A 56,161-nucleotide genomic window follows, 5' to 3' on the forward strand; every position below is an offset into this window, starting at 1 on the left:
CTGGCCGCGCGACGGGCCCCCGGCCCGGCGGCTCGACAGGCCCTCCGCCCGACGCGGCTCGACAGGCCCTCGCCCGGCGGCTCGCTCCGGGCCCATGATCGACTCGGGTTTCGTGATGTCGGGGTGTCCGGCCGGCCGAGACACCCCGGCTTTCAGGAAGTCGAGTGGATCATGGGCCCGGACACGCGACACCGCCCGCCGGGAACTCCCGGCGGGCGGTGTCGATGATGCGGTGGGGGAGGGGCTCAGCCCTCGAAGACGCCGGCCGCGACCAGGCGCTTCTCGGTGGCCTCCCAGCCGTCGTTCGGGTGAACGGCAGCCAGGTTGTTGATCTCCGCCCGGATCTTGGCGGCGTGGCCGGCGGCGGCCAGCACGCGGATCTCCTCGACGAAGGCGTCGGAGTCCGTGCGCAGGTGCGCGGTCTTGCCGTTGGTCAGGTTCCGCACGTAGGCGTGCTTGCCGCCGTTGAGCGGGATGAGGTACTTGAATTCGCCCAGCACGCTGAGGGCGCCACCCTGGCCAGCCTGGCCGGCCCGGACGGACGCGCGCGCGGTCTTAGAGGTGTTGCTCGCCACGGAGGTACTCCTTGCAAGACGTACGGGAGGACTGGACGTCCGGGGGCTGTGTGCGGGCCACACTGCGCTCGACCCGCGAAGATGTAACGCGGCATAAGCCGCCGATGGAACTGTACAGGACCACGACATCATGCTGGTCGTCGCGGTGTCCTGAGAGGCAACGGCGGCCACCCGTCCGGCTATTCCACCCGGCGTTTTTTCCGATTCCCTGGCGCACCACGCGTCACAGGAGTCATCATGTGTTGCAGCAACCACCTGGGTGGACGAGGTCGTAGGGGAAGACGCACCTCGCTCTCCGGGAGGTCACCGTGCCAACGCGTGGCGTCGTATACGTCCACTCGACCCCACTCGCCGTGTGCTCGCACGTCGAGTGGGCGATCGCGCGCGTCCTAGCCGCGCCGGTCAACCTGCAGTGGACGGCTCAGCCCGTCGATCCCGGCGCACGCCGGGCCGAGTGCGGGTGGACCGGTCGTCCGGGGACGGGCGCCGAGCTGGCTGCTGCCCTACGGCAGTGGCCCATGATCCGTTTCGAGGTCACCGAGGAGCCGAGTCCCGGTGCCGACGGCGAGCGGTTCATGTATGTGCCGGCCCGTGGCCTGTTCCGGGCCACCGTCGGCGTGGCCGGCGACATCCAGCTCGGCGAGGACCGGCTCCGCGCCCTGATGGTCGCCTCCCGGGCGCCGGAGGCGCTGGCGCACGCCCTGGACAAGGCGCTCGGCACGGCGTGGGACGCGGACCTGGAGCCGTACCGGTACGCCGGCGACGGCGCCCCGGTGACCTTGCTCACCCGGGTCGGCTGACCCGGTCGCCGGTCCGCTGGCCATACGCCGTCGGGCCGCCGCGACCGGTAAGGTCAAGTTGCCCCGATAAGGGGGAAGCTGGTGGGATGGGCGGCGTGTCGAATCGCCCGTGGCGCGCCACTGTCGCAGTCGCTGCCCTGACCGCCCTGCTCGTCTCCGGCTGCTCCGGCGACCCCGAGCGCCCCGCGCCGTCGCCCAGCCCGGCCGGCGCGACCGCCGCCCCGAGTGTCCCCGCCGCGACACCGGCCGGCGACCCCGCCGCCCGTGCTGCGGCCCTGGTCGCCACGCTGTCCGACGAAGACCTTGTCGGTCAGGTGCTGATGCCGTACGCCTACGGCGACTCGGCGACGAAGGTCTCCGCCGGCTCGGCTGCCGGCAACCAGGCCCTCGCCGGGGTCGACACCCCCGCCGACATGATCACCAAGTACCGGCTGGGTGGCCTGATCCTGGTCGGGTTCAGCGCCGACGACCCGACCAAGGGCAATCAGGAGACCACGAACGTCGACAACCCGAAGCAGGTGCACGAGCTCACCACCGGGCTGCGTACCGCCGCCGGTCGGCTCGCCGCCGGGCCCGCGCCGCTCCTGGTCGGCACCGACCAGGAGTACGGCGTCGTCACCCGGGTCACCGACGGGGTCACCGTGCTGCCCAGTGCCCTCGCGGCGGGCGCGGCCGGCGACCCGAAGCTGACCGAGGCCGCCTGGCGGGCTGCCGGCGCCGAGTTGGCGGCGATGGGGATCAACGTCGACTTCGCCCCGGTGGCCGACGTGCTGGCCACCCGCAGCACCGTGATCGGCTCCCGGTCGTACGGCTCCGACCCGAAGCAGGCCGCGGCGCAGGTGGGCGGCGCCGTCCGTGGCCTCCAGTCGGCCGGGGTCGCGGCCACCCTGAAGCACTTCCCCGGGCACGGCCACAGCGCCGACGACTCGCACCAGGACCTGCCGGTGCTCACCCAGTCGGCCGCCGAATTGCAGAGCGGCGCGTGGCCGCCGTTCACCGCCGGGATGGACGCGGGCGCGATGGCGGTGATGTCCGGTCACCTGGACGCCCGCGCGATCGACCCGGGGACCCCGGCGACCTTCTCGCACAAGCTGCTCACCGACGTGCTGCGCGGCCAGCTCGGCTTCCAGGGCGTGGTGATCACCGACGGGATGAACATGCCGCCCGCGAAGCGCTGGGCCCCCGGCGAGGCGGCCGTCCGGGCGCTCAACGCCGGCAACGACCTCATCCTGATGACCCCGAACGTCGGTCAGGCGTACGACGGGCTGCTCGCCGCGCTGCGTGGCGGAACACTGCCCCGGACCCGGCTGGTCGAGGCGGTCACCCGGGTGCTGACCATGAAGTTCCGGCTCGCGGAGACCCCGGCGGCGCAGATGTCCACGCTCAACGCCCCGGCGCACCGGGCCGCGGCCGACGCGCTGGCCGCCGCCGCGGTCACCGTGCTGCGCGGCACCTGCGGCGGCGCGGTCCCCGGCCCGGTGACCGTCACCTCCTCCGGCGGTCGGGACGGCACCCGGGCCGCGCTCACCGCCGCACTGACCGCCGCCGGGGTGTCGGTCAAGCCCAGCGGCGGAACGATCGTGCACCTGGTGGGCTACGGCGACGGCGTCAAGGACCTGCGCGCCGACGCGGCGGTCACGGTCGCCATGGACACCCCGTACGTGCTGGGTGAGGCGAAGTCGCCGACGTTGCTGGCCACGTACTCCTCCAGCCGGGCGTCCATGACCGCGCTGGCCGCCGTGCTGGCCGGCAAGGCCCGGCCGGGCGGCCGGTCCCCGGTGGTCGTGCCCGGCCTGCCCGCCACGACCTGTCGGACCTGACCGGCCGGCGCGGGCAGGTCGGCACCCACCTCACTCGCCCTTCGCGAGCCCCCGCACCGCGAGCCGGTACGCGGGCAGCACGTCGGTCCGTTCGGCGAGCAGCCCTTCGTTGACCGCGAAGACGAGCGTCTGCCCCGCCGACTGGACGGCCAGCGCCCAGTTCCGCGACTCCTCCTCCTCGGTCAACGGGTTGGTGGCGAGCCAGGTCATCTCGGTGGCGTCGAAGCCGCCGGCGCGCAGGTCGCGGAACTGCTGGCCGGCGACCGTCTCGCCGGCCCCGGCGGCGAAACCCTCCAGCGCGGCGCGCGGGGTGACAGTCGGCGAGTCGGCCGCCCAGATCCGCAGGAATCCACCGCCGGCCGAGCGGCCGTCCACCTCGCAGCGCACGGTGGTGCCGCCGCGCTTGGTGAGGGCCTCGCCGAGCAGCTCGGCCAGCTCACCCTTGGGCGGCTCGACGGCCTTGGCCGTCCACCCGTCCGCCAGCGGAAACGACACCGGTACCGGGCAGGGGGAACCCAGGCCGCCGGTGCTGCCGCCGGGCGACGCCGGGGTCACCTCGTCGTACCAGGGCTCGCCCGTGGCCTGCGGTGCCGGGCCGCCGGCCGCCGGCCCGGCGGGAGCGGCCGCGTCGTCGCCGCAGCCGGCCAGCAGGCCGAGGGCGAGCGCCGCCGCCGACACGGCGACAAGGGTACGAGTGTCCATGGTGGTGATCCCCGTCAGTCGATCTTCAGTCGGCCCATCTAAGCCGGGCGGTCTCTCGACGTCAATCGGTGCTCGGATGCCCGTGCGACGGAAATCGGGTCGCACCCGCCCGGGGCGGTCTGACAACCTGACCGAGGCTGAACGACGAAAGGGGCCCCTCCTCGTCGAGGAGGGGCCCCTTTCGCGGGATCTCAGGGGCGGGCGAAGACGAGAGCCACGTTGTGGCCGCCGAAGCCGAACGCGTTGTTCAACGCGGCGGGAATCTCCATGTGGCGTGCCTTGTGCGCCGCGACGTCCAGAGTGAGACCGGGCTCCGGGTCGTCGAGGTTGATCGTCGGCGGGACGACACTGTCGCGGATGGCCAGGATGGTGGCGATCGACTCCAGCGCGCCGGCCGCACCGAGCAGGTGACCGGTCATCGACTTCGTCGCGGACAACACCGGGTGGTCGCCGAGCGCCTTGTGCAGCCCGCCGATCTCCAGCATGTCGCCGACCGGCGTCGACGTGGCGTGGGCGTTGACGTGCACGATGTCCCGCTTGGCCACGTCCGCGTCCGCGATGGCCCTGGCGATGGCCCGGATCGCGCCCTCGCCCTCGGCGTGCGGCTGCACGATGTCGTACGCGTCGGACGTGATGCCGGCCCCGGCGAGGCGCGCGTAGACCCGGGCGCCCCGGGCCGCGGCGTGCTCGGCCCGTTCCAGCACCAGGATGCCGGCGCCCTCGCCGAGGACGAAGCCGTCCCGGCCCCGGTCCCACGGGCGGGAGGCGCGCTCCGGGTCGTCGTTGCGGGTGGACATGGCCCGCATCGAGCTGAAACCGGCGATCGGCAGCGGGTGGATGACCGCCTCGGTGCCACCGGCCACCACCACGTCGGCCCGGCCGGAGCGGATGATGTCCAGGCCGAGCGCGATCGCCTCGGCGCCGGTGGCGCAGGCGCTGGCCACCGCGTGCACCCCGGCCTTGGCGCCCAACTCAAGCCCGACCCAGGCGGCCGGGCCGTTCGGCATCAGCATCGGGATGGTGTGCGGGGAGACCCGCCGCGGCCCGGACGCCTCGAGGATGTCGTCCTGCGCGAGCAGGGTGGTGGCACCACCGATGCCGGAACCGACGCTGACGGCCAGCCGCTCCCCGTCGAGGTCGGACCCGGCGAGGCCGGCGTCCGCCCAAGCCTGTTGCGCCGCGATGATCGCGATCGCCTCGGAGCGGTCCAGCCGGCGCAGTCGGACCCGGTCCAGCACCTCGGACGGCTCCACCGCCAACTGGGCGGCGATGCGGACCGGCAGTTGCTCGGCCCACTCCTGGGTGAGGGCACTCACCCCGGAGCGGCCGGCGAGCATGGCGTCCCAGGTCGACGCGACGTCCCCGCCAAGCGGGGTCGTCGCGCCGAGCCCGGTGACGACGACGTCAGGACGACTCATGATCAGGACTGCGCCGCGATGTAGCTGACGGCGTCACCGACGGTCTTGAGGTTCTGTACCTCGTTGTCCGGGATCTTGACGCCGAACTTCTCCTCGGCGGCCACCACGACCTCCACCATGGAGAGCGAGTCGACGTCGAGGTCGTCGGTGAAGGACTTCCCCTCGGCCACGTCGTCCGGGTTCACTCCGGCAACCTCTTCGAGGATCTCGGCGAGGCCGGTGGTGATCTCGTCACGGGTCATTGCGGTTGGTTCCTTTCATCGGGGTTGTCCGACGGACGGCGTCGCCGACCGCCACTCCTCGACGCGTACGCGCCGGAGGGGGTCTTCAGGGGCAGCGGACGACCTGACCGGCGTAGGTCAGGCCACCGCCGAAGCCGAACAGCAGCACCGGTGCGCCCGAGGGCACCTCCCGGCGCTCGACCAGCTTGGACAGGGCCAGCGGCACACTCGCGGCAGAGGTGTTGCCGGACTCGACGATGTCCTTCGCGACGATCGCGTTGGGGATGTTGAGTCGCTTGGCGATGCCGTCGATGATCCGGCTGTTGGCCTGGTGCGGCACGAACGCGGCAAGCTCCGACGGGTCGACCCCGGCCCGCTCACAGGCCCGCAGGGCCAGCGGCGCCAGCTCGGTGGTGGCCCAGCGGAACACCGCCTGCCCCTCCTGCTGGACGTACGGGCGCCAGCCCTCGATGCGGACCGCGTCGCTCTTCTCCGGCACCGAACCCCAGACCACCGGGCCGATCCCGGCCGGCTCGTCGTCGGCGGTGGCGGTGACCACCGCGGCACCGGCACCGTCGGCGAAGATGATGCAGGTGGAGCGGTCGGTCCAGTCGGTGAAGTCGGAGAGCTTCTCCGCGCCGATGACGAGCGCGTTGCGCGACGCGCCGGCCCGGATGGCGTGGTCGACGGTGCCGAGCGCGTACGCGAAGCCCGAGCAGGCGGTGTTCACGTCGAACGCGGCGGGGGCGGTGATGCCCAGCTTGGCGGCGACCCGGCAGGCCACGTTGGGGCTGCGGTCGACCGACGTGCAGGTGGCGACCACGACCAGGTCGATGTCGGCAGCGGTCAGGCCCGAGTTGGCGAGCGCCTTGCCGGCGGCGGCGGCGGCCATGTCGGCCACCGTCTCGCTGTCGGCGATCCGCCGGCTGACGATGCCGACGCGGTCGCGGATCCACTCGTCGTTGGTGTCGACGAGTTGGGCGAGGTCGTCGTTGGTCACCACCCGCGAGGGCTGGTAGTGCCCCATCGAGACGATGCGACTGCCAGTCATGAACGACCTCCGATGCGGGCGATCAGGTCCCGTGCGGCCGGCAGGTCGTCCGGGGTGTTCAGGGTGACGATCTCCGGGGCACCCTCGCCCTTGAGGTCCCGTTTGACCAGCCCGGCGAGAGTGCCGGCCTGCGGCAGCTCGATCACGCCGGTGACACCGAGGTCGGCCAGCGTACGCATGCACAGGTCCCAGCGCACCGGCGCGGTGACCTGGCGGACGAGGCGCTGCACCAGCTCGGCGCCGTTGTCGACAGCGGTGCCGTCGAGGTTCGAGAGCAGGGTCCGGGTCGGGTCGGCGGGGCTGATGTCGGCGGCGACCGCGGCGAGCGCGGTCGCGGCCGGAGCCATGTACGGGGTGTGGAACGCGCCCGCCACCTTGAGTCGGATGATCCGGGTCCGGGCGGGCGGCTCGGCGACGAGCTTGTCGAGACCGGCCAGCGTGCCGGCGGCGACGATCTGCCCGGCGCCGTTGCGGTTGGCCGGGTACAGCCCGTGCGCCTCGATGGCGGCGAGCACCTCGTCGGGGTCGCCACCCAGCATCGCGGCCATCCCGGTCGGCTCCAGCGCGCACGCGGCGGCCATCTCCCGGCCGCGTACGCCGGCGAGGGTGATCGCGGCTTCGGCGGTCAGCACGCCGGCGAGGGTGGCGGCACTCAACTCGCCGACGCTGTGCCCGGCGGTGATGTCGACGCCCTCCAGGGGCAGGTGCTCGGCGGCGAGCAGTGCCGCGGCGACCAGCAGCGGCTGGGTGCGGGCCGTATCCATGATCTCGTCGGCATCGGCGGCGGTGCCCAGGTGCGTCAGGTCGACCCCGGCCAACGCCGACCACTCGCGCAGTCGCGCCTCGGTGCCGGTCAGGTCGAGCCAGGGGGTCAGGAAGCCGGGTTTCTGCGAACCCTGGCCGGGACTAAGTACGGCGAGCACGCCTATGACTCTCCCGGATTCGCGCGGGTAACGCTGTGCCGCCTCCGACCAAACCACACTAGAACCTTTGGAGGTTCTCTACAAAAATCGGCGGGGATCATCCTCGGTTTGGGCGGTTTTCCGGGTTGCCGGGCTCATTGTCTGAGTCGAGACAGTCGAGGTGAGCGGGACGACCGGATCCAGCCGACCCACGGTGAGCGCGACCTGGAGCGCGAACGCGTCCCGGGGAGACAGCGGCGAGAAGCCCGTCACCTCGGCGATTCGCCGAAGCCGGTAACGCACCGTGTTCGGGTGGACGAACAACGCCCGGGCGGCGCTCTCCAGCGTGCCACCGGCGGCCAGGAAGGCGTCCAGGGTCGCCAGCAACTCGCCGCCGGCGCGCACCAGCGTCGCGTACACGTCGTGCCGCAGCCGCCGACGAGCCTCCGCGTCGCCGGCCAGGGCCCGCTCCGGCAACAGATCCGCGGCCGGCACCGGACGGGGAGCACTGGGCCAGGCCGGCGCCGCCCGGAAACCGGACAGCGCCGCCCGCGCCGACTCGGTCGCCTCGTCCAGGCTCGGTACGGCCGGACCGACCACTACCGGCCCGTCACCGAACGCGCTCAGCAGCTTGGCGGTGGCGGTGAGCGGGTCCGCCGCGCCGCCCAGCACGATCACCAGTCGGTCGCCGTGCACCCCGCCGATCACCTCCACACCGATCCGGCGGGCCTGCCGGTAGACCACGTGCAGCACCGCGGAGACCTCCCCGCCCGGCGATCGGCCGACCGCCACCGCCACCGGGGGCGCATCCGCCCAGCCGAGCGCGGCGGCCCGACTGGCAAGCACGTCGGGCGAGTCACCGCGCAACAGCGCGTCGACGAGCAGGGCCTGCAACCGGGCGTCCCACGCGCCGCGTGACTCGGCCGCCCGCGCGTAGACCCGGGCGGCGGCGAACGCGATCTCCCGGGAGAAGCGCAGCACCGCCTCGCGGAGTTGCTGCTCCTCGCCCTCGGCGGCCAGGTGCGACACCTGCTCCTCGACCACGTCGATGGTCACCTTGATCAACGCGACGGTCTGCTGGAGGGTGATCGACCGGGCCAGCGCCTGCGGGGCGGCGGCGAAGACCTCGTCGGAGACCTCCTGGGTGCTGTCCGCGGTGCCGCCACCCTCGCTCAGCCACTGCACCAGCGACCGGGCGCCGGCCTGGGCCACCAGCATCACCCAGGAGCGCTGGTCGGCCGGCAGCGCCCGGAACCACGGCAGCGTCTCATCCATCCGAGCCACGCTGGAGGTGGCCAACGCCCCCGCCGAACGCTCGATCCGGCGCAGCGTGGCCGCCAGCTCTCCACCCCCCGGCGTACTCACCGCCCTAGCCTGACACGTCGTGACCAGGCCAACCACGTCGGCACCGGTCAGCGGGTCGCCGGAAGCAGGGTTCGACCGCCACCCTTCGCCGAGCTGTTGAGCACCGGACCGGGGCTGTGGAGGAAGCACAGGACGCCGAGCCTGCCCGCTAGCCACTCGGGCTCGCCCTCCGGCGTCAACCAGAACACCTGGAACCGGTATCCCACGTCACCCTCCGGCAACCCGACGTAGCGCGAGACGGTGGACAGGCAGCCCGCGTCCGTGTTGTCGTCGGTGAGCTCCTCGACCTCCGGACCCGGCCGCCAGATGCCGGCGAACTCGGTGTCGTGCGGCCCGGTGCAGGAGGCGGGCGGCAGATCGCCCGACTCGGTCGGATCGGTGAAGCACGTGTACCGGAACGGCGAATCACCGGTCAGCGCGCCGCTCAGGCTGTTCGCCCGGGGTTCGGGAAACCACCGGTCCACCGCGTGCATCTCCAGCAGGTCGCAGCGGTACCACCGCTCACCCGCGTCCCAGTGCGCCGCCGACGGGATCAGCACCCGCATCGCCAGCCGTGACTCGCGCCACTCGCCATGCAGGAAGAGGGCGGCCTCCTGGTCGCAGGATTCGTACACCCGGCGGATCCCCTCGGTGCCGGCGGCCGGCGGCGCCGACGCGTCGGCGTCCGCGCCACCGAACCGGCCGACCAGGAACGTCTCCACCTCGTGCTTCGACGAGCAGGGGATCGGCGTGTACGTCTCGGGGCTGCGCTCGTCGGAGGCCACGGCGTGACACACCCCCGCCTCGGGGGTATAGGACGGGAGCGACTCGTCGGCGAAGATGCTGTCGCAACCGCCCGCCCCCATGATCAGCACCGCCAGGACAGCCGTCCCCCACCACCGTCGCACGTTGTCTCCGTTCTGGGCCGCCGCTGTCGGCGTCGATGGCGCGCAGCGTACGGCAGAAGGGCGACAGCGCCGTCCAGGGTGGACGATCACGGTGGTGGCAGGCCCAGCTCCTGGGCCAGGATCGCGGCCTGTACCCGGCTGCGCAGGCCAAGTTTCGCCAGGATCCGGCTCACGTGCGTCTTGGTGGTGCTCTCCGCCGTCGCCAGCCGGTCGGCGATCTGTTGGTTGGACAGGCCCAGCCCGAGGCACGCCAACACGTCACGCTCACGCGGGGTGAGGGTGCCCAGTGCGGCCCGGGTGTCCGCGGACGCGCCCGGCGCGGTGGCCGCGAAGGCCGCGATCAACCGACGGGTCACCGCGGGTGCGATGAACCCGTCACCACGCGCCACCGTCCGCACCGCGGTCACCAGGCCGTCGGCGTCGGTGTCCTTGAGCAGGAACCCGGCCGCGCCGGCGCGCAGCGCGCCGAAGACGTACTCGTCGAGGTCGAAGGTGGTGAGCACCAGCACGTCGGCGAGCAGGTCGGCGACGATCGCCCGGGTCGCGGAGATGCCGTCCTGGCGGGGCATCCGCACGTCCAGCACCGCCACGTCCGGGCGTAACTCCCGGCACAGCCGGACCGCCTCGCCGCCGTCGCCCGCCTCGCCGACCACCTCGATGCCCGGCGAACCGTTCAGGATCAGCGCCAGCCCTGCGCGTACCGCCGGCTGGTCGTCCGCGAGCACCACCCGGACGACCGCGTCGTCCGGTGCGCGCGTCGGCCCGGTCACCCGCTTTGCCCGGTGGGCAGCGCGGCCCGGACCTGCCAGCGCCCGTCGCGCGGCCCGGCAGTGAACCGCCCGGCCAACAGCGTGACCCGTTCCCGCATCCCGATCAGCCCGGCCCCGGCGCCCGGCACCCCGCCCCCGGGTACGCGCACCGGATTCTCCACCGTCACCACCACCTCCGCCGGCCGGTACGCGATGGTCAGGTCCGCCTCACCCGTGCCGTGCTTGAGCGCGTTGGTCAGCGACTCCTGCACGATCCGGTACGCGGCGAGGTCCACCCCCACCGGCAGCGGCCCCGGGGTGCCAACGGTGCGTACCCGCACCGCCAGGCCGGCGGCCTGGATCCGCTCGACCAGCCCGTCCGCCTCGGCGAGCCGGGCGGTGACCACCTCCGGCCCCGCCGGGCCGTCGCCCACGGGACCCGGCCCGTCGCCGGTCGCCGGCTCCCGCAGCACCTCGATCATCTGACGCATCTCCGCCAGGCCCTGCACACTGCTCTCCCGGATCACGTGCAACGCCGAGGTGACCTGGCCGCGATCCAGGCCGGGCACGGACAGCACGGCGGTGGCGTGGATGGCGACGGCGCTGAGGTGGTTGGCGACCACGTCGTGCAGCTCGCGGGCCATCCGGGCCCGTTCGGCGCTGACCGCCTGCCGGCGGTCCAACTCGACCAGCCGGGCGGTCTGCTCGGCCCGCGCCCGCTCGGCGGCGGCCTGGTCGCGGTACTGCCGCACGCTGATGCCGGTCAGGACCGGCAGCAGCCCGGCGAGCACCACCAGCACCCCGATGGTGACCCCGCGCCAGTTGTCGAGGGCGACCACGCCGACGACGGCACCGAGCAGGCTCAGTCCGATGGTCACCCGCAGCAGCCACCGCCACAGCCGGGGCGGGCCGTACACGCAGGCGTCGTAGAGCACCTGCGTGTAGACCAGAATCGCGCCCAGCGAGTTGCCGAGCGCGGTGTCCACCACCAGCGCCCCGGTACCCACGGCCAGGCTGGCGCGTGGGGCGACCCGACGCATGCCCACGGCCGCACACATCACCAGCAGCGGCGGCAGGAACAGCGCCGACGGCACGCCCGTCTCCGGACGGACCTGCGGCTGCCAGCCCAGGGCGTAGAGGACCAGGCCGCCGGCCAGCGACGCGGCGGCGAGCGCGAGATCGCGCCCGAGGGTGCCGGAGCCGAGCCACGGTGGCGGTCCCATACCCACGATCCCACCACAGCCGCCGACCCCCGGACACCGACCGGAGGAGGAGCCCGACGGCGTCGACATGCGCCGAAAGGGGTACGCGCAGCCGGCCCCGGCCCGACGATAATGATCATCATGACTGACCCGGAAACCCTGGCCGCCCTGGCCCGCGAGATCGACGTGACCTGCCGACTGGCCGGCACGTTCGTGCTCCGCTCCGGTCGGACCGCCGACGAGTACTTCGACAAGTACCGCTTCGAGGCCGATCCCCGCCTGCTGGACCGGGTGGCCGCCCAACTCGCGCACCTGGTCCCGACCGGCACTGAGGTACTGGCCGGGCTGGAGATGGGCGGGATCCCTGTGGTGACCGCGCTCGGCCGGCACACCGGGCTGCCCTGCGCCTTTGTCCGCAAGAGCGCGAAGCCGTACGGGACGGCTCGGCTGGCCGAGGGGGCGGAGCTGGCCGGGCGGCAGGTGCTGGTGGTCGAGGACGTCGTCACCTCCGGCGGCCAGGTCGTCATCTCCACCGGCCAACTACGCGAACTGGGTGCCCGGGTGGAGCACGCCCTGTGCGTCATCGACCGCGTCGAGGGTGGGGCCGAGGCGCTCGCCGGGCACGGTGTGGCGCTGCGAGCGCTCCTGCGCCGGGCGGACCTGGAGGCGCACCGCGTCCGCTGAGCGCCGGCCGGCTCCGCCTGCGCCCTCTGTCTGCGGCCTCCGGATTAACGGCGCGAAAAGAGGCTGTGAACTGCGCGGCAGGGTTCCGCGCTCACCGTCGTCCTCGCGAGCCGGCCGGTGCCGACCCCGGGTACGCCGTGCGCGGCCCGTCGGTCCCGGCCAGTACGGTGACAGGGGCACGTCGGGGGAGCACCCGCGGGTGAGGCGAACGTGAGGAGACCGGGGATGGCGCACGGGGAGGCCGAGCACGGCTGCGCCCAGGGCGAGCCCTGCCGGCCGGGGCACCACGACCCGCAGGCGGCCGGCAAGCACCGGCGGCCGGCTGCGGGCGCGCCGGGGCACCCGGGGGAGCCGCTCACCGGCCGGGACGACGAGACCACGCTTCCGCGCCAGCGCTCCGCCGAGGCCGCCGCGCTGGTCGAGCCCGACGCAGACGTTCCTGCTGGTTGCCTCAGCGAACTTCCCGGCTGGGCCGGGGCACATCGGCACGGCCCGGTCCGGCCGCGCCCACGGGCCACCCGCCGGGAGCGCCCACCACGCCGCTGGTGCTGAGCGCCGCCGCGCGGGTCAGCGCGTGCGGCGGGTCAGCGCGTGCGGCGGCGGATCAGCAGGGCGATCCCGGCCAGGCCGACCGTGATCGTCAGCATCACCCCGACGTTGAGCAGCAGCAGGCGTTGCAGGTCGCCGAGCGCGTCGTCGAGGTCCTTCGCCGGGTCGAGCGTGTCCTCCGGGAGCACCCGTTCGCCACCGCCCGCTCCACCGCTGACCGTGTCGAACTGCCGCTCCAGCGGCACACCGGCGGTGCGCAGGGTCTCGGACATGCTGAGCCGACCCAGGAACCAGCCAGCGCTGGTCTTGCGGGCGTCCGGCTGCTTCGCCGGCCGGTAGACCCGGGGGCCGCCGACTGCCCTGGGGTAGAGGTCGTACGTCTGCTGCGGCGTCTCACCGGCGAACACCACGACTGTGTACTTCGGACCGAGGTCGGCCGGCTTCGGGCCCGTCGGCATGCCGGTGCGCCCCAGGAAGTTGACCTGGTCGATGACCGCGCCGACGTGGGCGGGTTGGGTGTCCACGCGCAACCGCAGCGGCGCGGCGAGCCCCTCGCCCGTGATGTCCACCCCGGCCGGTGCCGTGTTCGGCGCCGCCGAGACCGGACCGGCGGTGCCGAGCGACAGCAGCGCCGTCGCCAGCGCGCCCGCCAGCACGGCGGCCAACCGCCTCATGTGTCGGAGCATCCCGCCTCCTCGCCCCGTTCGATGGATGGCTTCGGTGTGACGCCTGAAGCGGTCTGCCGGTGCGGCATCGACCAGATGGCCGGGCCTACTCCTACAGACTCCGCAGAACGTCGATGAGTTGCAGCTTCTGGAACAGTAATTGGAACTATCTGCGATCTCTGCTCAACTAATGAGGAGCCGTTTGATCAGCGGGCGGATCGTACCCTTACGGAGGGGTTCATGGGGGGCAGGGTTACACGTGCGGTGCGGGTCATGCCAGTGGTGCTCGGCGTGGCGTTCGGTGTGTCGTTCCTGATGCCCACAAATCCGGCCGCCGCGCACAACTCGCTGACCGGCAGCGATCCGCGCGATGGGGCCCGAGTGGCGAAGGCGCCGGCCCGGATCGAGCTGCGGTTCCTCGCCAAGCCGGCACCGGCTACGACGAAGATCACAATAACGGGACCGGACAATGTGGTCGCTGGCGGCCCACCCGTCTTCGACGGCAGCCGCGTGCGGGTGCCGTTCACGCCGACGGCCGCGGGGCTCTACGTCGTCGGCTACCAGCTCGCGTCCAACGATGGGCACCCGGTGAAGGGCGAGGTGCGGTTCACCCTGACGACCGGGACCGCCGCCGACCCGTCCGCCTCGCCGTCGGCCGCCGCCGGCACCAGCCCGGCCGGTTCGCCATCGGCCGTCGGCACACCCTCCGCCGGGCCCGCGTCGGCGACACCCGGCGGCTCGACGGCCTCCACGGTGCCGGCGGCGTCGGAGCAGTCCGAGTCCGGCGGTCGCCCGTGGATCTGGCCGCTCGGTGGCGTGCTGCTGCTGCTCGCCGCACTCGCAACCGCCCTCATGTTCCGCCGCCGCCGACGAGCCCGGTGACTCGCTGATACTCGCCGCTCCCGGTGGGCCAGGAGTGCGGGTCGTCCTTTGCTCTGCACCCGCGGATGCGACGGCTACGGTCTGTGACCGGTGCGTATCGGGGTGCAGAGCAAAGGATGGGCGATGCGGAGTTACGCCGGCGACGCGCGAGGGCGATGAGAGGCGAGGGCGATGGGAGGGCGATGAGAGGGTGAGGGTGAGGGCGGTGACCCGGTCGCCGTTCTTGATGCTCGACGAGCGGCGGTCAGACCAGGCGGAGTCGGGCGGCGCGCATCCGGGTCAGGGTGCGCTCGCGGCCGAGCACCTCCAGCGACTCGAACAGCGGTAGCCCCACGGTGCGGCCGGTGACCGCGACCCGTACCGGTGCCTGGGTCTTGCCGAGCTTGAGGCCACGCTCGGCGCCGACCGCCTCCAGCGTCGACTTCAGCGTCTCGGCGTCCCACGGCTCCAGCGTCTCGAACGCCGCGATGGCGGCGTCCAGCAGCTCGGCCGAGCCGTCCTTCATCGTCTTGGCCCAGGCGGCCTCGTCGATCAGCGGCGAGGCGAGGAAGAGGAAGTCGACGTTCGGGACGATCTCGCTGAGCAGCGCGAGCCGGGTCTGGGCCAGCGGGGCGACCGCGGCGAACGCGTCGGCGTCGAACTCCTCCGGCTGCCAGGGCGGCGGCGCGATGGTCCCGGTGCCGGTCAGCCACGGCTGGCAGGCGTCGATGAAGTCGGGCACGGACAGCGCCCGAATGTACTCCCCGTTGAACGCGCGCAGCTTCTTCTCGTCGAAGAACGCGGGGGAGGGGTTGACCTCCTCCAACCGGAACTCGTCCTCGATGACCGACCAGGGCACGATCTCCCGGTCGCCCGACGGCGCCCAACCGAGCAACATCAGGTAGTTGCGCATCGCACCGGCGAGGTAACCCTCGTCGCGGTACGCCTCCAGGGCGACCTTGTCCCGGCGCTTGGAGAGCTTCTGCCGCTTCTCGTTGACCACCACCGGCACGTGCGCCCAGATCGGCGGCTTGACCCCGAGCGCGTCCCAGAGGAGCTGCTGCTTGGGCGTGTTGGGCAGGTGCTCCTCGGCCCGGATCACGTGGGTGATCCCCATGGTCATGTCGTCGACGACGTTGGCCAGCAGGAAGACCGGCGAGCCGTCGCCCCGGGCGATGACGAAGTCCTCGATGAGCTTGTTCTCGAAGGTGGGCTCACCACGGATCAGGTCGACCACCACTGTCGCGCCCTCGTCGGGCGTACGGAAGCGCAGCGCGTGCCCCGGGCCGGGGCCGAGGCCACGGTCGCGGTGGTAGCCGTCGTAGCCCTGGTGCTGGGAGCCGGTGCGGGCCTGCACGTCCTCGCGGGTGCAGTCGCAGTAGTAGGCGCGGCCCGAGTCGTAGAGGCGCGCGGCGGCGGCCCGGTGCTCGCCGGCGTTCTCCGACTGGAAGTACGGCCCCTCGTAGCTGCCCCGGGAGATGCCGATCCAGTCCAGCGCCGAGAGGATGCCCTCGGTCCACTCGGGCTTGTTGCGCGCCGCGTCGGTGTCCTCGACGCGCAGCACGAACACCCCGCCCTGCTGCTTGGCGTAGATCCAGTTCTGCAGTGCCGAGCGGGCACCGCCGACGTGGAACATACCGGTCGGGGAGGGGGCGAAGCGCACACGTACCGTCACGTCCCCCAGCCTACGGCGGGCGGCGACCGCTTTTGGCCACGGCCCCCTGACTCACGGGACTGAGCGGATCTTCACCACCAGGGCGCTGCCGATCAGGGTGACCACGGCGGTGACCGCGTAGAGCGTGGGGTAGCCGCCCAGGTACACCACGAGCGGGGCGGACAGGGCCGGGCCGAGCACCTGTGGCGCCGAGTTGGCGATGTTGATGACGCCCAGGTCCTTGGCCCGGTCGGTGGCCCGGGGCAGCACCTGGGTGATCAACGCGGCGTCCACCGAGAGGTAGACGCCGTAGCCGGCGCCGAGCAGCAGCGCCGCGACGATGGCCATCGGCCAGACCGGCACGACGGCGAGCAGCAGTGCCGCCACCGCCATGATCAGCCCGGAGACGATCACGTAGATCTTGCGGCGCCCGGAGCGGTCGGACAGCCGACCGGCCACCACGGCGGTCAGCATCATGCCGAGCGTGTAGAGCAGGATCAGCACGAGCAGGCCACCCTCGGGATCGGGGTGGCGCACCCCGTCGGTGAGGAAGTACAGCAGGTAGAGGGTGCCCAGGGCGTTGCCGAGCTGGACCAGGAACCGGGTGATCCAGGCCCAGGCGAAATCCGGGTGCCGGCGCGGGCTGATCCACATCGAGGCCAGCAGCGCCCGGGTGCGCACCACGGGCCGATGGGTACGCGGCAGCGGCTCGTCGGGAGTGAGCAGCGCGAACGGCAGCGACAGCAGCAGGATCGCCATCGCGACGGCCAGATAGCCGGCGGCGTTGCCGGTGACCACGGCGGTGACCAGCACCGCGCCGAGCACCAGCCCGAGCGCCTGCGGGATGCCCACCCAACCCGAGACGCCGCCGCGTTGTGTCACCGGCACCCGGTCCGGGATGGCCGCGCTGAGGCTGGCCAGCATCGCGTTGAAGCAGACCTGTGCGGCCACCCAGCCGAGGGCCACCCCGAGGATGGTCCGCTGCTGGGCCAGCAGCACCAGGGCCACCGCGCCGAGCAGGGCTCCGCCCGCCGTCCAGACGTGTCGACGACCGAACTCCCGGCCGGCGATCCGCAGGCAGGTCCGGTCGGAGAACGCGCCAGCCAGGGGGTTGGCGAGCACCGCGGCCAGCGCGCCGAGGCCGGTGACCACGGCCAGCATGTTCTCCTTGTCACCCGGTGCGATCTGCTCGATCTGCTGCGGCAGCAGCACCTGGATGGGCGTGAAGAACGCCATCCACACGCCGAGGTTGGCGGCGAAGATCAGACCGATCCAGCCGCGCCGCACCGGTATCGCCGGCTCGGCGAGCGCCGCCGGCAGCGACGCCGGCGTCGGGTCGAGGGTGGTCACCGCGCCGACCCGTCCCGGGAGGCCGCGATCACGTCCCGCAACCAGGTGTACGACGACTTCGGCGTACGCGTCTGGGTGGCGTAGTCGACGTGCACCAGACCGAAGCGCTTGGTGAACCCCTCGGCCCACTCCCAGTTGTCCAGCAGCGACCAGACGAAGTACCCGCGGACGTCCACCCCGTCGTCGATGGCGGCCCGGACCGCCCGCAGGTGCCCGTCGAGGTACGCGATCCGCTCCGGATCCGCCACCTGCCCGTGCGCGTCCAGTGTGTCGTCGTACGCGCAGCCGCCCTCGGTGATCTCGATGGGCGGCAGGGCGTCGCCGTACGTGTCGCGGAGCCAGCCGAGCAGCTCACGTAGCCCGTCGGGGGCCACCGGCCAGTCGAAGGCGGTGCGCGGGTAGCCGTCCAGGGGCACCAGGTCGAACGGCAGTGGCGAACCCGCCTCGGCGGCGCGTACACCCGTGGGGTTGTAGTAGTTGACCCCGAGCACGTCGATCGGCGCGGCGATGGTGTCCAGGTCGCCGGGGCGGACGACGCCCGGGTCGAAGCCGGGCAGTTCGGGATAGCCGCGACCGAGCAGCGGATCGGTGAAGAGCCGGTTGTGCAGCACCTCGTACGCGGCCCCGGCGGACCGGTCGGCGGCGCTGTCGCCGAGCACCCGCACCGGCGAGTAGTTGTTGGCGATCGCCACCGGGCTGGTGGTGTGCGATCGCAGCGCGGCGACCGCGAGCCCGTGCCCGAGCAGTTGGTGGTGGGCGACCGGAAACGCGTCGAAGAGCAGCGCCCGGCCGGGGGCGTGCTCGCCCACGCCGTAGCCGAGGCTCATGTGGATGAACGGCTCGTTGAGGGTGATCCAGAGCCGGACCCGGTCGCCGAGGCGGGCGGCGGTCTCCTCGGCGTACTCGGCGAAGCGGGCCGCGGTGTCGCGGTGCAGCCAGCCGCCGGCGTCTTCGAGGGGTTGCGGCAGGTCCCAGTGGTAGAGGGTGGCCACCGGGTCGACGCCGGCGGCCAGCAACTCGTCCACCAGCCGGTCGTAGAAGTCCAGGCCGGCCGGGTTGGCCGGGCCGGTGCCGGTGGGCCGCACCCGGGGCCAGGCGATGGAGAACCGGTACGCGTCGACGCCCAGGCCGGCCAGCAGCGCGACGTCCTCGCTGTGCCGGTGGTAGTGGTCGCAGGCCACCGCGCCGCTGCTGCCGTCGCTGATCCGGCCGGGGGAGTGCGCGAAGGTGTCCCAGATGGACGGACCTCGTCCGTCGGCCGTACTGGCGCCCTCGATCTGGTGGGCCGAGGTGGAGACGCCCCAGCGGAAGCCGGCGGGGAACTCGGGCATCGGTGCGGTCGACATGCGCCCTCCCGGTCAACGTGAAACGTGTTCGGGACTTTAGGGCGCTCTCGATGAATGCGCCATAGGCCGGCCTGGCGCAATCCGCAATGGTTGATCGGCGTGTCTTTTTCCGAACCCGTCCAGGTAAGTCCGATTTAGCGCATAGAGTGCCGATATCGTGGGATGTCCTCACCGGAGGAAGACGGAAAATGATCCTCGTTGAACGCAGTGCGCACGTGGCGGCGCCAATTGAAGTGGTCTGGGATGTCGTCCAGCGGGCCGAGCAGTTGCCGGCCTGGCTGGCCGGGGTTCGCGCGGCCGAAGTGCTCTCGGGAGAGGGCTTCGGCCGGCGACAACTGGTCCAGGCGGGGCGCGGCTCGGCGCACGAGGCCGAGGTGATCGCCTACCAGGAGCCGACGTTGATCGGCTGGCGGGAACGGGCCAAGGGCGCCGGCTCCCGGGCGGAGGCTCGCACCGAGATCTACGTCCAGCTCACCACCGACGAGGAGGAGGGCGGGACCATCGTGCGGCTCATCGTGGTCCGCTGGCCGGCCGGCCCGGTCAAGGCGGCCCTGCTGCGCCTCGGACTGCGTCGGGTCGGCGCCGACCTGGAGGACTCGCTGGCCCGGCTCACCGACCTGGCCGCCGTCGGCTGACGAGCGTCTCCCCTCCCGGCGTCACCCGCCCCGGCGGTGGTCCCGGGCCTCCGCCAGGGGCCCCGGAGCGCCGCCGCTCCCTTCTCACCCGCCGTCCGCCCGGTCGGTCGGGGCGGGGAGCGAGGGTGCGGGTGCACCAAGAAGGGCCCGGCGCGGGTGCGCCGGGCCCTTTCTCGATCAGGCTGGGACTAGCTGTCGCCGCCGGTCTCGCCGACCGGGGCGGCGTTGACGTCGTCGATCGCGTACTTCTTGGCGGCCTCGGCCGGGATCGTGGCCGCGACCGCGCCGTTGCGGGCGAGCTGCCGCAGCGTGGCCACCACGATCGACTCCGCGTCGACGTGGAAGTGCCGACGCAGCGCGTGCCGGGTGTCCGACATGCCGAAGCCGTCCGTGCCGAGCGACGTGTAGTCGCCGGGCACCCAGCGGGCGATCAGATCCGGTACCGCACGCATGAAGTCGCTGACCGCGACCTTCGGCCCGTCCGCGTCGGCCAGCTTCTGCTGGATGTACGGAACCTTCGCCTCCGCCCCCGGGTTGAGGAGGTTGTACTCCTCGGTCTCCACCGCGTCGCGGCGCAGCTCGGTCCAGGAGGTCACCGACCAGACCTCGGCGCCCACCCCCCAGTCCTGGGCGAGCAGCTGCTGGGCCTTGAGCGCCCACTGCATCCCGGTGCCCGAGGCCAGCAGGTTGGCCTTCGGGCCGTCGACCTGCGGCGCCGGCGCGTAGCGGTAGATGCCCTTGAGCAGGCCCTCCACGTCCACGTCGGCCGGCTCGGCCGGCTGCAGCGTCGGCTCGTTGTAGACCGTCAGGTAGTAGAAGACGTTCTCCTGCGCGTCCCCGTACATCCGGTGCAGGCCGCTCTCCAGGATGTGCGCGATCTCGTACGCGAACGCCGGGTCGTACGCGACCACCGCCGGGTTGGTGGCGGCGATCAGCAGCGAGTGCCCGTCCTCGTGCTGGAGGCCCTCACCGTTGAGCGTGGTCCGACCCGCGGTGGCGCCGAGCAGGAAGCCCCGGGCCATCTGGTCGGCCGCGGCCCACAGCCCGTCGGCGGTCCGCTGGAACCCGAACATCGAGTAGAAGATGTACATCGGGATCATCGGCTCGTCGTGCGTGGCGTACGCCGAGCCGGCCGCGGTGAACGAGGCCACCGAACCGGCCTCGTTGATCCCCTCGTGCAGGATCTGCCCGGAGGTCGACTCCTTGTACGACAGGAACAGCTCCCGGTCGACCGAGGTGTAGCGCTGGCCGTGCGGCGAGTAGATCTTCGCGGTCGGGAAGATTGAGTCGAGACCGAAGGTGCGGGCCTCGTCCGGGATGATCGGCACCCAACGCTTGCCGAACTCCTTGTCCTTCATCACGTCCTTGAGCAGACGGACGAAGGCCTGCGTGGTGGCCACCTTCTGCTTGCCCGAGCCGCGCTTGATGTCGGCGAACCGCTCCGGCCCGGGGATGGCCAGCCGCTTCGTGCTGGTCCGCCGGGACGGCAGGTAGCCGCCGAGCTGCTCGCGCCGCTCCTTCAGGTACGCCAGCTCCTCGGACTTCTCGCCCGGGTGGAAGTACGGCGGCAGGTAGGGGTTGTCCTCCAGCGCCTTGTCCGGGATGTCCAGGTAGAGCCGGTCGCGGAAGGTCTTCAGATCCTCCAGCGTCAGCTTCTTCATCTGGTGGGTCGCGTTGCGGCCCTCGAAGTGCGACCCGAGCGTCCAGCCCTTGATCGTCTTCGCCAGGATGACGGTGGGCTGACCGGTGTGCTCGGTGGCCGCCTTGTAGGCCGCGTAGAGCTTGCGGTAGTCGTGCCCACCCCGCTTGAGGTTCCAGATCTCGTCGTCGCTGAGCGGGTCGACCATCTTGCGGGTCCGCGCGTCGCGGCCGAAGAAGTGCTCCCGCACGTACGCGCCCGACTCCGCCTTGTAGGTCTGGTAGTCGCCGTCGGTCGTGGTGTTCATGAGGTTGACAAGCGCGCCGTCGGTGTCCGCGGCGAGCAGCGGGTCCCACTCGCGGCCCCAGACCACCTTGATCACGTTCCAGCCGGCACCCCGGAAGAACGCCTCCAGCTCCTGCATGACCTTGCCGTTGCCCCGGACCGGGCCGTCCAGCCGCTGGAGGTTGCAGTTGATCACGAAGGTGAGGTTGTCCAGCTCCTCGCGGGCGGCCACGCCGATGGCGCCGAGCGTCTCCGGCTCGTCCATCTCGCCGTCGCCGAGGAACGCCCACACGTGCTGCTGCGAGGTGTCCTTGATGCCGCGGTGCTGGAGGTACCTGTTGAACCGGGCCTGGTAGATCGCGTTCAGACCGCCGAGGCCCATCGAGACGGTGGGGAACTCCCAGAAGTCCGGCATCAGCCGCGGGTGCGGATACGACGGCAGCCCACCGCCGGGGTGCGACAGCTCCTGGCGGAACCCGTCGAGCTGGTGCTCGCTGAGCCGCCCCTCCAGGAACGCCCGCGCGTACATGCCGGGCGAGGCGTGGCCCTGGTAGAAGATCTGGTCGCCACCACCCGGGTGGTTCTTGCCCCGGAAGAAGTGGTTGAAGCCCACCTCGTAGAGCGACGCGGAGCTGGCGAAGGTGGAGATGTGCCCGCCGACGCCGATCTCCGGGCGCTGCGCCCGGTGCACCAGCATGGCGGCGTTCCACCGGACGTACGCCCGGATCCGCCGCTCGACGTGCTCGTCACCCGGGAACCAGGGCTCGCGCTCGGACGGGATGGTGTTGATGTAATCGGTGGTGGTCAGGGGCGGAACCCCGACCTGGCGCTCACGGGCCCGCTCCAGCAGGCGCAGCATGACGTAGCGGGCGCGCTTGGCGCCGCGTTCGTCGATGACACCGTCAAGCGACTCGACCCATTCGCTTGTCTCGTCAGGGTCGATGTCCGGAAGCTGGCTCGGTAGGCCGTCGCTGATCACCGGGCGCTTGCGTTCCGTAGCCACAGGCGTTCCCTCGGTTGTGTGTGGGATAGGTCTCTGGCGCCATCCTGCCCCCTGGTGGCACCCCTCGTCACGTCTAGGTCCCCCGGACGCGATGCTGAACACAGGTACCCGCCGGTAACTTAGCGCTGCCGCCCCTGCTTTCCGGAGCCGTTTGCCCGCCGTTCCTACCGTCAGCACATGGACAGAGAATATTTGGCGACCTGCTGGACCATGATCGCCTTTGGCGTCGTGGGGGTGGTGGCCGGAGTGTTCGGGCTCATCCTCGATGACGAGGCGGTGAAGGGCGTGGGGGCTTTCGGCGCCCTGGTCGGGGTGGGCGGCCTGGTCCAACTGCGGAAAGGGAGGCTCAACGCTCGTATGGCCGGCCAGTCCGGCCCTCGACGCCGCCCAGACTCGGTCGGCGGCGTCTACCCGGGGCCCACAGGCGACGCCGGCAGTGGTTGGCACGTCGACCGCCAGCGGGACGGCAACCACGACTCCAACGATGCAGTCGGCGGCAGCACCGGCGGCGACTCCGGTGGGCGCTGGTCCGGCGGCGACTCCGGTGGGGGCTGGTCCGGCGGCGGTGACTCCGGCGGCGGTGGCGGCGGTTCCTGACCGGCGGTGACTCGGTGGAGGCTGGCCGGGTGGCGGCGACTCCTGCTCGGGCTGCGGCAGAATGCGACGTATGCGCAGCGACGTGATCACCGTCCAGACCGGGAGCCGGCCGACAGTCCGGGACATCACCGCCGAAGCCCAACAGTTCGTCTCCGGGGAGGGCGACGGCCTGCTGCACGTCTTCGTGCCGCACGCCACCGCCGGCCTGGCGATCATCGAGACCGGGTCGGGCTCCGACGACGACCTGCTCAGCGCGCTGAACGACCTGCTGCCCACGACGGACCGCTGGCGACACCGGCACGGCTCGCCCGGCCACGGTCGAGATCACGTGCTGCCGGCGTTCGTCCCGCCGTACGCCACGCTGCCGGTGCTCGGCGGGCGTCTGGCGCTGGGCACGTGGCAGTCGATCTGTCTCGTCGACACCAACGGCGACAACCCCACCCGCCAGGTCCGCTTCTCCTTCCTCCCCGGCTGACCGCCACCGCACACCCGCAAGATCCGCGCAACTTCCCCGAAAGTGCTGCCTCGACGCTCGCCGAAGCAGCACTTTCCCTGAAGTTGCTCGGATCTTGCCTCCTGGTCGCTGAGCTTCGCGGAGGGGCGCCGCGCGTACGATGTGGACGTGACGCAGGAGGCGGGTCCCGCAGCCGGTGAGTCGGCGGATCGGGCTGGTCTCGCCGACGATGTGGTGCGCCGGATGGCGCAGGTGATCACCGCGCTACGACACCGGCAGGGCGTCGCGTTCGCAGAGTTGGGGCTCACCCCGGCGGCGGCCCGGGCGTTGCGCGAACTGGACCCGGACCACCCGCTGCCCGCCCGTGACCTCGCCGGCCGACTGGGCTGCGACCGGTCGAACGTGACGGTGCTTGTCGACAAGCTGGAGCAGGCCGGGTTGGTCGAGCGCCGTACCGACCCGGCGGACCGCAGGCAGAAGACGTTGGTGGTGACCGAACGCGGACGCGTCGAACGGGACCGGGTGGCCGACGTGATGTCCGACTCCCGACTCCTGTCCGGGCTGACCGACCGGGAGCTGAGCACCCTTCGCGACCTGGTCCGGAAGATGTCCGACGGCGACTGTTCGGAGCCCTGCGGGCCGGAGTGAGCCGACACGCGCCAACCGTGTCCCACTGGGCGACAAAGGCTCTCGTCGGTAATGCTGTCCCACGTGACGACCCCGCAAGATCTCGACGACCGGTTCCGGGAGACGCTGGCGGCTCTGCCCGCCGCGGTGCGGCGGCGTGACCCCGCCGACCCGGTCAGCGACGATGCCCCACTGACCGGGGCGCAGGTGCTGGACCTGTTCGACGCACAGGTGACCAGCCGGCAGCTCGACCTGGCCGGCCGTTGGCTGCGCAGCTTCGGGGAGGGTTTCTACACCATCGGCTCGGCCGGGCACGAGGGCAACGCCGCGGTCGCCGCGGTGCTGCGCCCCACCGATCCGGCGCTGCTGCACTACCGCTCCGGCGCCTTCTACTGCGTCCGCGCCGCCCAGGCCGCCGCCGAGTCGGCAGCGGGCACGGGTTCGGCAGCGGGCACGGGTTCGGCAGCGACCGCCGACCCGAAGCCGTCTCGTTCCGTGCCGTCTGGTTCCGTGCCCTCTGGTTCCGTGCTGACCGGGTCGGTGTCGGCCGACTTCGAGCGCTCTGAGTCTCGGCCCACCGACCGCGAGCCGCGCGACCGCGCGTCGACCGGCCCTGGGTCGACAGGCGCCGAGTGGCCCGGTGGCGAGTCGGCCGGCGGCGGGTCGATCGGCCCCGGGTCGATCGGCCCCGGATCGACAAGCGCCGAGTGGCCCGGCCGCGAGTCGGCCGGCGGCGGGTCGACAAGCGCCGAGCGGCCCGACCGTGAGTCGACAGGCGCCGAGTGGCCCGACCGCGAGAGGCCCGACCGCGAGTCGACCGGCCCCCAACCCACCGACGCCCAGCCCACCGGGTCCGAGCAGCCCACCGGGTTCGAGCCGCCCGTCGGTGGGTTCACGGCGTACGCGGACGCGGCCCGGGACGTGCTGCGCGGGATGGTCGCCTCCAGTCAGGAGCCGCTCGCCGGTGGCCGGCACAAGGTGTTCGGCCGGGCCGACCTGGCCATCGTGCCGACCACCTCCACGATCGCGTCGCACCTGCCCCGCGCAGTGGGGATGGGACTGGCCGTGGAGCGGTTGCGTCGTCTGGACAGCGTCGGGCGGCGTACCGCGGCCGGGGTGCGGGTCGACGGCGGGGCGAGCCCCGCGTCCGCCCCGTGGCCCCCGGACGCGGTAGTGGTGTGCTCCTTCGGCGACGCCTCGGTCAACCACGCCACCGCCACCGCCGCGTTCAACACCGCCGGCTGGTACGACCACGCCGGTCTGCGCATCCCGGTGCTCTTCGTCTGCGAGGACAACGGGCTGGGCATCAGCGTCCGTTCACCGGAGGGCTGGGTCGAGGCGACCCTGCGGGCGAAGCCGGGCATCCGCTACTTCGGCGTGGACGGAGCCGACCCGGTGCGGACGTACGCGGTGGCGGCCGAGGCCGCGGCCTGGGTGCGTCGTACCCGCCGGCCGGCTGTGCTGCACCTGCGCACGGTACGGCTGATGGGACACGCCGGTGCCGACGTGGAGTCGGCGTACCGGAGCACGGCCGAGTTGGCCGAGGACCTGGACCGGGACCCGGTGGTCGCCACCGCGCGGCTGCTCGTCGACGCCGGCGTGGCCACCGGCGAGGAGCTGCTGGCCCGGTACGACGAGACCGGCTGGCAGGTACGCCGGCTGGCCGAGGAGGTGCTTGGCGAACCGAAACTGGCCTCCGCGGCCGACGTGGTGTCGGCGCTGGCCCCACGCCGTCCGGTGCGGGTGGCGCGGGCGGTGGCCGACGCCGCGGCCCGGGCCAGCGGGCCGGGTGCCGGCGCCCGGGTCGACGCGTTCGGCGGTAAGCCGCCGGAACTGGCCGGCCCGATGAGCCTGGCGCAGAGCATCAACGCGGCGCTCGCCGACGGGATGCTCGACCACCCGCAGATGGCGATCTTCGGTGCGGACGTGGCCGCCAAGGGCGGCGTGTACGGGGTGACGAAGGGGCTGCGCGACCGGTTCGGGGCGGCCCGGGTCTTCGACACGTTGCTCGACGAGACGTCGGTGCTCGGGTTGGGCCTCGGCGCCGGGTTGGCCGGGATGCTGCCGGTGCCGGAGATCCAGTACCTGGCGTACCTGCACAACGCCGAGGACCAGCTCCGTGGCGAGGCGGCGACGATGCGGTTCTTCTCGCGGGGGGCGTTCCGCAACCCGATGGTCGTGCGGGTGGCCGGGCTGGCGTACCAGGAGGGTTTCGGCGGGCACTTCCACAACGACAACTCGGTGGCCGTACTCCGGGATGTGCCGGGTCTGGTGGTCGCGGTGCCGGCGCGGCCGGACGACGCGGCGCCCATGCTGCGGACCTGCCTGGCCAGCGCGGCGGTGGACGGCAGCGTCTGCGTGTTCGTGGAGCCGATCGCGCTCTACCACACCCGTGATCTGTACGCCGAGGGCGACGGGGAGTGGCTGGCCGCCTACCCGGAGCCGGGCGCGTGGGTTTCCGGGCACGTGCCGATCGGCCGGGCCCGCGTCTACCGGGTCGGCTCGGCCGACGACCTGACCATCATCACCTTCGGTAACGGGGTGCGGATGTCGCTGCGGGCCGCGGCGGTCCTCGCCGAGGAGGGGGTGGGCACCCGCGTGGTGGATCTGCGCTGGCTGGCCCCGCTGCCGGTGGCCGACATCATCCGGGAATCCTCGGCGACGGGCCGGGTGCTGGTGGTGGACGAGACGCGACGCTCCGGTGGGGTCGGCGAGGGGGTGATCGCCGCGCTCGTCGACGCCGGATATGTCGGCGCCGCGCGCCGGGTGGCCGGAGTTGACTCTTTTGTACCATTAGGTCCGGCAGCGCGTCATGTTCTGGTCTCGGCGGAGGCCATTACCGACGGTGCCCGTACGCTGCTGGCACGGTAAATTCCGTTGCACCCGGTGCGCCACTTGCGCGCGGACGCACAAGTGTGTGGACTTTGCCTGACGGCGTCGCACCGACGCCGCGAGCAGGGACGAGTTGAGGAGGCACGCGACAGTGAGCGCGACCGCTGGTCAGGCCGCCGACGGGGTACGCAGCCTGGCGGACCGGTTCGGAATCGAACCGGGGATGGTCGTCATGGAGATGGGGTACGACGACGACGTCGACCAGGATCTCCGGGACGCCCTGACCGACCGCTGTGGAGAGCTGGTCGACGAGGACACCGACGAGGTGGTCGACGCGGTGCTGGTTTGGTATCGCGACGGCGACGGTGACCTTTTCGAACTTCTCGTCGATGCCCTCGGCCCGCTGGCCGACAACGGGGTCGTGTGGCTCCTCACCCCGAAGGCGGGGCGTGACGGGCACGTCGAGCCGAGCGAGGTCGCGGAGTCCGCGCCCACCGCCGGCCTTCAGCAGACCTCGACCGTCAACGCCGGCCGGGACTGGAGCGGCGCACGTCTGGTGCTGCGCCGAGGGGCCAAGGCCAAGAAGTAGCCCGCGCCGCTTCGCCGGCCCGGCGGTTCACACCGTCGGATGGCAGGCTGGTGCCGTTCCCCCGACTCGACCCCCGAGGAGATCACGCATGCCCATCGAGGTTGGTGCCGAGGCACCGGACTTCGTGCTGAAGGACCAGAACAACCAGGAGGTCCGGCTCTCGGACTTTCGGGGCAGGCGCGTCGTGCTGCTGGTCTTCTACCCGTTCGCCTTCACCGGCACCTGCCAGGGTGAGCTGAGCGAGGTGCGGGACAACCTCGACGCGTACGTGAACGACGACGTCCAGGTGCTGACGGTCAGTGTCGACTCGGTCTTCAGCCACAAGGTCTGGGCCGACCGCGAGGGCTACCAGTTCCCTCTGCTTGCCGACTTCTGGCCGCACGGCGGCGTCGCCCAGGCGTACGGGGTCTTCAACGACAACGCCGGCTTCGCCAACCGGGGCACCTTCGTCATCGACAAGGCCGGCGTGGTCCGCTACGCCGAGATGAACGGCCCGGGCGAGGCCCGCGACCAGCAGGGCTGGCGCAAGGCCATCGCCGAAGCGACCATCTGACCGGGGTACGCCGTGCGCCGGGGTCGGCGGCGAGCAGGGTAAGCTTGCCAGCCACCGGCCCGCCGCACGGGCGATCCGGGCGCGTAGCTCAGTGGGAGAGCACTCGCCTTACAAGCGAGGGGTCGCAGGTTCGAAACCTGCCGCGCCCACACTCCAACCAGTAAGCGAAAAAGGGCTGCCGGCGCTCCGGCGGCCCTTTTCCGTGGTCCCGGTCGGCCACCGCCAGCGGGTGTCTGTCAGCGGCCCGCGCTCTGCGCGAGCCCTCAGACGTGCGCGCCCCAGGGGCCGAACCCGGTGGCGTGCCCGGTGCGGATCTGCTGCACTCTTCACCGGCGACGACAGTGGGGAGGATTCGGTGGAGTTGACGTTGACACCGATGACGGAACAGGACCTGGCCCGGTTGCTCGGGGAGTTGGAGCAGGGGTACGCGGAGGACCTGGTCGTAAACCGGGGGTTGACCCCGGAGGCGGCCCTCGAACGGTCGGCCAGCCAGATCCGGGAGTCGTTGCCGGCGGGCGCGGCGACCGAGGGGGCGCTGCTGCGGCTGGGCCGGGTCGACGACACCGAGATCGGCTGGATCTGGGTGACCCTGCCGGCGGCGACCGCCCCGCGCCAGGCCTGGATTCACAACATCGAGGTGCACCCGGCGCACCGGGGGCGCGGCTACGCACGCCGGATGATCCAGCTCATCGAGGCCGAACTCACCAAGCTCGACGTGCCCGAGTTGGGTCTGAACGTCTTCGGTTCGAACGCCGTGGCGATCGGGCTCTACCGCAGTCTCGGCTTCGAGGTCACCTCGCAGCAGATGGCGAAGCGCATCACCGCGGCGAGCTGAGTCGGGAGCCACCCAGGACGGTCCCGGCGGCAGGACTGTTCACCTGCCCAGCGGGAAACCGGCGCGGACCGCACCTGGGGAGGAGCGACGGATGACGCATGGCGCCGGACTGACCATCGGTGTGCTCGGCTCGTACGGTGGGCGAAATCTCGGCGACGAGGCGATCCTCACCGGCCTGCTCACCGATCTGCGCACGCAGGAACCAAACGCCCGGATCATCGTCTTCTCCCGTAACCCGGAGCACACCCGGGCCGCCCACCCGGACGTCGAGGCGGTGCCCTGGGAGGGCGTCAGCCGCACCGACTCCGCCCTGGTGCTGGCTCAGCTCGACCTGCTCATCCTGGGCGGCGGCGGCATCCTCTACGACCGGGAGGCCCGCCGCTACCTGCGGGTGGTCCGGGTCGCCCAGGAGCGTGGCCTGCCCCTGATCACGTACGCGGTGGGGGTCGGACCGCTCAGCGACGCGGTGGACACCGGCATGGTCCGGGAGACGCTCTCCAGCGCAACCCAGGTGACGGTCCGTGACCAGGAGTCCCGGATGGTGCTGGAGGAGGCGGGTCTGCTCAACCCGATCACGGTCACCGCCGACCCGGCCTTTCTCCTCCAACCCGAGGAGTTCCCGGCGCACCTGCTCGCCGAGGAGGGCGTGCCGGTCGGAAAGCGGCTGGTTGGCATCAGCGTGCGGGAGCCGGGGCGGGCCGCCGAGCGGCTGGACGTGGACGGCTACCACCGGCTGCTGGCCCAGATCGGTGACTTCCTGGTGCACCGGATCGACGCGTACGTGCTGTTCGTGCCGATGGAACGCGACGACATCCGGCACGCCCACGGGGTGCTCTCCCACATGGTCGCCGCCGATCGGGGGCGAATCCTGCACGGCACCTACTCTCCACAACAGGTGCTCGGGCTGATGCGGCACTTCGACCTGGCCGTCGGCATGCGCCTGCACTTCCTGATCTTCGCGGCGATGGTCGGCACACCGTTCCTGCCCCTGCCGTACGCCGGCAAGGTCTTCGACCTGGCCCAGCGGCTCGGCGTGCCGGCCCTGCGCGGCGTGGAGCGGGAGGTCGAGGGGCCGCTGTTGGCCGAGGTCGACCGGCTGTGGGACGAGCGGGAGCAACGCGCCGAGGCCACCGCCCGCCGGGTGGCGGAGGTGTGCGAGCAGGCGCGGGGCACCTCCGAGGTCACCCGCGGCGTGTTGGAGGGCCTGCGCAGCCAGGCCCTGACCCGGGTCTGAGTGGGCGCTCAGACCGCGGGGCCGGTCCACCGGTAGCGCCACTCGCGGGCCTCTTCGTGGGCGGTCTCCAGCTCGTAGATCTGTGCCCCCGCCAGCCCACCCGAGCCGAGGTGGTGGTGGGTCAGCGGTGGACGGCCGTTGCTGTCCAGTTCGACGGTGATGGTCTGCCCGTCCGCCGAGCCGCCGACGAGAAGGATCCGCACGGATGAAGCCATGCGCCCATCCTGCCCGTCGTGTCGCCCGCCCGCAGCGATAGCGGGGCAGCGGGGCGACCCGGCTCGTGGCTAGGGTCGGCGGATGGAGCAGACGATCGATCCGACGCTCGGTCCGGTGCTCGCCCGCACCGGCGACGAGCGTGCCGTACTGGACTCGTTTCTCGACTTCCACCGCGCCGTGCTGTTGCGCAAGCTGCGCGGTCTCTCCGACGCCGACGCCGGTCGACGGCTGGTGCCCTCGGCGACCACGCTCGCCGGGCTGGTCAAGCACCTGACCCTGGTCGAGCGGAACTGGTTTCCGACCCTGCTGGCCCCCGAGCCCGGCGACGTCTACCTGACCTCGGAGGAGGACGCGGTGGCGAGCTTCACCCTCGGCGACCAGGACACCGTCGCCGGGCTCACCGAGGCGTACGAGCGGGCCTGCGCACGGTCCCGGTCGATCGCCGCGCGTTTCGACCTCGACCACGTGGTGCCGCACCCACAGCTCGGCGAGGTGTCGCTGCGCTGGATCCTGGTGCACCTGATCGAGGAGACGGCCCGGCACGCCGGCCACGCCGACATCCTCCGCGAGTTGACGGACGGCGAGTCCGGCGCGATCTGACCCCTCACCCCCACGCGATCTTGCACTTTCTGCCCGGGCATAAAGGGGCATAAGACCCATATCACCGACAGAAACTGCAAGATCGCGCGAGGGGTGCGCCGGGGTGCGCCGGGGTCCCGCCAGGGCCGCATATCCTGGGCGGCGGGCGGCGACGAGGGGGAGCAGGTGCTGGTCATCCACGGGCTGTGGCAGCCCGGCGACGGCTCGACCGGCGGCCTCGCCGTCTGGGCCGAGGACAGCGCCGCGCCACAGGCGCCGGCCCGTCCCGGCCGGCCTCCCCGGGAGCGCCCGCATCCCTTCGCCGCCGGGCACGCCGACCTGGCCGCCGTCCTCGGCGACGTCGCCGAGCCGACCCGCCCGGACACCGCGCTGCTGACCCTGCCCACCCGGGCCGGCACGCCCACCGACTCACCCGAGCTGATCCGGGCCACCGTCGCACCCCCGGTCCGCGGCCGGCTCACCCTGGCCGGGTGGCGGGTCCCCGTGCTGGTGTACGCCCCAGACGACGCGCTGCCGCTGCTGCGCTCCCTGGACGACCTCCCGGCGGTGCCCGGAGCCACCCTGCGTCACCTCGCCGAGTTGGCCGACTTCGCCGCCGACCTGGTGTCCCGGGGCCGGGTGCTCCCCGGCGTCGCCGCGCCAGGCATGGCCGCAGGGGCCTCGTCGGGCGGTTCCGCGCGGGTGTCGGCGTGTGCGGTGTGGCGGCCGCTGTTGACCGGCACCGACGCCGGCTGGGCCCGATCGCTGGCCCTGGCCCTGCCGCCGGCCGCCCGAGCCGCCGCCGTGCGGCAGCCCACCCCGACCTCGGCCCTCTCGACCTCGGCCGACCAGGGTGGGGTTGAGCTGCCGGCTGCCGTGCTGGTCGCGGACGCGCTCGACGCGTTGACCGACGCCGCCGCGCGGGCTGCCCTGGCGACCACCACGCTGGCCCGGGGACTGCGGCCGGGTGGCCCGGCACCGGCCTGGTTGGCCGCGCTCGCCGGCCCGCAGCGGGACTTCACCACCGACCCGGCCAAGTTGGCCACCCTGCGCGAGGAGCTGGACGCCTGGCAGCGGGACGCCGCCGGCGGCCCGGTGCGGGCCAGTTTCCGGCTGGTGGAACCAGCCCCCGACGAGATCACCGAACCCATCCTGGCCACTCGCCCGGCACCGCCGGGGAGCACGCCGGGGCCGGCCGAGAGCACGTCAGCGCCGGCGCAGAGCACGTCGGCGCCGGCCGAGAGCACGCCACTGCCGACCGACATCGTGCCGGTGGCGATGGAGCCCGTCGGTGGCGCACGGTGGCGGCTGGAGTTCGGGTTGCAGGCGGCGGACGAGCCCGGCCTGCACGTCGACGCCGGGCAGGTCTGGCGGGCACCGCAGACGCTCGGCGGGCTGGCCGGTCGCACGAGCAGCCCGCAGGAGACGTTGCTGGCCGAGCTGGGTCGGGCCAGTCGGCTCTGGCCGGACCTGGACGCCGCGCTACGCACCGCCGCTCCCGAGGCGATGGACCTGGATGTCGAGGGAGCGCACCGGTTCCTCAGCGAGGGTGCCCCGGTGCTGCACGCGGCCGGCTTCGGGGTGCTGCTGCCCTCGTGGTGGCAGCGTAGGTCCGCGCGGCTCGGCGCTCGGCTGCGGGCCCGCAGCCGCACCGCGCCGGGCACTGTCGGTGGCACCGAGGCAGGTGTCGGTCTGGACGCCCTCGTCGACTACCGCTGGGAGATCGCCCTCGGTGACCAGCCGTTGTCCGCCGAGGAGTTGGCGGCGTTGGCCGAGATGAAGACCCCGCTGGTGCGGCTGCGCGGCCGGTGGGTCGAACTGGACCCGGGGCGGCTGGCCGCCGGTCTGCGTCTGCTCCGCTCGGCGGGTGAGCTGAGCGTCGCCGACCTGCTCCGCCTCGGCCTGGCCGACGGCGAGGCCACCGGAGCGCTGCCGGTGCTGGAGGTGACCGCCGACGGGGCGCTGGGCGACCTGCTCGCCGGGGCGGTCGAACGCCGGCTCACCCCGCTGGACCCGCCGCCGGGCTTCCAGGGGACGCTGCGCCCGTACCAGCAGCGCGGACTGGCCTGGCTTGCCTTCCTGCGCTCGCTCGGTCTGGGGGGCGTGCTCGCCGACGACATGGGGCTGGGCAAGACCGTGCAGATGCTCGCGCTGCTCGCCGGGGATCCACCGGACGCCGGGCCGACGCTGCTGGTCTGTCCGATGTCGCTGGTCGGCAACTGGCAACGGGAGGCGGCACGGTTCACGCCGACGCTGCGGGTACACGTACACCATGGCGCGGAGCGCGCGCGGGGGGCGGAGTTCACCGCGGCCGCGCACGGCGCGGACCTGGTCCTCACCACCTACTCGGTGGCCGCCCGCGATGCCGTCGACCTGGCTGGCATCGACTGGCACCGGGTGGTGGTGGACGAGGCGCAGGCGATCAAGAACGCGTCGACCCGGCAGGCCGAGGCGGTCCGCGCGCTGCCCGCCCGGCAGCGGGTGGCGGTGACCGGTACGCCTGTGGAGAACCGGCTCGCCGACCTGTGGTCGATCATGCAGTTCGCCAACCCGGGCCTGCTCGGGCCGGCGGCGACGTTCCGCAAGCGGTTCGCCGAGCCGATCGAGCGGCACGGTGACGCCGAGGCCGCCGAGCGGCTGCGCCGCATCACCGGCCCATTTGTGTTGCGCCGACTCAAGACCGACTCGTCGATCATCTCGGATCTGCCGGAGAAGTTGGAGATGGAGGTGGTCTGCAACCTCACCGCGGAGCAGGCTGCGCTGTACCGGGTGGTGGTCGACGACATGCTGGCCCGGATCGAGACCAGCGACGGCATCGAGCGACGCGGCCTGGTGCTGGCCACCATGACCCGCCTCAAGCAGGTCTGCAACCACCCGGCCCAACTGCTGCGCGACGGCTCGGCGTTGGAGGGCCGCTCCGGCAAGCTGGCCCGACTGACCGAGATCCTGGAGGAGGTGCTGGCGGCGGGCGAGCGGGCGCTGCTGTTCACCCAGTACGCCGAGTTCGGTGCGATGCTGCGGGGTCACCTGTCGGCGCGGTTCGGTCGGGAGGTGTTGTTCCTGCACGGCGGTCTCGGCAAGGCCGAACGGGACGCCCTGGTGCAGCGCTTCCAGTCGGCGGACGGGCCGCCGCTGTTCGTCCTCTCCCTCAAGGCCGGTGGCACCGGGCTCACCCTGACCGCCGCCAACCACGTGGTGCACGTGGACCGGTGGTGGAACCCGGCGGTGGAGGACCAGGCCACCGATCGGGCGTTCCGCATCGGTCAGCGTCGGCGGGTGCAGGTCCGCAAGTTCGTCTGCGCGGGGACGGTGGAGGAGAAGGTGGCCGCGCTGATCGCGGACAAGCGCAACCTCGCCGAGCGGGTGGTCGGCACCGGCGAGCAGTGGATCACCGAGTTGTCCACCGGCCAGTTGCGCGACCTGTTCGCCCTGGAGGCCGGGGCGGTGGTGGAGTGAGCGAGCGGAGCGCTGGAGTGAGCCAGCCGAGTACCGACCGGTTCGCCGACTACGGGCGGCCCCGCCGGGTCGACGGGGGCCTGCGGGCGCGCAGCGCCCGGGGCGCGATCGGCCGTTCCTGGTGGTCGCGGCGTTTCCTGGAGGTGCTGGAGTCGTTCGCGCTCGGCACCCGGCTGACCCGTGGCCGGTCGTACGCGCGAGCCGGTCAGGTGCTCACACTCGACATCGCACCGGGTCGGGTCAGCGCGGTGGTGCAGGGCTCCCGCCCGCAGCCGTACCAGGTGTCGATCGCGCTGGAGTCGTTCCCGGCCGCACTCTGGTCCCGGATCGAGGCGGAGTTGGCCGGCCAGGCGTTCTTCAGCGCCCGGCTGCTCGCCGGGGACCTGCCCGACGAGCTGGAGGAGCTGTTCGTCGCCGCTGGCGCGCCGCTCTTCCCGGCCAGCGTGGACGAGTTGACCCAGCGGTGCAACTGCCCCGACTTCGCGGTGCCGTGCAAGCACCTCGCGGCGACGTTCTACCTGCTGGCCGAGGCGTTCGACGCGGACCCGTTCGAGTTGCTGCACTGGCGCGGCCGGTCCCGCGCCGAGCTGCTCGACGAGCTGCGTGCCCGGCGGGTCGAGGCCACCGGCGCCGCCCCGCCACCCGCCCCGGTCGCCGCACCGTCCGAACCGGACGAAGGGGCGTCCGCAGTGGACGTCGTGGCACCGGTCGGCGCGGCCCGCGCCCTCGCCGGGCTACCGGCGACCCCGCTCGCCGAATCGGCGGACCGGTTCTGGATGCCGTCGGTGCCGCTGCCCGATCGGCCACCCCGACTGGCCACCGGCCCGGACCTCCTGCTGCGCCAGCTCGGCGCGCCAGCGCCGGCCATCGGCGGGCCGGGACTGCTCGAACGGTTGCGGCGCGCGTACCGTGCCTTCGGCCCGGCCGACCGGTGAGCCGTCACGTCCACCGGCGGCGGAACCGCCACATGATCGCGGCGTTCGCCACCAGCACCACCGCGCAGATCGCGCCGGTCAACCGACCGGCGAACACGGCTATCGCCGGCAGCGACGCCCACAGCACGATGGTCAACAACATCAGGTAGCGGCCCCTGCGGGCCCGAGCCCGGTGGTCCAACCGGGCGAAGAACGCCGGGTCACTCTCCCGGAGCTGACGGGTGATCTGGTCGAACCTGCGCTGATCCTCTTTGCTGAGCATGGCGCTGCCTTCCCCTCACGCGTTCAGCGGTTCGGCGGCATACCCGCTGCTGCGGCGGCTCACGCTCACCCGCTGCTGCTACTTTCCGCCACGTGAGGTCACCTCATGTCCGGCTTATCCAAACCTTAAGTTTGCCTGTGGTGGCGAGCAGCGTGGAACGTGTCGCGTATGGCGGCCCGGTCCGGTCCGTGCCCCGCTGCGGCGCGTACGCCCTGCTGGGAAGGTCCGCGCACGGCCACCACCCCCCGCCTGCTCGCGATGCCGCACTGAGCGCTGTCTTAAGTGCCCTCCCGCAGGTGTTCAGCCCACCTTGAAGGCACCTGAGGGCTTGGCTACCTTGCCGTAGCAACCCCCTCAGGCAACAGTCGCCGCACCTGCCGCACCTGCCCGGTCGCAGTTCTCGGCGCTCATCAGAAATCGGGATTGGTACATGGCCGACCAGAATGTGCCACCACGTCGACCGCGGGACGACCGCGGTTGGGACGGACGCCAGCACCACAGCGCGGACGGCTACGGCGACCCCCACACGCCCGCGTCGTACGGGCACGACTCGCCCCACCCCTACCAGGGCGGCTACCCGGCGCAGGCCGACCCGCGCGAGCAGTACGGCGACGGTTACGCCCACGCCGGACACCCGGCCCCCGGCCCGCGCGGACCGCAGTGGGTCGGCCCGGAGGGTCTCGGCCGGCCGGCGCCGGCGCGACCGGCCGGTGCCGGACTGCCCGCCCTGGACGATGACGACGAGCCGGGCCGCAAGGTCGGCCGGCGCAGGGCCATGGTCGCCCTCGGCGGCACCGCCGCCGTCGTCGCCGGTGGCGCGGCGCTCGCCATGAGCCCGCAGATCCGTGGCCTCTTCGGCGACGAGGCGGCGGCGGCTGGCGACGCGACCGGCAGCACGGTGACCGACGGCACCGCGGCGCGGCCCAGTGGACAGCAGCCCAGCACGGTGCGGACGTACACCGAGCAGAACGAGAGCTACATGGGCTCTCGGGCCGGTGAGGCGCTGAAGAAGAACGCGCCGACGAGTGGACGGACCCTGCCCGGCCCGGCCGCCGCCGCGGCGGCGACCAAGGTGACAGTCAAGACGGTGCTGGCCAAGGACCCGATCCTGCACCTGGCCCGGCGCGCCACCTTCGGGCCGACGCCCGCCGTGATCGCCGACATCAAGAGCCAGGGCATCGACGCCTGGATCCGCGCCCAGTTGGAGCCGGACAAGATCGAGCCGAGCAAGGCCGAGCTGAAGCTCTCCGAACTGCCCACCCTGAAGCTCACCCCACAGCAGTTGCGCACCCAGCGCGACCAGCTCAACGAGCAGGGCGCCCAGCCGGAGCGGGAGATGGTCGACGCCACCATCGCCCGGCAGATCTGGTCCAAGCGCCAACTGTTCGAGGTGATGGTCGACTTCTGGAACGACTTCCTGCACGTCGCGGCCGACTTCGACGGCGGCGAGGTGCACCGCAACTCGTTCGACCAGGACGTCGTGCGCAAGCACGCGCTGGGCAGCTACCCGGAGATGCTCGTCGCCGCGAACAAGCACCCCGCGCTGCTGATCTACCTGAACCAGAAGGACTCCCGCAAGGACGCGATCAACGAGAACCTCGCCCGGGAGAACCTCGAGCTCTACTCGGTCGGCGTCGACGGCGGCTACGAGGAGCAGGACGTCCGGCAGGCGGCCATGCTGCAGACCGGCCGCGGCATCGACCGGGACGGCAAGTACGTCTTCAAGCCGGAACAGCACTACGTCGGCAAGGTGAAGATCCTCGGCTTCACCCACGCCAACGACTCCCAGGACCCGAAGAAGGCCGACGCGGCGATCGACGCGTACATCGCCTACATCGCGCTGCACCCGTCGACCGCGAAGTACGTCGCGCAGAGCCTGGCGACCCGGTTCGTGTCGGACACCCCGCCGAAGTCCCTGGTGGACCGGCTGGCCAAGACGTACACCACCAACAACGGCCTGATCAAGCCGGTGCTGATGGCGCTGTTCAGCTCCTCGGAGTTCTGGGCCGGCGTGGGCCAGAAGGTGCGCCGGCCGATGGAGTACCTGGTCGCCACGTACCGCGCCCTGGGTGTGTCACCGGAGGCGTCGCCGAAGCACAACAACGGCGACAACAAGCGCACCCCGTACGCCCGGGGCCTGCGGCAGATCCACGACAAGCTGCGCGAGTTGGGCCACTACCCGATGGGTCAGCCCACCCCGGACGGCTACCCGGACGTCTACGTCGCCTGGACGTCGGCCGGCACCATGGTCAACGGCTGGAACGAGGCGGGCGAGATCATTGCCGGCTACCGCACCGCCTTCACGTACACGGCGCCCGAGAAGCTGATCGCCAAGCCGCCGGCCACCGCCGGGGCGTACGTGGACGCGCTCTCCCAGCGGCTGGTGGGTCAGCAGCTGAGCACGCGGGAGAAGACCCTCATCCTCGGTGTGGCCGGCGTGCCGGCGACCGCCAAGGTGGACGCCACGTTCAACGGGGCCATCACCGCCGTCGCGCGGGCGATCCTCGCTTCCCCCCAGCACCACCTCCGGTGAGGCACCCGATGGAGAAGACTGTGTACAACTCTTTCCCCCTGCACCCCGAATGCCCCGACGTGCGACGGCTGGCCGACAACCCGGCCGAGGCGTTGCTGCGCGCCGAGGCGGACATCGTCGCCGCCGAGAGCGCCGCCGAGCGGGACCGCTACCGCACCCTGGAAAACCTGGAAGAGGCCCAGCAGGACGGTCGTGGCGTCACCCGCCGGACGTTCGTCGTGGGTGCCGCCGCCACCGCCACGGCTCTGGCCACCGCCCAGTTCGTCACCACGTCGGCGTCGTTCGCGGCGACCCCGACCGGCACCCTGATCCACGTCTTCCTCTACGGCGGCCTGGACGGGCTGAGCCTGGTCGCGCCGGACAACGACCCCGTGCTCGCCAAGGACCGTCCCGACCTGCTGCTCGGCAACGACTCCCTGGCCCTGCAGCGTGGCTTCAAACTGACCAGCGCGTTCAAGCCGCTGGAGAAGTGGCTCACGGCCGGTCAGTTGGGCTTCGTCCCGGGTACCTCGGACCCGCGGCTGTCCCGCAGCCACTTCCAGGCCGCGGACGCCTGCAACCTGGGTGGTCTGCCCAACGAGACCGGCGGTCGGGGCTGGCTCGACGGTCTGGTCGACCACCTGGGCAAGGGCACCGCGTTCCGCAGCGTCGGCATCGGCAGCACGCTGCCCCGCTCACTTGTGGGCACCAACGGCGCGCTGTCGCTGAACAACGTGGGGTCGCTGCGGCTCAACGGCGACCAGCGGTACCGGGCTGCCACCGAGGCGGCCATCAAGGGGCTCTTCACCGGGATCAACCACCCCGTGGAGGAGGCCGTGCAGGAGGGCATGGGCGCGCTGGCCACCGCCCAGCAGTTGGCGGCCAAGCCGTACGAGCCCGCCGAGGGCGTCAAGTACGAGGGCGTCGGCAACTCGTTCAAGCAGCTCGCCCAGCTCATCAAGGGCGGCGCGAACGTCCGGGTCGCCACCGTCGGGATGGGCGGTTACGACACCCACGAGAACCAGGGCACCGCCGCGGGCGGCCAACTGCACCGCCGGCTGAACGAGCTGGCCAGCGCGATGGCGGCCTTCTTCACCGACCTCGGCCCGCAGGCCGCCGACGTGACGATCATGGTGTCCAGCGAGTTCGGACGCCGGATCCGCTCCAACACCGGCGGCACCGACCACGGGCACGGTGGGGTGGTCACCATCCTGTCCGGCAAGAAGCTGGCCGGCTCGCTGCTCGGCGACTGGAACGGTCTGGACAAGCCGGACTCCGGTGACGTGCCGGAGTACAACAACATGTTCAACGTGTACGGGGCCGTGGCCCAGGGCCGGTTCGGGCTCACCAACGCGGAGGTCGAGAAGGTCTTCCCCCGCCAGAAGTACGCCCCGATGAAGCTGTACGCGTGACGCATTCGCACACCCACGCCGCCGGCCGTCGTACCGGGACCTCGTCCCGGCACGGCGGCCGGTCGGCTGCGCCCGTACCCCCGCAGGTGCCGGACCGGCGCGGACCCGGCGGCCGGCGGTTGCTCGGCCTGCTGCTCCTGGTCGGCCTGCTCGCCAGCGTGCTGCCGTGGTGGTTGGGCACCCCCGCCGGTTCGTTGCGCAGCACCGCGTCCACCATCACCGCGGCGGGCCGGATCAGCGGTCTGATCGCCGGCTACCTGCTGCTGGTGCAGGTGCTGATGATGAGCCGGCTGCCGGTGCTGGAACGGTGGATCGGCGGCGAGCAGGTGGCCCGCTGGCACCGCGACGTCGGCGCCACCCTGCTGGTCGCCGTGCTGGCGCACCTGTCGCTGATCGTCGTCGGCTACGCCGACCTGCGCAACCAGTCGCTCCTCGCCGAGGTCGGCACGCTGCTCGGTGACTACGAGGACATGGTGTCGGCGTTCGTCGCCGCCGGCATCATGATGCTCGTCGGGCTCAGCAGCATCCGGGCCATCCGGCGGGCGCTGCCCTACGAGCTGTGGCATGCCCTGCACCTGTCCAGCTACCTGGTGCTGCTGCTCGGCTTCGGCCACCAGTTCACCCACGGCGCGCAGCTCTACAAGCCCGGTCCGGTCCGCACCGGCTGGATCGCGCTGTACCTGCTGGTGGTCGCCGCCCTGCTCTGGGGTCGGGTGCTCGCGCCGCTGGCGTTCAACCTGCGCTACAAACTGCGGGTCGCCGACGTGGTCGCCGAGAGTCCCGACACCATCTCCATCTACCTCACCGGCGAGCGGCTCGGTCGGCTGGCGATGCTCGGCGGCCAGTACTTCCGCTGGCGCTTCCTCACCAGGGGCTGCTGGTGGCAGTCGCACCCGTTCTCCGTCTCGGCTGCCGCGAACGGCCGCTGGTTGCGGCTCACCGTCAAGGTCGTCGGCGCGCACACCGGGGACCTGCGGGACCTGACCCCGGGCACCCGGGTCTGGGCCCAGGGCCCCTCGGGCACCTTCACCGCCGCGCACCGGGTCCGCGAGCGGGCCCTGCTGATCGCGGGCGGCAGCGGCATCACACCGATCCGGGCGATGCTTGAGGAGTTGCCGCCGGGCGCAGCCCTGATCTACCGGGCCCGTACCCCCGCCGACGTGCTGCTCAGCCGTGAGCTGGACTGGCTGGCGCAGGAGCGCGACACCTCGGTCTGGTACGTCATCGGGTCCCGCGACGACCCCGGCCCCCGCCAACTGATGAGCCCGGACGGGTTGCGTCAACTGGTACCCGACGTGGCCCGGCGCGACGTCTACCTGTGTGGGCCACCCGGCCTGGTGGAACAGTCGGTGCGCGCGCTGCGCCGGGCCGGCGTGCCCCGACGGCAGATCCACCTGGCCACGTTCGAGTTGTAGGAAGGCATCCCATGCGTCGCGCGTTGCTCGCGATCACCGGCCTGGCCGCCAGCACCACCGCGCTCGTGGTGTTCAAGGGGGCGCCGGCCGCCACCCAGGTCGCCCAGAACCTGCCCACCGCCCAGCCGGTCGACCCCACCCCGCAGGACGTGGACCCGGCCGCCGATCCGGCCGCCGACGCGGCTGCCGATCCGGCCGCCGGGGCACCGACGCCGTCGGTGGCGCCAAGCGCGCCGTCGTCGGCCAAACCCACCAAGAGCACCGCCCGGCCGCCCAGCACCCCCCGCACCACCACGAAGGCTCCGACCGCGCCACGGCCCACCACCAAGGCGCCGCAGCCGACCACCCGCCGGATCACCGGGCCGGGCGTGGACAACGAGTACGGGTACGTGCAGGTGCAGATCGTGGTGTCCGGCAACCGGATCGTCGACGTCGTCGCACTGTCGCTGCCCAGCGGGGGTGAGTCCGACATCCACAGCGACGACGTCAGCGGCCGGTACGACGGAAGCGGCGGCGAGGTGGTGCAGAAGCAGAGCGCCAACGTCAACACCGTCTCCGGTGCCACCGAGACCAGCAACTCCTACAAGCAGTCGCTGCGGGGCGCGATCGAGCAGGCGTTCTGACGTGCCGGCGGCGCTGATCCGACCCGGGCTGTGCCGGGTCGAGCAGATCATGGGTACGGCGATCACCCTGGACCTCGCCGACGACCTGCCGCCGGCCACCCTGTCCGCGTTGGCCGACGACGTCTTCTCCTGGATGCGTGAGGTGGACGCCCGGTTCAGCACGTACCAGCCGGACAGCGAGCTGTGCCGCTTCGACCGGGGTGCGGTGCCGCTCTCCGCGGCCTCGGCGGATCTGCGGTTCGTGCTGGAGACCTGTGCCGACCTGTGGGGGGCCACCGATGGGTTCTTCGACGCGTACGCCACCGGGCGGCTCGACCCGTCCGGTTTCGTCAAGGGGTGGGCCGCCCAGGTCGCCTCGGATCGCCTGCTCGCCGCCGGTGCCGCGAACCACTGCGTGAACGCCGGCGGTGACCTGCGGGTGCGTGGCCTGTCCCCGACCGGGGCACCGTGGCGCATCGGCATCCGGCACCCCTGGGACGCCATGGCGACCTGCCTGGTGCTCACCGGCACCGACCTGGCCGTGGCCACGTCCGGCGTCTACGAGCGGGGCCGGCACGTGCTGGACCCCCGCCGGGGCACCCCGGCCAGCGGGTTGCGCTCGGTGACGGTGGTCGGCACGGACCTCGGCGTGGCCGACGCGTACGCCACCGCCGCCCTGGCCATGGGCGTCCCCGGTCTGGCCTGGCTGAACACCCTCGAAGACCACACCCATGCGGTCGTGACCGACGACGCCCGCCAGCACCATTCCACCGGCCTACCGCTAACCCCCTAACCCCCCGGCCCTAGCCCTAGCCCGCGCCCGCGCCCCCGCCCCCCGCGCCCCCGCGATCTTGCAGTTTCTGTCTGTCATTCGTCCTGGTTTGCGGAAAATGTCGCGGCAGAAAGTGCAAGATCGCGGGCGGGGTGGGGTGGGGTTAGCGGACTGGGCGGTGGGTGCCGGCTGGGCGGGAGCCGGTGGGGCGTGGGCGGCCGGGCCGCGAGCCGGACGGTCGGGTGCCGGCCCAACGGTGCGGTCGGCGGCTGCGTCGGGGCGGCTCGGTGCCGCCGGGATAGGGCGTTCTGTCGTCCGTGGACATCGTTCCCCCGTTCGTGGCGCGCGTTGCGCGCCGTCTCCCTGTCAACGAGGACCGGAGTCCCGGCGACGCTGTCGGGCACCTGATCGAATCGTCGCTCGGGCCGGTGTCACCGGCCTCGCCGGGGCAGCGGCAGGTGACCGGGGAGCAGGTCGGGGGCGAGGGTCACCCCGGCGGCGCGCAGCGCCCCGATCAACGTGTTCTGTACGAGGTACGAATCCGGCAGTTGCCAACGAGCCTGCTCGGGGGCGACCGCCCAACGGACCGTCCCCTCCGGCAGCCGGGTGGGCGGCGCGGGGATCCACGAGCCCGGCCCGTGCCGGACCACGTGGAAGCAGTGCTCCAACTCCGGCCGGAGCGGGTCGCCGGGGCGGACCAGGAACATCCACCGCCCGGTGGGGGTGACGAGCACCGGCCCCCGTACGCCGGTGCCGGCCGGGTGGATCCGCACCGCGTCGAGCACGTGCCGGCCCAGGTGGGCGGGCACCTCCAGCACGTCGAAGGTCCGGCCGGTGGGCAGCAGCACCCCGTGTGGGCGGTTGCGCCACCAGGTGGCCACCCGGGCCGGGTCGGCGCTGGCGGCCAACTCCCAGTTCTCCAGGGCGGGGTGGCAGCCCACGGTGGGACATCCGGCCCGGCCGCAGACGAAGCGACTGCGGGCCAGGCAGGCCCCGGGCGTGACCTCCCATCCGTGGCTGGCGTACCGCATGGCGACCCGGCGCAGCCGGGCTCGTTCCAGTGGTGACAGTTCGGCGACTCGTGGTACGACGTTCCCCCACATGTGTGCCATCTCCCTCCGTCGGGCCCGGCGGTCGCCAGGTCGCATGTCGAGCACCGTCACTGCCGTAACCCACGATCGTTGAGGTTGACGAACGGCTCGTGCAAGTTGCACGAAAGTACGAGCACTGGCCGTTCGGCTGACGTACATCGTGTGCGACCAGCGAAAACCTGAAAGCGAACGGCGTTCGCCGCACCCGCAGGCATCGCCCGGGCTCGATCGGTCGGCGGTGACAGAGGAGGATGGGCAGATGGACGAGCTACCCATAGGACGGCGAGTGGCCTACTGGCGGGGGCGCCGCAAGATGTCGCAACAGGTCTTCGCCGACCGGCTCGGCAAGTCCAAGAGTTGGGTGGACAAGGTCGAACGTGGCGTCCGCCGGTTGGACAAGTTCTCTGTCCTCTACGAGATCGCCGACATCCTCCAGATGGACGTGCAACTGCTGATGGGCAAGGATCCGGAGCGCCGCGCCGACGCCCTCAACTGCATCGACCAGGTCGAGGTGCAGGAGATCCGGGCCGCGCTGGAACGCTACGACTCGATGAGCGCGTACTTCGACGCGGTGCCGTCTCCGCCGCCGCTGGACGACCTGCGCAAGGCCGTCAACCACGCCTGGCTCACCTACCAGTACGGCCGCTACGGCATGCTCACCCGGGCCCTGCCGAAGCTGCTGCGCGACGCCCAGGCGGCCGACGCCGCCTACGGCGGTGGGCAGGCCGCCGAGGCGGCCCACCTGCTCGGCCAGGTCTACCAGATCGCCTCCTCGGTGCTGCGCAAGCTCGGCGAGTGCGAGCTGGCCTGGCTGGCCGCCGACCGGTCGATGGCGGTGGCCCAGCGGGCCGACGACCCGCTGTTGGCCGGCATCGCCACCACCCGGGTGTGCAACGCCCTGGCCGCGATGGGTCGGGCCCGCCCCGCACTGGAGCTGAACGTCCAGATCGCCAACCGGCTGGCACCGGGCGGAAGCAACGAGGTCACTCCGGCCCGGCTCTCCGTCTACGGGCTGCTGCTGCTCCAGGGTGCGATGGCCGCGGCCCGCATCGGCGACTCGGCAAGCGTCGACGACCTGATCAACTGTGCGCAGGAGGCCGCCACCCTGCTCGGTGGCGACCACAACCACTACTGGACGTCGTTCGGCCCGACAAACGTCGAGCTGCACCGGGCCGCCGCCGCGGTGGAGCTGGGCGACGGGGGTCGGGCGGTGGAGGTGCACCACCGCCTCGCCGAGCACTCCTTCAACGCGTTGCTGCCCGAACGCCGCGCCCACCACCTGCTCGACATCGCCCGCGGGTACGCCCAGGTCGGCGACGTGGCGAACGCCGGCGAGATGTTGCTGATGGGTGATCGGCTTGCGCCGTCGGAGATCCGCTGCCGGCCGATCGCCCACGAGGTGATGTCGGACGTCCTTCGTCGCACACGTGGTGCGCCGCCTTCTCCGGTAGCGGAGTTGGCTGAGCACATGGGAGTAGGGGTATGACCGCGGAGCCGGTGTGATGGCCGGTTCAGCGCGCAGCAGCGGGCACCGTGAGGTGCTCTACGTCATCGCCTGCGGTTCGCCGCTGGCCCGCAGGGTCGGGGAGTTGGTCGACCTGGCGCAGCAGGACGGCTGGGACGTCTGCGTGGTCGTCACGCCGGACGGCGCCAAGTTCGTCGACAAGGCCGCCCTGGCCCGGCAGACCGGCCACCCGGTGCGGACGCACTACAAAAATCCCGGCGACCCGGACGTGTTGCCGCCCGCCGACGCAATGATCGTCTGCCCGGCGACAGTCAACACGGTCAACAAGTGGGCGGCCGGGATCACCGACACGCTCGCGCTGGGGCTGCTGGTCGAGGCGCAGGGCAAAGGCGTCCCCATCGTGGCGGTGCCGTACACCAACGTCGCGATGGCCGCCCACCCGGCGTTCCGAGCCGGCGTGGCCCGGCTGGCCGAGTGGGGTGTCACGGTGCTCTTCGGTGACGACGTGGTCGCCCTGCACCCGCCCGGCACGGGGGAGCAACACCTGCACGCCTTCCCGTGGGCGATGCCTCTGGCCGCGCTGCACGCCGTCGCCGTGGGAGCCGTCTAGGGCCCACGGCGGCGCCCGCGCGCGGTGCGACCGGGCCGGGCGTCACCGCTGGGCCGCCCCCGCGCCGGTAAACTGGCCCGCCGTGAGCACTAGCAGATCCGTTCCCACGGTGACCGACGTGGTGGCCGAGCTGGAACGGCGCTATCCACCGGTCTGGGCCGAGGACTGGGACCGGGTGGGCCTGGTGCTCGGCGAGCCGACCGCCCCGGTCCGCCGGGTGCTCTGCGTGGTCGACGTGGTGCCCGAGACGGTCGCCGAAGCGCTGGCCGCCGACGTGGACATGATCGTCGCGCATCACCCGCTGTTGCTGCGCGGGGTCTCGTCGGTGGCGCCGACGACTGTCAAGGGCCGGATCATCCACCAACTGATCCGCGCCGGCGTGGCGCTCTACGCGGCGCACACCAACGCCGACGTGGCGTCCCCCGGCGTCTCCGACGCCCTCGCCGCCCGATTCGGGCTGACCGGGCTGCGCCCGTTGCAACGGCCCGCGCCCGGGTCGGCCGCCCACGGCGACGACAGGGGTTTCGGCCGGGTCGGCGACTTGCCCGAGCCGATGACTCTCGCCGAGCTGACCCGACACGCGGCCGCCGTGCTCCCCGTCACGTCCTGGGGAGTTCGCGCCGCGGGGGATCCCGGGCGTATGGTTCGTACCCTCGCCGTCAGCGGCGGGTCGGGGGACAGCTTCCTCGGCGCCGCGACCGCCGCCGGGGTGGACGCGTTCCTCACCTCCGACCTGCGGCACCACCCGGCCGGCGAGCACCTCGCCGCCGATGGTCCCGCCCTGATCGACGCCGCCCACTGGGCGACCGAACGACCGTGGCTGGACGACCTGGCCGCCCTCCTGCGGGAGGCGCTGGGCGTCGAGACGCTGGTGTCCGACCTGGATACCGACCCGTGGACCGTGCATGCCGCCGCACCCGTTGTGGACGACAAGGAGCCCGACCGTGAAGGCTGACCCTCAGGTGCAGCGCCGCCTGCTCGACCTCCAGGCGATCGACACCAACCTCGCCCAGCTCGCCCACCGCAGGCGGACGCTTGCCGAGCGGGCCGAGCTGGAGTCGCTGGCCCGGGAGCTGTCGTCGTTGGAGGACGAGCGGGTCCGTGCCCAGGTGGCGGTCGACGACCTGGACCGGGACATCGCCCGGCTGGAGAAGGACGTCGACCAGGTCCGCGCCCGCAAGGAGAAGGACGAGAACCGGCTGGCCGCCGGCACCGGCCCGGCCCGCGAGTTGGAGGCACTCCAGCACGAGCTGGTCTCGCTGAAGCGGCGCCAGGGCGACCTGGAGGACGCCGAACTGGAGCTGATGGAGCAGCGCGAGACCGCGCAGAGCTTCCTGGACGGCGTGGAGCAGCGGCTGGCCGACACCCGGGACAAGCGGGCCGCGACCGAGCAGCGCCGCGACGACGCACTGGCCGAGATCGCCAAGGAGGAGGAGTTCAAGCGGGGGGCTCGTCAGCCGCTCGCCGCCGACCTCCCGAGCGACCTGGTCAACCTCTACGACAAGATCCGCGAGGACACCGGCCTCGGTGCCGCGCTGCTCACCGCGGGCCGCTGCGGCGGGTGCCGGCTGGAACTGTCCGGTGCCGACCTGGCCCGCATCCGCAAGGCGGCCCCGGACGACGTGGTCCGCTGCGAGGACTGCCGCCGGATCATGGTCCGTACCAACGAGTCGGGTCTGTAGGTCGTGGCACCGCGCGTGGTCGCCGTCGAGGCCGACGGTGGGTCCCGGGGCAACCCCGGCCCCGCCGGCTACGGCGCGGTGGTGCTCGACCCGGAGACCGGCGAGGTGCTCGCCGAGCGCTCCGAGTCGCTGGGTACGACGACCAACAACGTCGCCGAGTACCAGGGGCTGATCGCCGGCCTGACCGCCGCCGCCGAGCTGGGTGCCGCCGAGGTGGACGTCCGGATGGACTCCAAGCTGGTGGTCGAGCAGATGTGCGGCCGGTGGCAGATCAAGCACCCCGGCCTGCGGCCCCTGGCCGCCCAGGCCGCCGGGTTGGTGGGCCGGTTCACCGCCGTCCGGTTCACCTGGATTCCGCGCGAGAAGAACCGGCACGCCGACGCGCTCGCCAACGCCGCCATGGACGCCGCCGCCGGCCGTCCCACCTCGGCCCGGACGACGGGCCAACCGCCGGCGGCACCCGCGACCGGCAGCGACCCGGCGACCGTACCGGCCTCGTGGGAGCCACGGCCGACCTTCACCGCCACCCGGCTGATCCTGGTCCGCCACGGCGAGACCGAGTACACCGAGCAGCGGCGCTACTCCGGCCGGGGTGACGTGCCCCTGTCCGAGCGCGGCCGGGCCCAGGCCGGGGCGACCGGCGCCCGGGTGGCCGCGCTGGCCCCGTCCGTCGCGGCCGTGCTCAGCTCACCGCTGTCCCGGTGTACGGCCACCGCGGCGGCGATCGCCGAAGCGCTCGGCGGTGACGTGCCGGTGCGCACCGAGGACGACCTGATCGAGTGCGACTTCGGGGCGTGGGAGGGGCGCACCTTCGCCGAGGTGCGCCAGCAGTGGCCGGGGGAGATGGACGCCTGGCTCGCCTCACCCCGGATCGCCCCGCCGGGCGGAGAGTCGTTCACCCATGTCGCCGAGCGCGCCCACCGCGTGACAGCAGGGCTGCTCACCGCGTACCCCGGGGAGACCGTGGTGGTGGTCTCGCACGTCTCGCCGATCAAGCTGGTGCTGCGCGACGCCCTCGCGGCCGGCGACGGGTTCCTGCACCGGCTCTTCCTGGACGCGGCCGGCATCTCGGTGCTCGACATGTGGCCCGACGGCGGCGTGGCCGTGCGCACGGTCAACGACACCGCCCACCTCACCGCGCTCTGATCGGCGGCGGTCGGGCCCGTCGGCTCGGCTCGCCCCGCCGCGCGGAAACCCGCACAGTCCCGATCTCGTGCCGTGCCACGGGCCCGGCGGCGGTCTTCGCTGTCCTACTCGGCGTGCCCGTCATTCGGCGCACCGTGATCACCGCTCGGCGCACGACTCGCCGTCCGGGCCGCGTGGCGGTCCGCGCAAAGCCGTAGCCTCCGGCCCGTTACATCGAGATCTTCGACTACCCGGAGGTGTGTCAGATGGCTGCACCCGAACCGGAGGCGCCCACCACGGCGCCAACCAGGGCGAAGGACCACAGCCCCTGGAACTGGTTGCTCTTCATTCCGATCGTCGTACCGCTGATCCCGGCCTTCTTCAATGGCGACTCGCCCCGGGTCTTCGGCTTCCCGCGCTTCTACTGGCTGCAACTGGCCTTCATCCTGCTCGGCGTCGGCACCACCACATTGGTCTACCAGATGACTAAGAAGCGGGGAGGCCGCTGATGTGGCGCGACCATCTCACCGAGATCATCGTCTTTTCGCTGCTGTTCCTCCTGGTCAGCGCGATGGGCTTCGTGGCCGCCCGGTGGCGGGCACCGAAGGACATGGCGCACCTGGACGAGTGGGGCCTGGGCGGTCGCAGCTTCGGCGGCTGGATCACCTGGTTCCTGGTCGGCGGTGACCTCTACACCGCGTACACCTTCGTGGCGGTGCCGGCGTTGATGTTCGGTGCCGGCGCGGCCGGGTTCTTCGCCGTGCCGTACACCATCGTCATCTACCCGCTGGTCTTCCTGGTGCTGGTGCGCCTCTGGTCGGTGTCGCACCGGCACGGGTTCGTCACGCCTGCCGACTTCGTCCGCAACCGGTTCGACTCGCCGGTGCTGGCCCTGCTGATCGCCATCACCGGCATCGTGGCCACCATGCCGTACATCGCGTTGCAGCTGATCGGCATCGAGGCCGTGCTCAAGACGATGGGCGTCACCGGCGACAACGCGGTGGCCCGGCACCTGCCCATCATCATCGCGTTCGCCATCCTGGCCGCGTACACGTACCAGTCGGGGCTGCGCGCGCCCGCGCTCATCGCGTTCGTCAAGGACAGCCTGATCTACATCGTCATCCTGGTGGCGGTCGTCTACCTGCCGTACAAGCTGGGCGGCTGGGGTGACATCTTCTCCGCCGCGGACGCGAAGTTCGACGCCTCACCCAATCCGAACGACGGCATCCTGCTCAACGGCAACAACCAGCTTCAGTACGTGACGTTGGCGCTCGGCTCGGCATTGGCGCTCTTCCTCTACCCGCACAGCATCACCGGTGTGCTGGCCAGCAAGAACCGCGACGTGATCAAGCGGAACATGTCGGCTCTGCCGGCGTACAGCCTGCTGCTCGGGCTGATCGCGCTGCTCGGCTACATGGCCATCGCGGCGGGGGTGAAGCCGCTGCCCGGCGCGAAGGAGGGCACGGTCGACAACAACACGATCGTGCCGTTGCTGTTCGACCAGCAGTTCCCCGACTGGTTCGCCGGTGTGGCGTACGCCGCGATCGGCATCGGTGCGCTGGTGCCCGCGGCGATCATGTCGATCGCGGCGGCGAACCTGTTCACCCGCAACATCTACAAGGAGTACCTGAAGCGGGACGCCTCCCCGGCCCAGGAGGCGAACGTCTCGAAGATCACCTCGCTGGTGGTGAAGGTCGGCGCGGTGGCCTGCATCGTGTTCCTCGACCCGCAGTTCTCCATCGACCTCCAGCTCATCGGCGGCGTGATCATCCTCCAGACGCTGCCGGCGGTGGCGCTGGGCCTCTACACCCGCTGGTTCCACCGCACCGGCCTGATCGCCGGCTGGGTGGCCGGCATGGGCCTGGGCATGTGGATGCTCTACCAGGTGGCCAGCCCGACGAAGAAGCACTTCGGCGGCTCGGCGTTCCCGCTGTCGGAGTTCGGGTTCGACACCACCAAGACGATCTACGTCGGCATCGTGGCGGTCCTGGTCAACCTGGCCGTCGCGGCGCTGGTGACGCTGGCGCTGCGGGCCGCCAAGGTGGACGAGGGAGTCGACAGCACCACGCCTGACGACTACTTCGCCGACGAGGGCGACCCCCGGGTCAGCCCGGGCACCGAAAGCGACGCCGACTCGGCCCGCGAGCCGGTCGCCTGACCCAGGTACGCCCGGGCACCGACGTCGGTCGGTGCCCGGGCACACCCGCGCCGTTCCGCGCCGGACACCTGCGCCGTCCCGCGCTGGGCTCTCCGCGCCTCTCGCGCCGATCTTGCACTTTGTGTCGCCGAAAAGTCAGGATTGTGGGCATAGGTCCCGGCAGAAAGTGCAAGATCGACGAATCTGGGGGCGGGGCGGGGCGGGGTAGGGCGGGGTGGGCGCGGGCGGGTTAGCGGCGGTTGCGGTTTATCAGGGCCTGGTTGAGGCGGCCCAGTAGGGCTGCGAGGGCGGAGCGGTCCTCGGTGCTCCAGTCGGCCAGCATGTCGCCGTAGAGCCGGGTGCGGGCGGCCTGCACGGCGGCCATTCGTTGCAGGCCGGCCGGGGTGGGGGAGATGACCGTGCCCCGACCGTCGGACGGGTCCGGGGTGCGGGTGATCAGGCCGTCGCGTTGTAGCGCGGACACCTGCCGGGTCACCGTCGAGCCGTCCAGGTTGAGGCGGGCGGCGAGCGCCGAGACGTTCTGCGGGCCGGCGTCGGCCAGGTGGCGCAGGATGACGTACGCCGCGCGGTCGAGCACCCGGTGCTCGGCGGTGCCGGTGGCCCGTCGGGTGGCCTCGCCGAAGCGCATCAGCAGGGCCACCTCGGTCTCGATCCGGCCGAGGGTGCTCTCGTCGTCGTCGCTCATAGCTGTATGATACAGGATAAGTACCTGTACGATACAGCTATCTGAGGAGTCGGAGTGGATCGGCGTTCCGAACCGAACCGCAGTGCCATCTACGCCACCACACTGGTGGCCTTCCTCGCCATCGCCGGCATCGCCGTCGTCGACCCGATCCTGCCGGCCATCGGCGAGGCGATCGGCGTCACCGCCTGGCAGGTCGAGTTGCTGTTCACCGCGTACATCGCGGTCATGGCCCTGGGCATGATCCCGGCGACGCTGGCCAGCGGCCGGTTCGGCTTCAAGCCGGTGCTCATCACCGGGGTCTCGGTGGTCGGGCTGGCCGCGATCCTGGCCTCGTTCAGCGACAACATCGTGCAGCTCTCCGTGCTGCGCGGTGTCTGGGGGTTGGGCAACGCGATGTTCTTCGCCACCGCCATGGTGGTGCTCGTCAACCTGGCCATCGACCGGGAATGGGTGGTCGGCCTCTTCGAGACTGCCCTCGGCCTCGGGTTCGCCGTCGGACCGCTGATCGGTGGCCTACTCGGCCAGGTCAGCTGGCGGCTGCCGTTCTTCGTCTGCGGCGTCTTCATGGTCCTCGCCCTCGGCGTGGCCTCCCGCAAACTCCGCGAACCCACCAACCGCCAGGCCCCGGTACGCGTCGGCCAGATCTTCGCCACCTACCGCCGGCCGGCGTTCATCGCCCTCTGCGTGGTGACCGCCGCGTACAACTTCGTGTTCTTCGTGGTGCTCGGCTACACGCCGCTCTTCCTCGGCCTGGACATCGTGCCGCTGGGGCTCGCGTTCACCGGTTGGGGCCTCGGCCTGGCCACCGGCATCCTGGTCATCGGCCACCGGCTCGCCCACCGCATCGGCGCCGTGCAGACCGTCGGTGTCGCCATCACCGGCCTACTGGTCTGCATGGTCCTCTTCGCCACCTCGCAGTCCACCGCCGAGGCGCTCGTGGTGCTGGTGCTCGCCGGACTCTGCATGGGGTTGGCCAACGCCAACCTCACCGACCTGGCGCTCGGCCTCGGCTCCAGCGACCGTCGGGTCGCCACCGGGGCGTTCAACCTGGTCCGCTGGGGTGCCGCCGCGCCGGCACCGATCATCTCCGGCAAACTCGCCGAGCACTCGCTGGCCCTGCCGTTCTGGGTCGGCTTCGGGGTCCTCGCCGTCGGCGTGCTCGTCTACCTGGCCTTCGCACACGTGATGGCCGCCGGCTACGGCGAGCGGGTGCTCTGGTCCCGCCTGAACCGCGCGGCCGCAGACGCCGAGAACGCCGTCGAGGAGCCGGTAGGCGAGACCTACTGACGCAGGCGCGTTGGCTTTGCCGCCGGTCAGCTCAGGGCGCGCCAGAGCAGGTAGAGGCCGATCGTCGTGCCGAACACCACGATCACCGTCTTGAGCACCACCGGCGGCAGCCGGCGGACGAGCCGGGCGCCCGCGTACCCCCCAAGGAGGGTGGCCGGCGCGACCACCGCGACGGCCGCCCAGTTCACCGGGCCGAACAGGGCGAACACCACGAGCGTGGTCAACCCCACCAACGCGGAGAGCAGATTCTTGATCGCGCTCACCCGTGCCAGCGTCGCGTCCAGCACCAGGGCCAGCCCGGCGACAAGCATCACCCCGAGTGCGGCACCGAAGTAACCGCCGTACACCGCGCCCACCGCGACCATCGTCTGCACCGTGACCGTCCGCCGGCGTGGCGACAGGTCCCGGGGGTGACCCACCAGTCGGCGCAGCGGGTCCTGGAACGCCAGGACGGCTGTCGCGCCAAGCACCAGAAACGGTACGACCAGCTCGAACGCGCGCGCCGGGGTGGCCAGCAACAGCAGTGCGCCGAGAATCGTGCCGACGATCGTGGTGGGCACCAGCGTGGCCAGGGCGCGGGGGCGCGGCAGGTCCATCCGGCTGCCCGCCACGCTGGCCAGGTAACCGGGGAACACCGCGATGGAGTTACTGACGTTCGCCGGGACCGGGGGCAACCCGACCGCGATCATCGCCGGGAAAGTGATGAGCGAACCACCACCGGCCACCGCGTTGACCGTGCCAGCGGCGAGACCGGCGGCGAGCAGCAGCGCCGCGTGGGAGAGATCCATAGCCCCACGAGGCTAGCCGCTGCCTCGCGGGGCAAATTCGCCGGACCACGCCTTGAGCTGCTCGATCTTGCGCAGGCGGGGTGGCAATAGCGGCAGAGCGTACGTCGTTAGGATGGAAGCGCGACGGACGAGTCGACCGGGCGGTCGCGTCGGCGGGCTTCGGCCCGCCGCCGAGGAACGTCCGGACTCCACAGGGCAGGGTGGTTGTTAACGGCAACCCGGGGCGACCCGCGGGACAGTGCCACAGAAAACAGACCGCCGACCCCAACGGGGACGGTAAGGGTGAAACGGTGGGGTAAGAGCCCACCAGCACCCCGGGTGACCGGGGTGGCTCGGTAAACCCCACCCGGAGCAAGGCCAAGCAAGGGCCGTCACCGCAAGATGACGACCCGGCGCAGACGCTTGAGGGCTGCCCGCCCGATGTCTGCGGGTAGGCCGCTGGAGCCTGCCGGCAACGGCAGGCCGAGATGGATGGCCGCCGCCCGGCGCAAACCTTTCGGGGTACGCGCCGCGCACAGAATCCGGCGTACAGGTCGACTCGTCCGTCGCCCACCAGCTCAGAGCCGTGATCAAGGCTCTGAGCTGGCCGTTGACGAGCCCGCCCCCGCCCCGCACAGCTCCATGGGAAACCGGTCGACAGGCGATCAGCCGTGAGCTCTCCTGGTCATGACTCTTCTCCCGGTAGGAGCCGTCCCTGTTGATTGCCCGACCTCGAATCGACCGCGTGCTTGTCAAGCGCTTGATCGAAACGCAGTTCCCACAATGGGCCGGGCTGCCGTTGCACCTGGTTGAGCCAGGCGGGTCCGACCACGTCATCCATCGGCTCGGGGAGGAACTCGCGGTCCGGTTGCCCCGGCACACCGGTGCCGTCAGTCAGGCCGAGAAGGAGTATCGGTGGCTGCCACAGTTGGCCCCGCACCTCCCGCTGGCCATCCCGCAACCGGTCGCGGTGGGTCGACCGGACATCGGCTATCCCTGGCCCTGGGCGGTCTCGCAATGGCTTGACGGCGAGGTGGCAACCTCAGATGCGCTGGGGCAGTCACGGGAGGCCGCCGTCGCTCTGGCCGGTTTTCTCAGCGCACTTCAGCGATTCCCGGCCCGGGAAGCGCCGCCGGGTGACGGGCGGGAGTTGGCTGCGCGAGACGACGGCACACGTACCGCGATCGCGCAGGTCGCCGGGGTCTTCGACGCGGCGGCGTTGACGTCGGTCTGGGAGACTGCGCTGAGCGCGCCGGGCTGGAATCGCCCACCGGTCTGGTTCCACGGCGACTTCCACACGGGCAACATTCTGACCGTGAACGGCCGGGTCAGCGCCGTGATCGACTTCGGTGGCCTCGGTGTCGGCGATCCGGCACGGGACATGACCATCGCCTTCACTCTGATGTCGCGCGCCACGCGTGCGGTCTTCCGCGCCGCGCTCGGCGTGGACGACCCGACGTGGGCCAGGGGGCGCGGATGGGCAGTCGCTACCGGCCTGAACGCCTACTGCTCGTACGCCGCCTCCGATGCGCGGGTGGCCGCACAGACCACCCGGCAGATCACGGAAGCGCTCATCGGTTGATGGACTCACGGCTGATGCCTCTCGGCGTTCCGGGATGCCGACCGGCTCAGAGATCGACCACCGCGCGTGACCACCAGCGCGCGGGCGGCGGCGCTGTGGTTTTCGTTGATCTCCGAATACCAGCTGGAAGACTTCCCCGCGCTGCGGCTCGGGGACGTCTACTCGGCGTCCACCGCCACCGGCGTCGACCTTCGGGCGGAGCTGCTGACCCAGTATCGCTGATGGCGGATCATGCCGTTTGCTCCTGATCCGCGGGCAGCGGCACCACGATTGACGTGGCGCCCAGCCCGAGGCTGTTCCCTCGGCTGGCCCGTTCCGCCGCTGTGGCACGCTTCGGTGATGATCGAGCTCGCGGACATCGAGGCTGCCGCTGACCGGATCGCCGGCCATGTGATCCACACGCCCACTGTGCCCAGCCCCGGCCTGTCCGAGCTGCTCGGCGTGCCCGTCACCGCCAAGCTGGAGCTGCTGCAACGCACCGGGTCGTTCAAGGCGCGTGGCGCGGCGGCGAAGCTGCTCGTCCTGGACGACGCCGAGCGGGCGGCGGGCGTGCTGGCGGTCAGCGGCGGCAACCACGGCATCGCGGTCGCGGTGATGGCCGGCGCCCTGGGCGTGGCGGCGACCGTGGTGATGCCCCGGACGGCGCCGGCGCGTGCCGTCGAGGTGGCCCGCGCGGCCGGTGCCGACGTCCATCTGACCGACGGCATGTCCGCCGCTTTCGCGCTCATGTCCCGGCTGCGGGAGGACGGCCTGACCCTGCTGCATCCGTTCGACGACCCGGTGGTGCTCGCCGGACAGGGCACGGTCGGATTGGAGTTCGCCGACGACGCCGGAGAGTTGACCGACGTGTTGGTCAGCGTCGGCGGCGGGGCGCTGATCTCCGGGGTGGCCGCGGCGCTGCGGGCACGCCGGCCGGGGGTACGGGTCTGGGGCGTGGAGACCGAGGGCGCGCAGGCGATGTCGCAGGCGCTGGCCAAGGGTGGGCCGGTTGAGGTGTCGCTGTCGTCGATCGTCACCACGCTCAGCGCGCCGACCGTCTCGCGGCTCACCTACGACCACGTGACCGCCCTGGTCAGCGACGTGCTCGTGGTTTCCGACGCCGAGGCTGTGCGGGGGACGGTGGAGTTGGCCGAGCATGCGAAGGTCTGGGCCGAGCCGGCCGCCGGATGTCTGCTGCCGGCCGCCCGCCGGGTACGGGAGCGGGTGGGTGAAGATGCCCGGTTGGGCCTCGTGCTCTGCGGCGGCAACTCCACGGTCGCCGACGTGGCGTCGTGGACGGCGCGCCTGGGGGCCTGAGCGCCCTCGGGTAATCCCTACGACGAAACCACCACGAGTACGCTGCTGGGGTTGCCTGAGCACGTCGGAGGACACGGTGAGTTGGGACGTTTTCATCTTCGACGCCCCGCCCGACGCCACGTCGGTCGACGAGCTTCCGCAGGACTCCAACCCGTCGCCCCTGGGCAC

Annotated in this window: 53 protein-coding genes, 1 tRNA gene, 1 other RNA gene and 2 pseudogenes (1 of these 57 only partly in view); 37 read left to right on the top strand and 20 right to left on the bottom strand. The window is 72.0% G+C overall.

Annotation, left to right across the window (positions count from 1 at the left end; translation table 11 throughout):
* Positions 1–245 precede the first annotated feature (245 nt).
* Positions 246–575, bottom strand: a complete 330-nt coding sequence (locus ACGFIW_RS27310) for a hypothetical protein (RefSeq protein ID WP_007463527.1) — start codon at positions 573–575, stop codon at positions 246–248.
* Between the two features lie 308 nt (positions 576–883).
* Here ACGFIW_RS27310 and ACGFIW_RS27315 point away from each other — a divergent pair, with 308 nt between their 5' ends.
* Both ACGFIW_RS27315 and ACGFIW_RS27320 read left to right on the top strand, forming a co-directional pair.
* Positions 884–1,375 (top strand): DUF3145 domain-containing protein, encoded by a 492-nt coding sequence (locus ACGFIW_RS27315; protein ID WP_112700027.1) that lies wholly within the window; start codon positions 884–886, stop codon positions 1,373–1,375.
* Positions 1,376–1,461: 86 nt separating this feature from the next.
* Positions 1,462–3,195, top strand: a complete 1,734-nt coding sequence (locus ACGFIW_RS27320; protein ID WP_393321369.1) for a glycoside hydrolase family 3 protein — start codon at positions 1,462–1,464, stop codon at positions 3,193–3,195.
* 30 nt (positions 3,196–3,225) lie between these two features.
* Here ACGFIW_RS27320 and ACGFIW_RS27325 read toward each other — a convergent pair whose 3' ends face one another.
* The 9 genes from ACGFIW_RS27325 to ACGFIW_RS27365 all read right to left on the bottom strand — a co-directional run bounded on the left by ACGFIW_RS27325 (position 3,226) and on the right by ACGFIW_RS27365 (position 11,713).
* Complete coding sequence (locus ACGFIW_RS27325) at positions 3,226–3,897, bottom strand: lipoprotein (protein ID WP_393321372.1); 672 nt, start codon at positions 3,895–3,897, stop codon at positions 3,226–3,228.
* A 191-nt stretch (positions 3,898–4,088) separates the two neighbouring features.
* A complete protein-coding gene (gene fabF, locus ACGFIW_RS27330) occupies positions 4,089–5,315 on the bottom strand; it encodes a beta-ketoacyl-ACP synthase II (RefSeq protein WP_393321375.1) in 1,227 nt (408 codons plus the stop codon).
* Between the two features lie 2 nt (positions 5,316–5,317).
* Positions 5,318–5,557 carry an acyl carrier protein gene (locus ACGFIW_RS27335; RefSeq protein WP_030330276.1) on the bottom strand — a complete coding sequence of 80 codons (240 nt, stop codon included), beginning with the start codon at positions 5,555–5,557 and terminating at the stop codon, positions 5,318–5,320.
* Between the two features lie 85 nt (positions 5,558–5,642).
* Positions 5,643–6,587: a beta-ketoacyl-ACP synthase III gene (locus ACGFIW_RS27340; RefSeq protein WP_393321378.1), complete on the bottom strand. Its 945-nt coding sequence runs from the start codon at positions 6,585–6,587 to the stop codon at positions 5,643–5,645.
* On the bottom strand, positions 6,584–7,510 hold the full coding sequence (locus ACGFIW_RS27345; protein ID WP_393321381.1) for an ACP S-malonyltransferase: 927 nt from the start codon (positions 7,508–7,510) through the stop codon (positions 6,584–6,586). The genes ACGFIW_RS27340 and ACGFIW_RS27345 overlap by 4 nt, the downstream gene beginning before the upstream one ends.
* Before the next feature lie 78 nt (positions 7,511–7,588).
* Positions 7,589–8,890: a PucR family transcriptional regulator gene (locus tag ACGFIW_RS27350; RefSeq protein WP_393321384.1), complete on the bottom strand. Its 1,302-nt coding sequence runs from the start codon at positions 8,888–8,890 to the stop codon at positions 7,589–7,591.
* A gap of 11 nt (positions 8,891–8,901) precedes the next feature.
* The gene (locus tag ACGFIW_RS27355) at positions 8,902–9,741 is read right to left on the bottom strand and encodes a septum formation family protein (protein WP_393321387.1); all 840 of its coding nucleotides are present in this window, start codon (positions 9,739–9,741) and stop codon (positions 8,902–8,904) included.
* Positions 9,742–9,827: 86 nt separating this feature from the next.
* Complete coding sequence (locus ACGFIW_RS27360; RefSeq protein ID WP_393321390.1) at positions 9,828–10,511, bottom strand: response regulator; 684 nt, start codon at positions 10,509–10,511, stop codon at positions 9,828–9,830.
* Positions 10,508–11,713: a sensor histidine kinase gene (locus tag ACGFIW_RS27365; RefSeq protein WP_393321545.1), complete on the bottom strand. Its 1,206-nt coding sequence runs from the start codon at positions 11,711–11,713 to the stop codon at positions 10,508–10,510. The genes ACGFIW_RS27360 and ACGFIW_RS27365 overlap by 4 nt, the downstream gene beginning before the upstream one ends.
* Before the next feature lie 120 nt (positions 11,714–11,833).
* On the opposite strand from ACGFIW_RS27365, the gene ACGFIW_RS27370 reads away from it, so the two are divergent.
* Positions 11,834–12,376 carry an orotate phosphoribosyltransferase gene (locus ACGFIW_RS27370; protein ID WP_393321393.1) on the top strand — a complete coding sequence of 181 codons (543 nt, stop codon included), beginning with the start codon at positions 11,834–11,836 and terminating at the stop codon, positions 12,374–12,376.
* A gap of 225 nt (positions 12,377–12,601) precedes the next feature.
* Positions 12,602–12,928, top strand: coding sequence for a hypothetical protein (locus ACGFIW_RS27375; RefSeq protein ID WP_393321396.1), 327 nt, complete (start codon positions 12,602–12,604; stop codon positions 12,926–12,928).
* A gap of 32 nt (positions 12,929–12,960) precedes the next feature.
* Here ACGFIW_RS27375 and ACGFIW_RS27380 read toward each other — a convergent pair whose 3' ends face one another.
* The gene (locus ACGFIW_RS27380) at positions 12,961–13,611 is read right to left on the bottom strand and encodes a hypothetical protein (RefSeq protein WP_393321399.1); all 651 of its coding nucleotides are present in this window, start codon (positions 13,609–13,611) and stop codon (positions 12,961–12,963) included.
* A 252-nt stretch (positions 13,612–13,863) separates the two neighbouring features.
* Between ACGFIW_RS27380 and ACGFIW_RS27385 the strand changes: the two genes are divergently transcribed.
* On the top strand, positions 13,864–14,472 hold the full coding sequence (locus ACGFIW_RS27385; protein WP_393321401.1) for a copper resistance protein CopC: 609 nt from the start codon (positions 13,864–13,866) through the stop codon (positions 14,470–14,472).
* A gap of 244 nt (positions 14,473–14,716) precedes the next feature.
* Here the strand turns inward: ACGFIW_RS27385 and gltX are convergent, their stop codons facing one another.
* The 3 genes from gltX to ACGFIW_RS27400 are packed head-to-tail and all read right to left on the bottom strand — an operon-like array spanning position 14,717 to position 18,801.
* Positions 14,717–16,126, bottom strand: coding sequence for a glutamate--tRNA ligase (gltX, locus tag ACGFIW_RS27390; protein WP_393321404.1), 1,410 nt, complete (start codon positions 16,124–16,126; stop codon positions 14,717–14,719).
* Positions 16,127–16,177: 51 nt separating this feature from the next.
* Positions 16,178–17,455: an MFS transporter gene (locus tag ACGFIW_RS27395; protein ID WP_393321407.1), complete on the bottom strand. Its 1,278-nt coding sequence runs from the start codon at positions 17,453–17,455 to the stop codon at positions 16,178–16,180.
* The gene (locus ACGFIW_RS27400; RefSeq protein ID WP_393321411.1) at positions 17,452–18,801 is read right to left on the bottom strand and encodes a GH1 family beta-glucosidase; all 1,350 of its coding nucleotides are present in this window, start codon (positions 18,799–18,801) and stop codon (positions 17,452–17,454) included. The genes ACGFIW_RS27395 and ACGFIW_RS27400 overlap by 4 nt, the downstream gene beginning before the upstream one ends.
* A gap of 188 nt (positions 18,802–18,989) precedes the next feature.
* Here ACGFIW_RS27400 and ACGFIW_RS27405 point away from each other — a divergent pair, with 188 nt between their 5' ends.
* A complete protein-coding gene (locus ACGFIW_RS27405; RefSeq protein ID WP_088988232.1) occupies positions 18,990–19,436 on the top strand; it encodes an SRPBCC domain-containing protein in 447 nt (148 codons plus the stop codon).
* A 188-nt stretch (positions 19,437–19,624) separates the two neighbouring features.
* Here the strand turns inward: ACGFIW_RS27405 and aceE are convergent, their stop codons facing one another.
* Positions 19,625–22,363 carry a pyruvate dehydrogenase (acetyl-transferring), homodimeric type gene (gene aceE, locus ACGFIW_RS27410; RefSeq protein ID WP_393321414.1) on the bottom strand — a complete coding sequence of 913 codons (2,739 nt, stop codon included), beginning with the start codon at positions 22,361–22,363 and terminating at the stop codon, positions 19,625–19,627.
* A gap of 177 nt (positions 22,364–22,540) precedes the next feature.
* Here aceE and ACGFIW_RS27415 point away from each other — a divergent pair, with 177 nt between their 5' ends.
* The 9 genes from ACGFIW_RS27415 (at position 22,541) to ACGFIW_RS27455 (ending at position 30,084) form a co-directional block, all read left to right on the top strand.
* On the top strand, positions 22,541–22,960 hold the full coding sequence (locus ACGFIW_RS27415) for a hypothetical protein (protein WP_393321416.1): 420 nt from the start codon (positions 22,541–22,543) through the stop codon (positions 22,958–22,960).
* A 70-nt stretch (positions 22,961–23,030) separates the two neighbouring features.
* Positions 23,031–23,435, top strand: a complete 405-nt coding sequence (locus tag ACGFIW_RS27420) for a YjbQ family protein (RefSeq protein ID WP_393321419.1) — start codon at positions 23,031–23,033, stop codon at positions 23,433–23,435.
* Between the two features lie 222 nt (positions 23,436–23,657).
* Positions 23,658–24,062 carry a MarR family winged helix-turn-helix transcriptional regulator gene (locus tag ACGFIW_RS27425; RefSeq protein ID WP_393321548.1) on the top strand — a complete coding sequence of 135 codons (405 nt, stop codon included), beginning with the start codon at positions 23,658–23,660 and terminating at the stop codon, positions 24,060–24,062.
* A 51-nt stretch (positions 24,063–24,113) separates the two neighbouring features.
* Positions 24,114–26,912 carry a thiamine pyrophosphate-dependent enzyme gene (locus ACGFIW_RS27430; RefSeq protein ID WP_393321422.1) on the top strand — a complete coding sequence of 933 codons (2,799 nt, stop codon included), beginning with the start codon at positions 24,114–24,116 and terminating at the stop codon, positions 26,910–26,912.
* Between the two features lie 112 nt (positions 26,913–27,024).
* Entirely contained in the window at positions 27,025–27,462 is a 438-nt protein-coding gene (locus ACGFIW_RS27435) for a DUF3052 domain-containing protein (protein WP_110565654.1), read from the top strand.
* An 88-nt stretch (positions 27,463–27,550) separates the two neighbouring features.
* Positions 27,551–28,015, top strand: a complete 465-nt coding sequence (locus ACGFIW_RS27440; RefSeq protein WP_393321425.1) for a peroxiredoxin — start codon at positions 27,551–27,553, stop codon at positions 28,013–28,015.
* A 77-nt stretch (positions 28,016–28,092) separates the two neighbouring features.
* Positions 28,093–28,164, top strand: a tRNA-Val gene (locus ACGFIW_RS27445).
* Between the two features lie 206 nt (positions 28,165–28,370).
* Positions 28,371–28,850, top strand: coding sequence for a GNAT family N-acetyltransferase (locus ACGFIW_RS27450; RefSeq protein WP_393321428.1), 480 nt, complete (start codon positions 28,371–28,373; stop codon positions 28,848–28,850).
* A 91-nt stretch (positions 28,851–28,941) separates the two neighbouring features.
* Positions 28,942–30,084 (top strand): polysaccharide pyruvyl transferase family protein, encoded by a 1,143-nt coding sequence (locus ACGFIW_RS27455; protein ID WP_393321430.1) that lies wholly within the window; start codon positions 28,942–28,944, stop codon positions 30,082–30,084.
* Between the two features lie 8 nt (positions 30,085–30,092).
* On the opposite strand, the gene ACGFIW_RS27460 is transcribed toward ACGFIW_RS27455, so the two are convergent.
* The gene (locus ACGFIW_RS27460) at positions 30,093–30,299 is read right to left on the bottom strand and encodes a hypothetical protein (RefSeq protein ID WP_393321433.1); all 207 of its coding nucleotides are present in this window, start codon (positions 30,297–30,299) and stop codon (positions 30,093–30,095) included.
* An 82-nt stretch (positions 30,300–30,381) separates the two neighbouring features.
* Between ACGFIW_RS27460 and ACGFIW_RS27465 the strand changes: the two genes are divergently transcribed.
* The 4 genes and pseudogenes from ACGFIW_RS27465 (at position 30,382) to ACGFIW_RS27480 (ending at position 35,270) form a co-directional block, all read left to right on the top strand.
* Complete coding sequence (locus tag ACGFIW_RS27465) at positions 30,382–30,900, top strand: DinB family protein (RefSeq protein ID WP_393321436.1); 519 nt, start codon at positions 30,382–30,384, stop codon at positions 30,898–30,900.
* Positions 30,901–31,065: 165 nt separating this feature from the next.
* A pseudogene (locus tag ACGFIW_RS27470) lies at positions 31,066–32,049 on the top strand (ATP-dependent helicase); the annotation flags it as partial.
* Between the two features lie 120 nt (positions 32,050–32,169).
* Positions 32,170–34,335, top strand: a pseudogene (locus ACGFIW_RS27475) (DEAD/DEAH box helicase); the annotation flags it as partial.
* Positions 34,332–35,270 carry an SWIM zinc finger family protein gene (locus ACGFIW_RS27480; protein ID WP_393321439.1) on the top strand — a complete coding sequence of 313 codons (939 nt, stop codon included), beginning with the start codon at positions 34,332–34,334 and terminating at the stop codon, positions 35,268–35,270. The pseudogene ACGFIW_RS27475 and the gene ACGFIW_RS27480, both read left to right, overlap by 4 nt.
* A gap of 4 nt (positions 35,271–35,274) precedes the next feature.
* Here ACGFIW_RS27480 and ACGFIW_RS27485 read toward each other — a convergent pair whose 3' ends face one another.
* Complete coding sequence (locus tag ACGFIW_RS27485) at positions 35,275–35,532, bottom strand: DUF3040 domain-containing protein (protein ID WP_355028062.1); 258 nt, start codon at positions 35,530–35,532, stop codon at positions 35,275–35,277.
* Positions 35,533–35,962: 430 nt separating this feature from the next.
* Between ACGFIW_RS27485 and ACGFIW_RS27490 the strand changes: the two genes are divergently transcribed.
* The 5 genes from ACGFIW_RS27490 to ACGFIW_RS27510 are packed head-to-tail and all read left to right on the top strand — an operon-like array spanning position 35,963 to position 42,266.
* Positions 35,963–38,065, top strand: a complete 2,103-nt coding sequence (locus tag ACGFIW_RS27490) for a DUF1800 domain-containing protein (RefSeq protein ID WP_393321442.1) — start codon at positions 35,963–35,965, stop codon at positions 38,063–38,065.
* An 8-nt stretch (positions 38,066–38,073) separates the two neighbouring features.
* Complete coding sequence (locus ACGFIW_RS27495; protein WP_393321445.1) at positions 38,074–39,456, top strand: DUF1501 domain-containing protein; 1,383 nt, start codon at positions 38,074–38,076, stop codon at positions 39,454–39,456.
* On the top strand, positions 39,453–40,871 hold the full coding sequence (locus ACGFIW_RS27500) for a ferric reductase-like transmembrane domain-containing protein (protein ID WP_393321448.1): 1,419 nt from the start codon (positions 39,453–39,455) through the stop codon (positions 40,869–40,871). Before ACGFIW_RS27495 ends, ACGFIW_RS27500 begins: the two co-directional genes overlap by 4 nt.
* Before the next feature lie 11 nt (positions 40,872–40,882).
* Positions 40,883–41,494 carry an FMN-binding protein gene (locus ACGFIW_RS27505; RefSeq protein WP_393321451.1) on the top strand — a complete coding sequence of 204 codons (612 nt, stop codon included), beginning with the start codon at positions 40,883–40,885 and terminating at the stop codon, positions 41,492–41,494.
* A gap of 49 nt (positions 41,495–41,543) precedes the next feature.
* The gene (locus ACGFIW_RS27510; protein ID WP_393321550.1) at positions 41,544–42,266 is read left to right on the top strand and encodes an FAD:protein FMN transferase; all 723 of its coding nucleotides are present in this window, start codon (positions 41,544–41,546) and stop codon (positions 42,264–42,266) included.
* A 410-nt stretch (positions 42,267–42,676) separates the two neighbouring features.
* On the opposite strand, the gene ACGFIW_RS27515 is transcribed toward ACGFIW_RS27510, so the two are convergent.
* A complete protein-coding gene (locus ACGFIW_RS27515) occupies positions 42,677–43,348 on the bottom strand; it encodes a bifunctional DNA primase/polymerase (protein ID WP_393321553.1) in 672 nt (223 codons plus the stop codon).
* Between the two features lie 247 nt (positions 43,349–43,595).
* Here ACGFIW_RS27515 and ACGFIW_RS27520 point away from each other — a divergent pair, with 247 nt between their 5' ends.
* From ACGFIW_RS27520 to mctP, 7 genes are all read left to right on the top strand, one after another.
* Positions 43,596–44,822, top strand: coding sequence for a helix-turn-helix domain-containing protein (locus ACGFIW_RS27520; protein ID WP_393321453.1), 1,227 nt, complete (start codon positions 43,596–43,598; stop codon positions 44,820–44,822).
* A 16-nt stretch (positions 44,823–44,838) separates the two neighbouring features.
* Positions 44,839–45,411, top strand: coding sequence for a flavoprotein (locus ACGFIW_RS27525; RefSeq protein ID WP_393321456.1), 573 nt, complete (start codon positions 44,839–44,841; stop codon positions 45,409–45,411).
* Between the two features lie 118 nt (positions 45,412–45,529).
* Complete coding sequence (locus ACGFIW_RS27530; RefSeq protein ID WP_393321556.1) at positions 45,530–46,366, top strand: Nif3-like dinuclear metal center hexameric protein; 837 nt, start codon at positions 45,530–45,532, stop codon at positions 46,364–46,366.
* The gene (locus ACGFIW_RS27535) at positions 46,356–47,093 is read left to right on the top strand and encodes a zinc ribbon domain-containing protein (protein ID WP_393321460.1); all 738 of its coding nucleotides are present in this window, start codon (positions 46,356–46,358) and stop codon (positions 47,091–47,093) included. Before ACGFIW_RS27530 ends, ACGFIW_RS27535 begins: the two co-directional genes overlap by 11 nt.
* Before the next feature lie 3 nt (positions 47,094–47,096).
* On the top strand, positions 47,097–48,239 hold the full coding sequence (locus ACGFIW_RS27540) for a bifunctional RNase H/acid phosphatase (RefSeq protein WP_393321463.1): 1,143 nt from the start codon (positions 47,097–47,099) through the stop codon (positions 48,237–48,239).
* A 245-nt stretch (positions 48,240–48,484) separates the two neighbouring features.
* Positions 48,485–48,727 carry a DUF3311 domain-containing protein gene (locus ACGFIW_RS27545; RefSeq protein ID WP_238661636.1) on the top strand — a complete coding sequence of 81 codons (243 nt, stop codon included), beginning with the start codon at positions 48,485–48,487 and terminating at the stop codon, positions 48,725–48,727.
* Complete coding sequence (mctP, locus tag ACGFIW_RS27550; protein ID WP_393321467.1) at positions 48,727–50,376, top strand: monocarboxylate uptake permease MctP; 1,650 nt, start codon at positions 48,727–48,729, stop codon at positions 50,374–50,376. Before ACGFIW_RS27545 ends, mctP begins: the two co-directional genes overlap by 1 nt.
* A 229-nt stretch (positions 50,377–50,605) precedes the next feature.
* Here the strand turns inward: mctP and ACGFIW_RS27555 are convergent, their stop codons facing one another.
* Complete coding sequence (locus ACGFIW_RS27555; protein ID WP_393321469.1) at positions 50,606–51,061, bottom strand: MarR family winged helix-turn-helix transcriptional regulator; 456 nt, start codon at positions 51,059–51,061, stop codon at positions 50,606–50,608.
* A gap of 54 nt (positions 51,062–51,115) precedes the next feature.
* Here ACGFIW_RS27555 and ACGFIW_RS27560 point away from each other — a divergent pair, with 54 nt between their 5' ends.
* Entirely contained in the window at positions 51,116–52,348 is a 1,233-nt protein-coding gene (locus tag ACGFIW_RS27560) for an MFS transporter (protein WP_393321472.1), read from the top strand.
* 26 nt (positions 52,349–52,374) lie between these two features.
* On the opposite strand, the gene ACGFIW_RS27565 is transcribed toward ACGFIW_RS27560, so the two are convergent.
* Positions 52,375–53,136 (bottom strand): sulfite exporter TauE/SafE family protein, encoded by a 762-nt coding sequence (locus ACGFIW_RS27565; RefSeq protein WP_393321475.1) that lies wholly within the window; start codon positions 53,134–53,136, stop codon positions 52,375–52,377.
* Positions 53,137–53,264: 128 nt separating this feature from the next.
* On the opposite strand from ACGFIW_RS27565, the gene rnpB reads away from it, so the two are divergent.
* The 5 genes from rnpB to ACGFIW_RS27590 all read left to right on the top strand — a co-directional run.
* Positions 53,265–53,681, top strand: an RNA gene (gene rnpB, locus ACGFIW_RS27570) — RNase P RNA component class A.
* Between the two features lie 179 nt (positions 53,682–53,860).
* Positions 53,861–54,697, top strand: a complete 837-nt coding sequence (locus ACGFIW_RS27575) for an aminoglycoside phosphotransferase family protein (protein ID WP_393321478.1) — start codon at positions 53,861–53,863, stop codon at positions 54,695–54,697.
* A 66-nt stretch (positions 54,698–54,763) separates the two neighbouring features.
* Positions 54,764–54,919, top strand: a complete 156-nt coding sequence (locus ACGFIW_RS27580; RefSeq protein WP_393321481.1) for a hypothetical protein — start codon at positions 54,764–54,766, stop codon at positions 54,917–54,919.
* Positions 54,920–55,036: 117 nt separating this feature from the next.
* Entirely contained in the window at positions 55,037–55,993 is a 957-nt protein-coding gene (locus tag ACGFIW_RS27585) for a threonine/serine dehydratase (protein ID WP_393321484.1), read from the top strand.
* Positions 55,994–56,069: 76 nt separating this feature from the next.
* Positions 56,070–56,161, top strand: the 5' end (the start) of a protein-coding gene (locus ACGFIW_RS27590) for a hypothetical protein (RefSeq protein ID WP_393321487.1). Its footprint extends 313 nt past the window's final position; only the first 92 of its 405 coding nucleotides appear in the window; it begins with the start codon at positions 56,070–56,072; its stop codon lies off the right edge, out of view.

Source organism: Micromonospora sp. NPDC048935 (assembly GCF_043197875.1).
In the GTDB taxonomy this organism is placed as follows: Bacteria; Actinomycetota; Actinomycetes; order Mycobacteriales; family Micromonosporaceae; genus Micromonospora.

Excerpts from the sequence above, each read along its gene's own strand:
- fabF (WP_393321375.1), bottom strand. The coding sequence starts at position 5,315 with ATGAGTCGTCCTGACGTCGTCGTCACCGGGCTCGGCGCGACGACCCCG.
- ACGFIW_RS27380 (WP_393321399.1), bottom strand. The coding sequence starts at position 13,611 with ATGCTCCGACACATGAGGCGGTTGGCCGCCGTGCTGGCGGGCGCGCTG.
- ACGFIW_RS27485 (WP_355028062.1), bottom strand. The coding sequence starts at position 35,532 with ATGCTCAGCAAAGAGGATCAGCGCAGGTTCGACCAGATCACCCGTCAG.
- ACGFIW_RS27425 (WP_393321548.1), top strand. The coding sequence starts at position 23,658 with ATGGCGCAGGTGATCACCGCGCTACGACACCGGCAGGGCGTCGCGTTC.
- ACGFIW_RS27340 (WP_393321378.1), bottom strand. The coding sequence starts at position 6,587 with ATGACTGGCAGTCGCATCGTCTCGATGGGGCACTACCAGCCCTCGCGG.
- ACGFIW_RS27520 (WP_393321453.1), top strand. The coding sequence starts at position 43,596 with ATGGACGAGCTACCCATAGGACGGCGAGTGGCCTACTGGCGGGGGCGC.
- ACGFIW_RS27455 (WP_393321430.1), top strand. The coding sequence starts at position 28,942 with ATGACGCATGGCGCCGGACTGACCATCGGTGTGCTCGGCTCGTACGGT.
- ACGFIW_RS27335 (WP_030330276.1), bottom strand. The coding sequence starts at position 5,557 with ATGACCCGTGACGAGATCACCACCGGCCTCGCCGAGATCCTCGAAGAG.
- ACGFIW_RS27415 (WP_393321416.1), top strand. The coding sequence starts at position 22,541 with ATGGACAGAGAATATTTGGCGACCTGCTGGACCATGATCGCCTTTGGC.
- mctP (WP_393321467.1), top strand. The coding sequence starts at position 48,727 with ATGTGGCGCGACCATCTCACCGAGATCATCGTCTTTTCGCTGCTGTTC.
- ACGFIW_RS27525 (WP_393321456.1), top strand. The coding sequence starts at position 44,839 with ATGGCCGGTTCAGCGCGCAGCAGCGGGCACCGTGAGGTGCTCTACGTC.
- ACGFIW_RS27405 (WP_088988232.1), top strand. The coding sequence starts at position 18,990 with ATGATCCTCGTTGAACGCAGTGCGCACGTGGCGGCGCCAATTGAAGTG.
- ACGFIW_RS27465 (WP_393321436.1), top strand. The coding sequence starts at position 30,382 with ATGGAGCAGACGATCGATCCGACGCTCGGTCCGGTGCTCGCCCGCACC.
- ACGFIW_RS27325 (WP_393321372.1), bottom strand. The coding sequence starts at position 3,897 with ATGGACACTCGTACCCTTGTCGCCGTGTCGGCGGCGGCGCTCGCCCTC.
- ACGFIW_RS27370 (WP_393321393.1), top strand. The coding sequence starts at position 11,834 with ATGACTGACCCGGAAACCCTGGCCGCCCTGGCCCGCGAGATCGACGTG.
- ACGFIW_RS27555 (WP_393321469.1), bottom strand. The coding sequence starts at position 51,061 with ATGAGCGACGACGACGAGAGCACCCTCGGCCGGATCGAGACCGAGGTG.
- ACGFIW_RS27585 (WP_393321484.1), top strand. The coding sequence starts at position 55,037 with ATGATCGAGCTCGCGGACATCGAGGCTGCCGCTGACCGGATCGCCGGC.
- ACGFIW_RS27365 (WP_393321545.1), bottom strand. The coding sequence starts at position 11,713 with ATGGGACCGCCACCGTGGCTCGGCTCCGGCACCCTCGGGCGCGATCTC.
- ACGFIW_RS27375 (WP_393321396.1), top strand. The coding sequence starts at position 12,602 with ATGGCGCACGGGGAGGCCGAGCACGGCTGCGCCCAGGGCGAGCCCTGC.
- ACGFIW_RS27385 (WP_393321401.1), top strand. The coding sequence starts at position 13,864 with ATGCCAGTGGTGCTCGGCGTGGCGTTCGGTGTGTCGTTCCTGATGCCC.
- ACGFIW_RS27460 (WP_393321433.1), bottom strand. The coding sequence starts at position 30,299 with ATGGCTTCATCCGTGCGGATCCTTCTCGTCGGCGGCTCGGCGGACGGG.
- ACGFIW_RS27505 (WP_393321451.1), top strand. The coding sequence starts at position 40,883 with ATGCGTCGCGCGTTGCTCGCGATCACCGGCCTGGCCGCCAGCACCACC.
- ACGFIW_RS27565 (WP_393321475.1), bottom strand. The coding sequence starts at position 53,136 with ATGGATCTCTCCCACGCGGCGCTGCTGCTCGCCGCCGGTCTCGCCGCT.
- ACGFIW_RS27510 (WP_393321550.1), top strand. The coding sequence starts at position 41,544 with ATGGGTACGGCGATCACCCTGGACCTCGCCGACGACCTGCCGCCGGCC.
- ACGFIW_RS27545 (WP_238661636.1), top strand. The coding sequence starts at position 48,485 with ATGGCTGCACCCGAACCGGAGGCGCCCACCACGGCGCCAACCAGGGCG.
- ACGFIW_RS27440 (WP_393321425.1), top strand. The coding sequence starts at position 27,551 with ATGCCCATCGAGGTTGGTGCCGAGGCACCGGACTTCGTGCTGAAGGAC.
- ACGFIW_RS27420 (WP_393321419.1), top strand. The coding sequence starts at position 23,031 with ATGCGCAGCGACGTGATCACCGTCCAGACCGGGAGCCGGCCGACAGTC.
- ACGFIW_RS27515 (WP_393321553.1), bottom strand. The coding sequence starts at position 43,348 with ATGTGGGGGAACGTCGTACCACGAGTCGCCGAACTGTCACCACTGGAA.
- ACGFIW_RS27320 (WP_393321369.1), top strand. The coding sequence starts at position 1,462 with ATGGGCGGCGTGTCGAATCGCCCGTGGCGCGCCACTGTCGCAGTCGCT.
- ACGFIW_RS27490 (WP_393321442.1), top strand. The coding sequence starts at position 35,963 with ATGGCCGACCAGAATGTGCCACCACGTCGACCGCGGGACGACCGCGGT.
- ACGFIW_RS27430 (WP_393321422.1), top strand. The coding sequence starts at position 24,114 with ATGCTGTCCCACGTGACGACCCCGCAAGATCTCGACGACCGGTTCCGG.
- ACGFIW_RS27400 (WP_393321411.1), bottom strand. The coding sequence starts at position 18,801 with ATGTCGACCGCACCGATGCCCGAGTTCCCCGCCGGCTTCCGCTGGGGC.
- ACGFIW_RS27495 (WP_393321445.1), top strand. The coding sequence starts at position 38,074 with ATGGAGAAGACTGTGTACAACTCTTTCCCCCTGCACCCCGAATGCCCC.